The sequence below is a fragment of the Ralstonia pickettii genome, from assembly GCF_016466415.2.
Lineage (GTDB): Bacteria > Pseudomonadota > Gammaproteobacteria > Burkholderiales > Burkholderiaceae > Ralstonia > Ralstonia pickettii.
In genome coordinates this window covers 681,552-738,786 of sequence record NZ_CP066772.2, presented here as the reverse complement: position 1 = coordinate 738,786, position 57,235 = coordinate 681,552, and the positions used below count along the sequence as shown (strand labels likewise).

At 65.2% G+C, this 57,235-nt stretch carries 47 protein-coding genes, 1 pseudogene and 1 riboswitch (2 of these 49 only partly in view); of the genes and pseudogenes, 19 read left to right on the top strand and 29 right to left on the bottom strand.

Features of this window, described 5'->3' with window-relative positions; translation table 11 throughout:
• From RP6297_RS19550 to RP6297_RS19530, 5 genes are all read right to left on the bottom strand, one after another.
• Positions 1 to 1,190: the 5' portion of an MFS transporter gene (locus tag RP6297_RS19550; protein ID WP_009240407.1), read on the bottom strand. The gene continues 136 nt to the left of window position 1, outside the view; the window shows 1,190 of its 1,326 coding nt (coding positions 1-1,190); its start codon is at positions 1,188 to 1,190; its stop codon lies off the left edge, out of view.
• Positions 1,191 to 1,266: 76 nt separating this feature from the next.
• Complete coding sequence (locus RP6297_RS19545) at positions 1,267 to 2,631, bottom strand: MFS transporter (RefSeq protein WP_009240406.1); 1,365 nt, start codon at positions 2,629 to 2,631, stop codon at positions 1,267 to 1,269.
• A 62-nt stretch (positions 2,632 to 2,693) separates the two neighbouring features.
• Complete coding sequence (locus RP6297_RS19540) at positions 2,694 to 3,644, bottom strand: SMP-30/gluconolactonase/LRE family protein (RefSeq protein ID WP_009276998.1); 951 nt, start codon at positions 3,642 to 3,644, stop codon at positions 2,694 to 2,696.
• Between the two features lie 5 nt (positions 3,645 to 3,649).
• A complete protein-coding gene (locus tag RP6297_RS19535; protein WP_009240404.1) occupies positions 3,650 to 4,600 on the bottom strand; it encodes an NAD(P)-dependent oxidoreductase in 951 nt (316 codons plus the stop codon).
• Positions 4,600 to 5,298, bottom strand: coding sequence for an RraA family protein (locus tag RP6297_RS19530; protein ID WP_009240403.1), 699 nt, complete (start codon positions 5,296 to 5,298; stop codon positions 4,600 to 4,602). The genes RP6297_RS19535 and RP6297_RS19530 overlap by 1 nt, the downstream gene beginning before the upstream one ends.
• 169 nt (positions 5,299 to 5,467) lie before the next feature.
• On the opposite strand from RP6297_RS19530, the gene RP6297_RS19525 reads away from it, so the two are divergent.
• Positions 5,468 to 6,178: an IclR family transcriptional regulator gene (locus RP6297_RS19525; RefSeq protein ID WP_009240402.1), complete on the top strand. Its 711-nt coding sequence runs from the start codon at positions 5,468 to 5,470 to the stop codon at positions 6,176 to 6,178.
• A gap of 39 nt (positions 6,179 to 6,217) precedes the next feature.
• On the opposite strand, the gene RP6297_RS19520 is transcribed toward RP6297_RS19525, so the two are convergent.
• Entirely contained in the window at positions 6,218 to 7,498 is a 1,281-nt protein-coding gene (locus tag RP6297_RS19520) for a voltage-gated chloride channel family protein (RefSeq protein ID WP_037028566.1), read from the bottom strand.
• Positions 7,499 to 7,575: 77 nt separating this feature from the next.
• Positions 7,576 to 7,653: riboswitch (Fluoride riboswitch) on the bottom strand.
• 327 nt (positions 7,654 to 7,980) lie between these two features.
• Between RP6297_RS19520 and RP6297_RS19515 the strand changes: the two genes are divergently transcribed.
• Positions 7,981 to 9,474 (top strand): acyl-CoA synthetase, encoded by a 1,494-nt coding sequence (locus tag RP6297_RS19515; protein WP_009240400.1) that lies wholly within the window; start codon positions 7,981 to 7,983, stop codon positions 9,472 to 9,474.
• Positions 9,475 to 9,501: 27 nt separating this feature from the next.
• Here RP6297_RS19515 and RP6297_RS19510 read toward each other — a convergent pair whose 3' ends face one another.
• From RP6297_RS19510 to RP6297_RS19480, 7 genes and pseudogenes are all read right to left on the bottom strand, one after another.
• Positions 9,502 to 11,271: a phospholipase D-like domain-containing protein gene (locus RP6297_RS19510; RefSeq protein ID WP_009240399.1), complete on the bottom strand. Its 1,770-nt coding sequence runs from the start codon at positions 11,269 to 11,271 to the stop codon at positions 9,502 to 9,504.
• A 353-nt stretch (positions 11,272 to 11,624) separates the two neighbouring features.
• A complete protein-coding gene (locus RP6297_RS19505) occupies positions 11,625 to 12,776 on the bottom strand; it encodes an enoyl-CoA hydratase/isomerase family protein (RefSeq protein ID WP_009240398.1) in 1,152 nt (383 codons plus the stop codon).
• On the bottom strand, positions 12,773 to 13,570 hold the full coding sequence (locus tag RP6297_RS19500) for an enoyl-CoA hydratase (RefSeq protein WP_009240397.1): 798 nt from the start codon (positions 13,568 to 13,570) through the stop codon (positions 12,773 to 12,775). The genes RP6297_RS19505 and RP6297_RS19500 overlap by 4 nt, the downstream gene beginning before the upstream one ends.
• On the bottom strand, positions 13,570 to 14,463 hold the full coding sequence (mmsB, locus tag RP6297_RS19495) for a 3-hydroxyisobutyrate dehydrogenase (RefSeq protein ID WP_009240396.1): 894 nt from the start codon (positions 14,461 to 14,463) through the stop codon (positions 13,570 to 13,572). Before mmsB ends, RP6297_RS19500 begins: the two co-directional genes overlap by 1 nt.
• Before the next feature lie 19 nt (positions 14,464 to 14,482).
• Complete coding sequence (locus RP6297_RS19490; protein ID WP_009240395.1) at positions 14,483 to 16,030, bottom strand: CoA-acylating methylmalonate-semialdehyde dehydrogenase; 1,548 nt, start codon at positions 16,028 to 16,030, stop codon at positions 14,483 to 14,485.
• Between the two features lie 66 nt (positions 16,031 to 16,096).
• Positions 16,097 to 17,791, bottom strand: a pseudogene (locus tag RP6297_RS19485) (AMP-binding protein).
• 61 nt (positions 17,792 to 17,852) lie between these two features.
• Complete coding sequence (locus RP6297_RS19480; RefSeq protein WP_009240392.1) at positions 17,853 to 18,986, bottom strand: acyl-CoA dehydrogenase; 1,134 nt, start codon at positions 18,984 to 18,986, stop codon at positions 17,853 to 17,855.
• A 171-nt stretch (positions 18,987 to 19,157) separates the two neighbouring features.
• On the opposite strand from RP6297_RS19480, the gene RP6297_RS19475 reads away from it, so the two are divergent.
• Positions 19,158 to 20,168, top strand: coding sequence for an AraC family transcriptional regulator (locus RP6297_RS19475; RefSeq protein WP_171924791.1), 1,011 nt, complete (start codon positions 19,158 to 19,160; stop codon positions 20,166 to 20,168).
• Here RP6297_RS19475 and RP6297_RS19470 read toward each other — a convergent pair.
• The 4 genes from RP6297_RS19470 to cphA (RP6297_RS19455) all read right to left on the bottom strand — a co-directional run bounded on the left by RP6297_RS19470 (position 20,165) and on the right by cphA (RP6297_RS19455) (position 27,182).
• Positions 20,165 to 20,677, bottom strand: coding sequence for a GNAT family N-acetyltransferase (locus RP6297_RS19470; RefSeq protein WP_009240390.1), 513 nt, complete (start codon positions 20,675 to 20,677; stop codon positions 20,165 to 20,167). The genes RP6297_RS19475 and RP6297_RS19470 overlap by 4 nt on opposite strands.
• Positions 20,674 to 21,288, bottom strand: a complete 615-nt coding sequence (locus tag RP6297_RS19465; protein ID WP_009240389.1) for a flavin reductase family protein — start codon at positions 21,286 to 21,288, stop codon at positions 20,674 to 20,676. Before RP6297_RS19465 ends, RP6297_RS19470 begins: the two co-directional genes overlap by 4 nt.
• Positions 21,289 to 21,900: 612 nt before the next feature.
• Positions 21,901 to 24,468 carry a cyanophycin synthetase gene (cphA, locus tag RP6297_RS19460; RefSeq protein WP_009240388.1) on the bottom strand — a complete coding sequence of 856 codons (2,568 nt, stop codon included), beginning with the start codon at positions 24,466 to 24,468 and terminating at the stop codon, positions 21,901 to 21,903.
• A 53-nt stretch (positions 24,469 to 24,521) separates the two neighbouring features.
• Positions 24,522 to 27,182 (bottom strand): cyanophycin synthetase, encoded by a 2,661-nt coding sequence (cphA, locus tag RP6297_RS19455; protein WP_009240387.1) that lies wholly within the window; start codon positions 27,180 to 27,182, stop codon positions 24,522 to 24,524.
• Between the two features lie 289 nt (positions 27,183 to 27,471).
• Here cphA (RP6297_RS19455) and RP6297_RS19450 point away from each other — a divergent pair, with 289 nt between their 5' ends.
• A complete protein-coding gene (locus RP6297_RS19450) occupies positions 27,472 to 29,778 on the top strand; it encodes a cyanophycin metabolism-associated ABC transporter (RefSeq protein ID WP_009277001.1) in 2,307 nt (768 codons plus the stop codon).
• Positions 29,779 to 29,800: 22 nt separating this feature from the next.
• Positions 29,801 to 30,271 carry a cyanophycin metabolism-associated DUF1854 family protein gene (locus RP6297_RS19445; protein WP_009240385.1) on the top strand — a complete coding sequence of 157 codons (471 nt, stop codon included), beginning with the start codon at positions 29,801 to 29,803 and terminating at the stop codon, positions 30,269 to 30,271.
• A 38-nt stretch (positions 30,272 to 30,309) separates the two neighbouring features.
• On the opposite strand, the gene RP6297_RS19440 is transcribed toward RP6297_RS19445, so the two are convergent.
• Positions 30,310 to 31,452, bottom strand: coding sequence for a serine hydrolase domain-containing protein (locus RP6297_RS19440; RefSeq protein WP_009240384.1), 1,143 nt, complete (start codon positions 31,450 to 31,452; stop codon positions 30,310 to 30,312).
• A 195-nt stretch (positions 31,453 to 31,647) separates the two neighbouring features.
• Here RP6297_RS19440 and RP6297_RS19435 point away from each other — a divergent pair, with 195 nt between their 5' ends.
• Positions 31,648 to 33,261 (top strand): glucan biosynthesis protein, encoded by a 1,614-nt coding sequence (locus RP6297_RS19435; RefSeq protein ID WP_009240383.1) that lies wholly within the window; start codon positions 31,648 to 31,650, stop codon positions 33,259 to 33,261.
• 51 nt (positions 33,262 to 33,312) lie between these two features.
• Here RP6297_RS19435 and RP6297_RS19430 read toward each other — a convergent pair whose 3' ends face one another.
• Positions 33,313 to 33,750, bottom strand: a complete 438-nt coding sequence (locus tag RP6297_RS19430) for a hypothetical protein (RefSeq protein ID WP_009240382.1) — start codon at positions 33,748 to 33,750, stop codon at positions 33,313 to 33,315.
• A gap of 167 nt (positions 33,751 to 33,917) precedes the next feature.
• Positions 33,918 to 34,733, bottom strand: coding sequence for an OXA-60 family carbapenem-hydrolyzing class D beta-lactamase (gene blaOXA / locus RP6297_RS19425; RefSeq protein ID WP_009240381.1), 816 nt, complete (start codon positions 34,731 to 34,733; stop codon positions 33,918 to 33,920).
• 191 nt (positions 34,734 to 34,924) lie between these two features.
• Here blaOXA and RP6297_RS19420 point away from each other — a divergent pair, with 191 nt between their 5' ends.
• From RP6297_RS19420 to pcp, 3 genes are all read left to right on the top strand, one after another.
• Positions 34,925 to 36,523 (top strand): hypothetical protein, encoded by a 1,599-nt coding sequence (locus RP6297_RS19420; protein WP_009240380.1) that lies wholly within the window; start codon positions 34,925 to 34,927, stop codon positions 36,521 to 36,523.
• An 85-nt stretch (positions 36,524 to 36,608) separates the two neighbouring features.
• Positions 36,609 to 37,028, top strand: a complete 420-nt coding sequence (locus RP6297_RS19415) for a MarR family winged helix-turn-helix transcriptional regulator (protein ID WP_009240379.1) — start codon at positions 36,609 to 36,611, stop codon at positions 37,026 to 37,028.
• Positions 37,029 to 37,106: 78 nt separating this feature from the next.
• Positions 37,107 to 37,754, top strand: a complete 648-nt coding sequence (gene pcp, locus RP6297_RS19410) for a pyroglutamyl-peptidase I (protein ID WP_009240378.1) — start codon at positions 37,107 to 37,109, stop codon at positions 37,752 to 37,754.
• Between the two features lie 65 nt (positions 37,755 to 37,819).
• Here pcp and RP6297_RS19405 read toward each other — a convergent pair whose 3' ends face one another.
• Genes RP6297_RS19405 through RP6297_RS19395 form a run of 3 tightly spaced genes read right to left on the bottom strand, consistent with a single transcriptional unit; the run spans position 37,820 to position 39,386 of the window.
• The gene (locus tag RP6297_RS19405) at positions 37,820 to 38,446 is read right to left on the bottom strand and encodes an FMN-dependent NADH-azoreductase (RefSeq protein ID WP_009240377.1); all 627 of its coding nucleotides are present in this window, start codon (positions 38,444 to 38,446) and stop codon (positions 37,820 to 37,822) included.
• Entirely contained in the window at positions 38,443 to 38,892 is a 450-nt protein-coding gene (locus RP6297_RS19400; RefSeq protein ID WP_009240376.1) for a GNAT family N-acetyltransferase, read from the bottom strand. The genes RP6297_RS19405 and RP6297_RS19400 overlap by 4 nt, the downstream gene beginning before the upstream one ends.
• Positions 38,889 to 39,386 carry a carboxymuconolactone decarboxylase family protein gene (locus RP6297_RS19395; RefSeq protein ID WP_009240375.1) on the bottom strand — a complete coding sequence of 166 codons (498 nt, stop codon included), beginning with the start codon at positions 39,384 to 39,386 and terminating at the stop codon, positions 38,889 to 38,891. Before RP6297_RS19395 ends, RP6297_RS19400 begins: the two co-directional genes overlap by 4 nt.
• 76 nt (positions 39,387 to 39,462) lie before the next feature.
• On the opposite strand from RP6297_RS19395, the gene RP6297_RS19390 reads away from it, so the two are divergent.
• From RP6297_RS19390 to RP6297_RS19380, 3 genes are all read left to right on the top strand, one after another.
• The gene (locus RP6297_RS19390) at positions 39,463 to 39,981 is read left to right on the top strand and encodes a MarR family winged helix-turn-helix transcriptional regulator (RefSeq protein WP_009240374.1); all 519 of its coding nucleotides are present in this window, start codon (positions 39,463 to 39,465) and stop codon (positions 39,979 to 39,981) included.
• Between the two features lie 116 nt (positions 39,982 to 40,097).
• Entirely contained in the window at positions 40,098 to 40,766 is a 669-nt protein-coding gene (locus RP6297_RS19385) for a PadR family transcriptional regulator (protein ID WP_009240373.1), read from the top strand.
• A gap of 80 nt (positions 40,767 to 40,846) precedes the next feature.
• Positions 40,847 to 41,668, top strand: a complete 822-nt coding sequence (locus RP6297_RS19380) for a siderophore-interacting protein (RefSeq protein ID WP_009277005.1) — start codon at positions 40,847 to 40,849, stop codon at positions 41,666 to 41,668.
• 13 nt (positions 41,669 to 41,681) lie between these two features.
• Here RP6297_RS19380 and RP6297_RS19375 read toward each other — a convergent pair whose 3' ends face one another.
• On the bottom strand, positions 41,682 to 41,933 hold the full coding sequence (locus RP6297_RS19375; protein WP_171924792.1) for a hypothetical protein: 252 nt from the start codon (positions 41,931 to 41,933) through the stop codon (positions 41,682 to 41,684).
• Between the two features lie 215 nt (positions 41,934 to 42,148).
• Between RP6297_RS19375 and RP6297_RS19370 the strand changes: the two genes are divergently transcribed.
• Positions 42,149 to 43,738 carry a methyl-accepting chemotaxis protein gene (locus RP6297_RS19370; protein ID WP_009240370.1) on the top strand — a complete coding sequence of 530 codons (1,590 nt, stop codon included), beginning with the start codon at positions 42,149 to 42,151 and terminating at the stop codon, positions 43,736 to 43,738.
• Between the two features lie 27 nt (positions 43,739 to 43,765).
• Here the strand turns inward: RP6297_RS19370 and RP6297_RS19365 are convergent, their stop codons facing one another.
• Positions 43,766 to 47,317 carry an EAL domain-containing protein gene (locus tag RP6297_RS19365; RefSeq protein WP_009240369.1) on the bottom strand — a complete coding sequence of 1,184 codons (3,552 nt, stop codon included), beginning with the start codon at positions 47,315 to 47,317 and terminating at the stop codon, positions 43,766 to 43,768.
• A 687-nt stretch (positions 47,318 to 48,004) separates the two neighbouring features.
• On the opposite strand from RP6297_RS19365, the gene RP6297_RS19360 reads away from it, so the two are divergent.
• The 4 genes from RP6297_RS19360 (at position 48,005) to RP6297_RS19345 (ending at position 50,951) form a co-directional block, all read left to right on the top strand.
• Positions 48,005 to 48,310 (top strand): FeoA family protein, encoded by a 306-nt coding sequence (locus tag RP6297_RS19360; protein WP_009240368.1) that lies wholly within the window; start codon positions 48,005 to 48,007, stop codon positions 48,308 to 48,310.
• 46 nt (positions 48,311 to 48,356) lie between these two features.
• Entirely contained in the window at positions 48,357 to 50,222 is a 1,866-nt protein-coding gene (gene feoB / locus RP6297_RS19355; protein WP_009240367.1) for a ferrous iron transport protein B, read from the top strand.
• Positions 50,219 to 50,539 (top strand): DUF6587 family protein, encoded by a 321-nt coding sequence (locus RP6297_RS19350; protein ID WP_009240366.1) that lies wholly within the window; start codon positions 50,219 to 50,221, stop codon positions 50,537 to 50,539. Before feoB ends, RP6297_RS19350 begins: the two co-directional genes overlap by 4 nt.
• A gap of 106 nt (positions 50,540 to 50,645) precedes the next feature.
• Positions 50,646 to 50,951, top strand: coding sequence for a hypothetical protein (locus RP6297_RS19345; RefSeq protein ID WP_009240365.1), 306 nt, complete (start codon positions 50,646 to 50,648; stop codon positions 50,949 to 50,951).
• A gap of 7 nt (positions 50,952 to 50,958) precedes the next feature.
• On the opposite strand, the gene RP6297_RS19340 is transcribed toward RP6297_RS19345, so the two are convergent.
• Positions 50,959 to 51,210 carry a hypothetical protein gene (locus tag RP6297_RS19340; protein WP_009240364.1) on the bottom strand — a complete coding sequence of 84 codons (252 nt, stop codon included), beginning with the start codon at positions 51,208 to 51,210 and terminating at the stop codon, positions 50,959 to 50,961.
• A gap of 96 nt (positions 51,211 to 51,306) precedes the next feature.
• The gene (gene fur / locus RP6297_RS19335; RefSeq protein WP_009277007.1) at positions 51,307 to 51,762 is read right to left on the bottom strand and encodes a ferric iron uptake transcriptional regulator; all 456 of its coding nucleotides are present in this window, start codon (positions 51,760 to 51,762) and stop codon (positions 51,307 to 51,309) included.
• Between the two features lie 632 nt (positions 51,763 to 52,394).
• Between fur and RP6297_RS19330 the strand changes: the two genes are divergently transcribed.
• Positions 52,395 to 53,282 carry a LysR family transcriptional regulator gene (locus RP6297_RS19330; protein ID WP_009277008.1) on the top strand — a complete coding sequence of 296 codons (888 nt, stop codon included), beginning with the start codon at positions 52,395 to 52,397 and terminating at the stop codon, positions 53,280 to 53,282.
• 77 nt (positions 53,283 to 53,359) lie between these two features.
• Here the strand turns inward: RP6297_RS19330 and ahpF are convergent, their stop codons facing one another.
• Together ahpF and ahpC are read right to left on the bottom strand one after the other, a co-directional pair.
• On the bottom strand, positions 53,360 to 54,934 hold the full coding sequence (gene ahpF, locus RP6297_RS19325; protein WP_009240361.1) for an alkyl hydroperoxide reductase subunit F: 1,575 nt from the start codon (positions 54,932 to 54,934) through the stop codon (positions 53,360 to 53,362).
• 234 nt (positions 54,935 to 55,168) lie between these two features.
• Complete coding sequence (gene ahpC / locus RP6297_RS19320) at positions 55,169 to 55,732, bottom strand: alkyl hydroperoxide reductase subunit C (protein ID WP_004627987.1); 564 nt, start codon at positions 55,730 to 55,732, stop codon at positions 55,169 to 55,171.
• A gap of 403 nt (positions 55,733 to 56,135) precedes the next feature.
• On the opposite strand from ahpC, the gene glgA reads away from it, so the two are divergent.
• A protein-coding gene (gene glgA / locus RP6297_RS19315) for a glycogen synthase GlgA (RefSeq protein WP_009277009.1) crosses the window boundary here: on the top strand, positions 56,136 to 57,235 show its 5' portion. Its footprint extends 532 nt past the window's final position; the window shows 1,100 of its 1,632 coding nt (coding positions 1-1,100); its start codon is at positions 56,136 to 56,138; its stop codon lies beyond the right edge, outside the window.

Sequence of the window (57,235 nt, the reverse complement as noted above, 5' to 3'; positions counted from 1 at the left end):
ACCCAGCCGTACACGTTCACCATCAGGCCGCCGCCGATGAGGTTGGCAATCGCGTTGATAGTGGCCAGCCCCGCAGCGGCTGCACTGTTCGAGAGCATGCCGGAGGCCAGCGCCCAGAACGGCCCCTTGAACGAATAGGCCCCGACCAGCACCGCGCACAGCATCACCATGGTCGGCACGAGAGAGCCGCTGAGCGACGTGCCAAACAGGCCCAGGCCGATCAGCAGCATGGGAATGGCGGTATGCCAGCGGCGCTCCTTGAGGCGGTCCGAGCGGCGGCCCCAAACTACCATCAGCACCGATGCCACCGCATACGGCACCGAGTTGAGCAGCCCCGTCTGCATGACGGTCAACCCGAACGATTTCAGCAGCTGCGGCTGCCACACAGACAGCGTGCTGCCGGCGGCCGATGCGCACACGTCCACCAGCGCGAGGCACAGCACGTAGCGATTGCAGAACAGCTTAAACAGCGGCATCTGCGCGACTTTCTTCGGCCCGCGCGCTTCACCGGCCAACGTATTTGTGAGCCACTGGCGCTCTTCGTTCGACAGCCACTTGGCTTCCTCCGGCCGATTGGTCAGCACCCGCAAGCAGGCGATGCCCAGCAGCACCGTGGGAATGCCTTCGAGGATGAACAGCCAATGCCAGCCGCGCAGGCCGGCAAACCCGTCCATCTGCAGCAGCACGGCGGAGATGGGCGAGCCGATGAAGCTCGCCGCCGGAATCGCGACCATGAACGTCGCCACAATACGCGCGCGATGCGTTGCCGGAATCCAGTACGAGAGGTACAGCAGCACGCCGGGAAAGAACCCTGCCTCCGCCGCGCCCAGCAGGAAGCGCAGCGCATAGAACGATGCCGGGCCGCTCACCAGTGCCGTCGCAGCCGAGATCAGACCCCACGTGATCATGATCCGCGCGATCCAGATGCGCGCGCCGTAGCGTTGCAGCGCCAGATTGCTCGGTACCTCGAAGAAGAAATACGACACGAAGAAGAGGCTGCTGCCGAACCCGAATACGCGTGCTGTCAGCCCAAGGTCATGGTTCATCTGCAGCGAGGCCATGCCCACGTTGCCGCGGTCGATGAAGGCCAGCAGGTAGCAGAGCATGAGAAACGGCACGAGCCGCCAGACCACCTTGCGCAGGGTCCGCTGCTCGATTTCCGTCACACCGGTACTGCCCGTCACTTGCATGTGTGTCTCCTGGTGCCGACGTCTGCTGCGCGGCGCTGTTTGAATGTCTAGTAAGAAAGGTACTGCGATTGCGCGATCAGCGTGTTGCAGCTTCACCGGCATCGGCGCCGGGGTCGCCCAGCCAAGCGATGGACAGCGCTCCGATGAGCAGCACCGCCGACACCGCCAGCAGCGGCGCGGTAAAGCCCTGCGAGAACTGCTTGATGGCACCGACCATCGACGGGCCGACAAAGCCGCCAAGGTTGCCGACGGAAACGATCAGCGCCAGCCCGCCCGCAGCCGCGCGGCCCGTGAGGAAGGTGGACGGAATCGCCCAGAACGTGGCCTGGAACGCGAGGATGCCGCTCACCGTCAGGCACAGCGCGGCGAGCTTGAGCGCCGGTGCATCCAAGGCCGTGCTGGCCGCAAGCGCCACTGCTGCAACCACCAGCGCGGCAGCCACATACGGGACGCGGTTCTGCGCGCGGTTCGCCATGCGGGCCCACCACAGCATGACCACCGCACCCAGGGCATATGGGATGGCCGTCAGCCAGCCGACCACGGTGTGCTCGACGCCAAACTGCTTGATGATCTGCGGCATCCAGAGGCCCACGCCGATGGAGCCCACGATGCCGCAGAAGTTGATAAACGCCAGCACGAAGACGCGCCAGTTGGTCATCGCATCGCGCAGGGTCGTGCCGTGCTTGCTGGCGATGGCGCGCTGTTCCATGGCGAGGCGGCGCGCGAGCACGGCCTTCTCATCGTCGGTGAGCCATTTGGCCTTTTCAGGCCGATCCGCCAGCACGAACAGGCACGCAATACCGAGCAGCACGGCCGGCAGCCCTTCGATCAGCAACAGCCATTGCCAACTGCGCAGCCCATGCAGGCCGCCGAGTTCGAGCAACGCGCCGGAAAAGGGTGAGCCGATCATGTTCGCCACCGGAATGCCCACCAGGAAGGCCGCCGTCACCTTGGCGCGCCACTTGCCCGGAAACCAGTGCGTGAAGTACAGGTAGATGCCCGGCGTGAAGCCTGCTTCGGCAAGGCCCAGCAGAAAGCGCGCAGCCGCAAAACTCTTTGGCCCGACCACAAACGCCGTGGCCATCGAGAAGATGCCCCACGTGATCATGATCCGCGCGATCCAGATGCGCGCCCCTACCTTCTGCATGATGAGGTTGCTCGGGATCTCGAACAGGAAATAGCCGATGAAGAACAGCCCCGCGCCGAACCCGAACTGCTCGGCGGTCAGGCCAATGTCCTTGTTCATGGTGAGCGCGGCAAACCCCACGTTGGTGCGATCGAGATAGCTGATCACATAGCAGGCGAAGATGAACGGCAGGATGCGGCGGAACGCCTTGGCCAGCGTGCGTTCGCTCGCCTGGTAGTCCGCATCGGGCAGCGTAGCGGCGGAGCGCACATCCGCGCCATGCGCTGGCGTGGTGGCACTCAAAGTCTGGGACATTTGCATGGTCTCCTCCGTCGCGCTTCTATGAGCACTCAGGGTCGGGTATCGATGAGCTGGGGCTAGGGCGTGACTTTTGACTGCTTTGCCCGATGCGGCAGCGGGCCGGCGATGTCCATCTCGGTCTTGAGCACCGTGCCGGACACCGATTCGGTCATGAAGAGCGTCTTCATTTCGGGGCCACCGAAGCATAGGTTCGTGAGTGATGCACCTTTGGGGCTGGTCAAGATCATGTCCGGCTCCGCACGATGGTTCAGCACCCATGCGCGGCCGAGTCCGGGGTTGGCCACGAACAGCCGCCCCGCGGTGTCGATCGTCAAACCATCCGGGCCGCTCGGGCCGTACGACGTGAAGAACTGTCCGACCTTGCTGACAGAGCCATCGGCCTGCAACGGCACACGCCACACGCAGTTGCCGCGCGTCATGGCGACGTAGAGCACTTTCTCGTCGGGCGACAGCACGAGCCCGTTGGGGCTGGGGCAATTGCCGAGCAGCATGTCGAGCCTGCCTTCCGGCGAGAGGCGATAGACGCGCCCCGTCGGGTCTTGCAGGCCGGTCTGGCCCTGGTCGGTGAAGTACAGGTTGCCGTGCGAATCGAACGTCAGGTCGTTCACGCCCTTGAAGCGCTCGGAGTTGCGGCGCTCAAGATACGGCGTGACTTCGCCGCGCTTGATGTCGAGCAGCATCAGCCCGTTGCGGTAGTCGGTGATGAGCAGGTGCGCATCGTCGACGAACTTCATGCCGTTGGGCTCGCCGTCGTATTCGGTCACCAGTTCCCAATCGCCCACCATCGAGATGCGGAAGACGCGGCCGTGCGGGATATCCGTCACGTACAGATGACCGTGGCCGCGGCCGTCCGGGCACCACACCGGTCCTTCGAGAAACGAGTCGGTGGCTTGCCCGCCGCGATTGGCGCGTGCCCATTCCGTCTGGACATCGGGCTTGCGAAACTTGGCAGGCATGCGCGTGAAGACTTCGGCTTCACGCACCGCCGGTGGGGAAAGCAGGAACATGGACATCACGCCGCCGTGCGGGCACGTTCCTCGATCACCGCGAGCACATTGGCCGCGGCGCCCTTACCCATGTTCAAGTAGGCCGCGTCGCTCACGCCGCCGATGTGCGGCGACAGAATGATGTTCGCAACGCCCTGGAACGGGTGCGGTGCGGTCATCGGTTCCACGTCGAAGCTGTCGAGCCCCGCCGCACGGAGTCGGCCGTTGGCCAGCGCTTCCACCAGCGCGGCTTCGTCAATGAGGCCACCGCGCGCCGTGTTGACCAGAATCGCGCCGGGCTTGAAGCAGCTGAACGCGTCGCGGTTCAGCATCTTGCGGTTCTCGGCGGTCAACGGACAGTGCAGCGAGACCACGTCAGACTGCGCGTACAACTCACCGAGCGCCACCAGCTGGACGCCTGCCGGCGCCTCTTTCGTGTACGGGTCGAATGCAAGAACCTTCATCCCGAACGCCAGGCCGATGGCAGCAGTCCGGCGCCCGATCGCACCCAGGCCGACCAGGCCAAGCGTGCGGCCATCCAGTTCGATCGACTTGTGCGTCGCCTTGTCCCAATGCCCGGCACGCATGCGCGCGTCGAGCTGCGGGACGGACTTTGCACAGGCCAGAATCAACGCCCACGCATGTTCGGCCACGGCCGCCGCGTTAGCACCTACGGCAGCGCGCACAGCAATGCCACGCGCCGCGGCGGCGTCCTGATCGATGACGTCGATACCGCTGCCGTGCTTCGAGATCACCTGCAGGTTGCCGGCGGCTGCATCCATGATGCGGGCGTTGATCTTGCCGTAGCGCACGATGATTGCCACAGGCTTGTGCCGGGCGCAGAGCGCAACGATGTCGTCTTCGGTGGGTTGCTTGCCGGCAAACACGACTTCGAAATCGCCCAGCATGTCCAACGCCTCGGGTGCCAGGTCAGCCGCCGTGACGAGCAGGACAGGCTTGGTTGCAGTCGTGCTCATTACAGTGCCTCGCCTTCGGCCAGCATGCCCGCCGCGCGCAGTTCTTTCTCGAGCCAGCCGGGGCGCGTATCGCCCTTGCGGATCGCCGCAATGCGGGCCGCTTCGGCGTCCACCTTTTTCTGTGCGAGCACGAGAATGCGCTCAACGTCGGCACGCGGGATCACGACCACGCCATCCGCATCGCCCACCACCAGGTCACCCGGATGCACCGTCGCGCCGGCGGCGGACACGGGCAGGTTCACGCGGCCAGCAACGCTCTTGGTCGGCCCGCACGGGTTCAAGCCGGCAGAGAAAATCGGGAACGTGCCATTCGCCAACTCGTGCGAATCGCGCACCGCGCCGTCGATCACAAAACCGGCGATGCCGGTGGCGTGCGCCTGCGTGGCCATGATCTCGCCGATCAGCGCGCAACTCTGGTCACCCTTGCCGTCCACCACAATCACATCGCCGGGCTTGGCGACTGCCAGGGCGGCATGGATGGCGAGGTTGTCGCCCGGGCGAACTTCGACCGTTACAGCCGGCCCGGCCACTTTCATGGTCGGCGCGAGCGGTTTGACGCGACAGTTCAAGGTGCCACGGCGGCCGGCAACGTCAGCGAGGATGGCTGCCTGGAAGCGGGCCGCCGCCTCGACCAGCGCGGGTGAAACGCGCTCGATATCGCGAACGATGGCGGAAATGTTGTGCGAAAGGGTACTCATGAAAAACCTGCCTCAGACTGTGAAGTTGTACTATGTACAACACGGGTGTACTCAGTGAAACCACTATAGCCACGGCAAGCGGGTCGATCCACTAGCGTTTACCCTTTCGCCAGATACAACGACGTTGTACAGAGTACAATTCTGCCGTTCGTGAGTTCGGAGAGACGGAATGGGGAATGACGGCGTTGCCGCAGTGGAAAAGGCGCTGGCCTTGCTGGATTGCTTCAAGCCCGGGGCGGAAGCCCTGTCACTCGCGGCCCTCGCGCAAGCGTCGGGCATGCACAAGACCACGGTGTATCGGCTGATGAACTCGCTGGAGCGCATGAGCTATGTCACCCGCTCCGAGTCCGGCGCGTACTCGCTCGGACCGCGCCTGCTGTACCTCGGCAAGCTCTACGAGCAGTCGTTCCACCTGTCTTCGGTGGTGGAGCCGGTGCTGCACGCGCTGGCGGCAGCCACGCGAGAGAGCGCATCGTACTACGTCATCGATCACGGGCGGCGCCTGTGCCTGTTCCGCGCTGAACCGTCGGAAGGTCTGCGCGAGACGCGGCTGCCCGGCACGTCGCTGCCGCTGGACGACACGGCCATCAGCCATGTGCTGCGTTACTGGGGGCTGGGTGAAGCGCTGTATGACGGCACGCCCGAATTACCGCTGTTCACCTCCGGCGCGCGCGATCAGCACACGGCAGCATTTGCCACGCCCGTCTTCGGCTCCGGCGACAAGTTCATGGCCGCGCTCACACTATCGGGCGCAGCCTCACGGCTCGAAGCGGCGCGCACCACCGGCGATTTCGTCGCGAAGCAGTTGCAGGCAGCGTCCGAGCTGTCGCGCAAGCTCGGCGCAAGTACGGCATTGTGCGAACGCCTCTACGGCGCGTGACGTGAAGACGCTGCTCGAAGCCGAGCGCGCATCGCAGTGCTAAGGGCGCTCGGCGGATTCGGCCGGAACCTGCCCTGCCGGCGCTGCTTCGGTAGAGCGCTTCGCATGGCCAATGCGCTGCGCGTGATAGATGCCGGTGTGGCCCGAGAAGAGATAGCTCACCACGCAGGCAATGCCGGCAAACGTGCCGACTTCGGGGCCGAAGAGTTCCATCGCCATCAAGGTCGACGCGATGGGCGTATTGGCGGCACCCGCAAACACGGCAACGAAGCCCAGGCCCGCCAGCAGCGGGAACGGCAGCGGCAGCACGTAACCCAACGCATTGCCCAGCGTGGCGCCGATGTAGAACAGCGGCGTGACCTCGCCGCCCTTGAAGCCGGACGCCAGCGTCACGATCGTGAACGCCGCCTTGCCGGCAAAGTCGTACGCCGGCAGCGGCGTGTGGAACGCATCCACGATGACCGGAATGCCGAGGCCGAGATATTTGTCCGTCCCCAGCGCCAAGGCCGCCGCCACGACCACGCTGCCGCCCAGCACGGGGCGAAGCGGCCCAAAGGCGATGTGATGCTTCAACAGGCGGCTGAGCCGGTGCGTGAGCGCCGCGAATGTCATGCCCGCAAGACCGAAGACGATGCCGGCCACCACCACCAGGCCGATCGCGATGGGCGTGAGATGCGGCACAAACGGAATCGCATACGGCGTGTGGTGCACGCCCAGCAACGGCGGCACCAGGTCGCCCATGATGGCCGCGATGAAGCACGGGAGGATCGCGTCATAACGCAGACGGCCGATCGCGAGCACCTCCAGCCCGAACACGGCGCCGGCCAGCGGCGTGCCGAAGACCGATGCGAAACCCGCACTGATGCCCGCCATCAGCAAGATGCGCCGGTCCGCGGGCGCCAGCGAGAAAAGCCGCGTCAGGTAGTCCGCAAAACTGCCGCCCATCTGAACGGCCGTGCCCTCACGCCCGGCCGACCCCCCAAAGATGTGGGTGACAACGGTGCCCAGCAGGATGAGCGGCGCCACGCGCTTGGGCACGATCCGCTTCGGGTCGTGGATCTCGTCGATCAGTAGGTTGTTGCCCCCCTCCACCGAGCGCCCCGTGTAGTGATAGAGCAAGCCAACGGCAAGGCCCGCCACGGGCAGGAACCACAGCAGCCAAGGGTGTGCGGTGCGCGTGTTGGTTGCCCAATCGAGCGCCATCAGCAACACCGCAGAGCCAAGCCCGGCGAGCATGCCGACGAGCGAACCGAGCGAGAGCCAGCGCAGCAGATACCCGAACATGAGCAGCGGCTCGGAGCGTGTAGCCATTTTCTTCATGATGACCAGATTCGAAGAACTCAAACCTGAGCGACAGAACGTCGTTTGGGCGCGTGCCTACAACTTCCTTCGACCAGGAACTTGTAGGCATCATCAGCCGGTTGCGTGATCCGCAGACCGGCGGTTAAGGGAGGCATGCCATCTCCACAACGGGGCGCATTGTGCCTGAAGGCGGCCGCGGTCACAACCGGGCACAATCGCGCGCGCCCGAGAAAAAGGCCCGCCTCGCATCACACCGGGCGGGCTTTTTGGCTTCAGGCATGCAGCTTACTGCCGCAGACCTTTCACGCGGTCTGCGGTGATATCGGCGGGTTGCCCCTCAAACCGAATTCCGGTGTCACGGCTCACGCGGCCAAGGAGAGCGTTGTCCAATCGCATTCACCAGTGTGCGAAATTCGCCGTGGATTGTTCAATACTGTTCGATCCGGCATGCTGCATGGATTAAGCAACCGTCCCCAAGAGACCTCGCGCAGGAGACACACATGACCGCCCACCTGATCTTCGACGATCGCCCGACCGATGCCGATACGCTGCTCGCGCGCGGTGCCGCCCTTGCCGGCGGTTTGCGCCGCATGGGCGTGCAGGAGGGCGACGTGATCGGCGTACTGCTGCGCAATGCACCCGCCTACATCGACGTGATGCACGCCTGCCGCATCGCAGGGTGCTACTTCTGCCCGATCAACTGGCACTTCACGCCGGCCGAGGTGGAGTTTCTGGTGCGCGATTCGGGTGCCAAGGTATTGATCGGCCATCGCGACCTCGTCGATGCGGCAGAACCGCTGCTACCGGCACACGTGCAGCTGCTGCGCGTGGATGCAGAAGGCACCGACCGCGCCGACGGCTATGCAAACTGGCTTGCGCTGCAGACGCCGTACGACGGGCCGATCGTTTCTCCGCGCGGGCACATGGCCTATACCTCGGGCACCACGGGCCGGCCCAAGGGCGTGGTACGCCAGGCCGTACCGCTCGATCAGCTCGAGGCGCATCTGCAGAAGGCACGCGCCGTGGTGGCTGCAACCTTCGGCATCGTGCCGGGCTGCCGTGCGCTGGTGCCGGCGCCGCTCTATCACAGCGCACCCAGCCTCTTCGCACAGCAAGCCGCGCAGATGGCAGAGTTGCTGGTGGTGAACGCGCGCTTTGATGCCCTGCGCGTGCTCGAGCAGATCGAGCGCTACCGCATCGACACCGTCTACCTCGTGCCGATCATGTATGTGCGCCTGCTCAAGCTGACCGACGAAGAACGCAGCCGATACGACCTGTCTTCGCTGCGCTTCGTGGCGTCCACTGGTGCACCGTGCGCGCCGGAGATCAAGCGCCGCATGATCGACTGGCTCGGCCCCGTCATCTACGAAACGTATGCGTCGAGCGAGACCGGCATGATCACCGTGATGGACCCGCGCGAGGCGGCCGCCCGCCCCGGCAGCGCCGGCCGCCCGGTGTGCGACGCACGCGTGCGCATCCTGCGTGAAGACGGCACGCCTTGCCCCACCGGAGAGATCGGCCTGATCTATAGCCACCAACCCGCCTATCCCGATTTCACCTACCGCGGCAACGATGAGGCGCGCAGCAAGATCGAGCGCGACGGCCTGGTCACGCTCGGCGACATGGGCTACCTCGATGCCGACGGCTATCTGTATGTGTGCGACCGCGCATCGGACATGGTCATCTCGGGCGGCGTGAACATCTACCCGGCCGAGATCGAACATGCGCTGCTGCGCCACCCCGATGTGGTCGACTGCGCGGTCTTCGGCGTGCCGTGCGACGAGTACGGCGAGCGGCTTGTTGCCGTGGTGCAGACCGAACGCCAAGACCTGCAGGCCGAGTTCGTGATCGAATGGCTGCGCGGCCAGATTGCCGGCTTCAAGATCCCGCGCCAGATCGAGTTCACCACAGCGCTGCCGCGCGACGACAACGGCAAGATCGCCAAGCGCCGCCTGCGCGATGCATGGTGGGGCGACCGGCAGCGGCGCGTATGACGGCGCACGAACCGCTACCGGAGCCGATCACGCGACAGCCGCCTCCTGCGCAGTGCCGGACTTGGCGAACAGCGTGCGCTCCGTGAACTTGATGTTCTGCGGATCGTAGTACGGGTCGGCCCATGCGCTGGTCGTCTTCAGCACCAGCGGCTTGTCGGCCGTCGCCTTGGATTCGCTTGCGCGGAAGCGGTAGTGGTCGAACAGGCGGATGGCCTCGATCGCATAGGCCGTGACGATGGCCGGGTCGTAGATGGCGATCAGGCTGTCGCCGTTCTGCTCTTCCCCGCCCTTCGACAGGTTGGACGAGCCGCAGAACACGACCGGCTCATCGCCATTGAAATCGCACACGACAAACTTGTGGTGAATGTGCTGGCCGGTGCCGGCATCCACTTCCTGCTTGAACGGCGCTGGCGCTTCGTCCTTCAAATACGCAAACGACACAGTCTGCGAGGGCACATCGCGGCCGGGGGCAAAGGCGTCGACACCACCCTGTTTGTCGATCACGCCCAGCGAAAGCAACCCAGCCTTGTGCGGCACCACTTGCTCGAGCGTGTTCAGCATCGCGCCGCCGCCATCGGTGGCCATCACCGCAAACAGCACGGACGAAAGCGCGCCCTTCACGCGGTCCGCGGCCTCCGTGAGCAACGCATCGGTCTGATGCGGCGAGAAGCCGAAGCGCGCACGCGGCTTGCCGCCTTGCGGCACGGCCTGCCAGCTGGCAGCCAGCGCATCGGCGCGAAAGGCGGCGGCCACCTTGCGGCTGCCCGCAGCGTCCTCACCGTACTGGTCGATCCATCCCCACAGACGCTCGAACACCTGCGCGTAGAGCTGCGCGGCGTCTTGCTCGAACACCAGCACGCTGTTGGCCTGCACGTACAACCCGCGCAGCGAGAAGTTGGCCGAACCGGCCAGCACGCGCACCGGCTTGCCGGCCGCGTCCCGCAGCAGGATCGCCTTGTGGTGCTGGAACCGCGCCAGGTGCGTCCGGCGGACCTCCGCGCCGGCCTGCTTGAAGTACTCGGCGGCCTGCGTCTCAAACGCGTTGTCGGTGCCGTGGCCCACCGGGTTGGCGCCGGTGCCAACATAGTTGTCCTGAATCACGCGGACCTTGCGACCGTTCTGCGCGAGCCAAGCAATGGCACGGATGATGTCCGGTTCGTCCAGGTCGTAGGCGAGCACGTCGATGCCGTATCCGTCGGACGCGTGGCACTGGTTCAGCAGATCGATGATGAGATGGCGACCCGTCGCCCCCAGGTAGGCGTACTTGTTCTGATACGGCTGCGTGTCGTACAGCAGCGGCGATTTGGTCTGCGCGCGTTTGTCGGGCGCCAGCGCCGTGTTGCAGCCGTAGTGGTCGATGAACGCCTGCGACGACACATACCCGCGCACCATGCCGACGGTGGCCCAATCGCTCATCGGCTGCTGCAGCGTGACCGTGACGATGCGCGTCGCGCGCGTCTCCAGCTGCACGGGGTCCGTCGACACGAAGTAGCGCGCGTGCACGGTGTAAGTCAGTTGCGCGGCAGCATGCGGCGGAAAGTGGACCCAGTGAAACGACTGGAACGGCGCGTCGATGGAATCGGCGTACTTGCCGGCCTTCAGCGGCGCGTCTGCATGGATGGGCGTGTCGAAAGTCAGCCGGTTGGGCACCCAATATGGCGCCCCGCCCTGCGGCGTGCATTGAATGGCAAAACCGGCCAGATCGGCGCGATCGGCATCGGCCACATCAAAGGCGAACAGCACCGCGCTGTCGCCCTGATACACCTTCACCTGGAATGAATCGACGGATGTCGCCATGAGAGGAGCCTCCTTGGGGTGGCAATGCATCCGGCCAGTTAGCACCGCGATTGTGACAACAGTCTGACGCAGGGTACCAAAACCTAGCTGCCATGCGGGTTGGCAGGCGGCGACTTCAAAGCGGTTTCAATCCGATCTGCAGATCGGCCAACACGCATGTGCCCCATAAAGCAAAAAAAAACGCAGCGGAAGCCGCTGCGTACGATGAGAACGTGAGGGGTGACCTCTCCTCGCCCGTGTAAGTTACACGTAAGTTATGACAGAAATTTGTCACGGAACGGACTTACTGCCCCCGGCGGACCGCATCAAATGGCGCATCCGTTGCTTTTGGGGCATTCCAGTCACATGACGATTCAGCGAAGCCCCGCCAATGGATGCCGCTCCACCCGCCAGGGCGACGTCAGAAAATGCCGCACCCGCTCAGGCCGCACCTGCGGGAGCGTGGCGGGCGCCCAGCCAGGGCGGTGATCCTTGTCCACCAGATGCGCGCGCACGCCTTCGCAGAAATCGCCTTCCTGGATTCCGCGCGCGACGATGCCCAATTCCATCTGAAAGCACTCCGCCAGCGACAACTGCCGGCCACGCAGCAACGCTTCGCGCGTGACATGCAGCATCGTCGGCGAATGTGTGGTCATGGCGTCAAGCGTCGCCTGAAGCCATTGGCGCAGCTCCCGTGCCTGTTCGCGCTCCAGGCTCTCGCGCAGCGTGGCGACAATGCGATCGACCGACGAACGGCGGTCGAAATAGCGCTGCACCCACGGCGTCGCCTGTGCCAGCGGCGCGTGCGGAACAATGTTGCACGGCGGCTCGAACACGCGGCGCAAGGCCTGCATGAGATCGCCGTCGTGCGGCATGCGCTGCAGGCGGTCTTCGAATGAGGCAAGCCATTCGGCGGGCACGCACATATCGGCCAGGTGGCAATGCAGCGCATCGGCGCCGGTCAGCGTCACGCCCGTCAGGCCAACATACAGCTCCAGCTCGGGCGACATCACGCTCAAAAAGCGCGTGGCGCCCACGTCCGGGAGAAAGCCGATGCGCGTCTCGGGCATTGCCATCTTCGTGCGCTCGGTCACGACACGCAGCCGTGCCGCCTGCCCAAGGCCCATGCCGCCGCCCATGGTGATGCCGTCCATCAGCGCAACGATGGGCTTCGGAAACTGGTGCAGCGCGTAGTCGAGCCGGTATTCGTCGACAAAGAACTGCAGCCAGCCGTCGTCGCCCTCCATGCGGCCCTGCTGCGCAAGCTGATAGAGCGCCCGCACATCGCCACCCGCGCAGAAGCCTTTCTGGCCCGCACCGCGCAGCACCAGCGCGACGATGCCGTCGTCGTGGCGACATTGCTCCAGCAGCGTCGCCAACTGGCGCACCATGCCGTGCGAGAGTGCATTCAGGGCAGCCGGACGGTTCAGGGTGATGACGGCCACGCGGCTGACCACGCGCATCAACACCTCGGGCTCGGCAGCGGCGGCCTGGGGCGGCACCGTCTCAAATTGGACGGCGCTCATTGCCGCGTCTCCGATTCGTGCGTGGAATGCCAGCGCGGCGCACGCTTCTCCAGAAAGGCGTTCACGCCTTCGCGCTGATCCGGGTGGTCAAACAGATCGACAAAGCGCTCACGCTCGACGGCCAGCGCCGCGCCGCGCGGCACGCCGTTGCGCGCCTGATGGATGAGTTGCTTGCTGAAGGTGACAGCTTGCGGGCTCAACGTTGTCACCCGCAGCGCCATGGCGATGGCGGCTTCGCGCGCGGCCCCCGTTTCCACGACCTCTTCCACCAGTCCGATACGCAGGGCGGTCTGCGCATCGACGCGCTCGCCGGTCAGGATCATGCGCTTGGCCCAGCCTTCACCCACGAGCCACGGCAGCGTCTGCGTGCCGCAACCGCAGCACAGCAGGCCGACGGCCGTTTCTGGCACGGCCAGCTTGGCGTGTGCCTCGGCGATGCGGATGTCGCATGCGAGCGCGCACTCCAGGCCGCCGCCCATCGCAAAACCGTTGATGGCGGCGATCACCACCGGGCGCGCATTCTGCAGCGCCTCGAACGCGGCACCGAAACGTGCAGCGGCCTCGCGCGCCACATCGCGGTCGCCATCGGCAAAGGTGTTGAGGTCTGCGCCTGCGCTGAAGAACTTCGGACCATCGCCGGTGACGACGAGGGCGCGCACGCGTGCATCGGCGTTCAATCGTTCGACGGTGCCTTGCAGTTGCAGCAGACCTTCCGGCGTGAACGCGTTGGCTGGCGGACGCTTGAGCGTCAGCACCGCGATGGTGTTCTGGTGCAGCGTTTCCAGTTCGATCATCACGCCGCTCCGTCTTTCCGATACAGCTTGATGACGGCGGAGAAATCCAGCTTGCCATCGCCCTTGCTGCTCACGGTTTGATACAGCTGCTGTGCCAACGCGCCAAGGTAGACCGGCTGTCGGACGGACTTTGCTGCGTCACCGGCCAGGCCCAGATCCTTGAGCATCAGGTCGGTGCCAAAGCCGCCCGTGTAGCCGCGCGAGGACGGCGCGGTGTCGATCACGCCCGGGAACGGGTTGTAGGTGTCCGAACTCCAGCAGCGCCCCGTCGACGTGTTGATGATGCCGCCGAGCACCTTCGGGTCGATGCCCAGCGCTTCCCCCAGCGACATGGCCTCGGCCACGCCAGCCATCGTGATGCCGAGCACGAGGTTGTTGCAGATCTTCGCGCCTTGCCCCGCGCCGGTGTCGCCGCAATGCACGAGATTCTTGCCCATGGCGGACAGCACCGGACGCACCTGCTCGAACGCCGCCGCGCTGCCGCCGACCATGAAGGTCAGCGTGCCGGCTGCCGCGCCACCCGTGCCGCCCGAGACCGGCGCATCGACGAAAGGGTTGCCGTGCTCGGCTGCCATCGCGCCAAACGCCTTGGCGCTGGCCGGGTCGATGGTGCTCGAATCGATGATGGGCACGCCCTTGGCGATGCCCGCCAACACGCCGTCTTCTGCCGTCAGCACATGGCGCACATGCGCTGCGGCAGGCAGCATGGTGATGACGGTCTCCGCGCCCGTTGCGGCGTCCTTGGGGGACACAGCGGCCACGGCACCGGCTTCCACCAGCGCGCCCACTGCCTGCGTATTCAGGTCCAACACGCTGAGCACATGGCCTGCCTTGAGCAGATTGCGCGCCATGGGGGCGCCCATGTTTCCCAATCCGATGAATGCGATTTTCATGACAACACTCCGGGAGCGATCAGCGCAGGCTGATGGTGGTGTTGACGCCGCCGGTGTCGACCGCGTCGTCAAACCAGCGCGCCGTTACCGTTTTCGTTTGCGTATAGAACTGCACGACCTGCTTGCCATACGGGCCCAGGTCGCCGAGCTTGGAGCCGCGCGAGCCGGTAAAGCTGAAGTACGGCACGGGCACCGGAATGGGAATGTTGATACCGACCTGCCCGACGTCGATCTCGCTCTGGAACTTGCGTGCTGATGCGCCGCTCTGCGTGAACAGGCCCACACCGTTGCCGAACGGGTTGGCGTTGACCAGCGCAATGGCGTCGTCCAGCGTAGGCACAGTCAGCGCCAGCAGCACGGGGCCGAAGATTTCGTTGGTGTAGATGTCCATGTCGGTCTTCACGTCGGTGAAGATCGTCGGGCCGATGAAGTTGCCGTCTTCGTAACCGGCGACGCGCACATTGCGACCGTCGAGCGCCAGCGTGGCGCCCTGCTGCACGCCCGATTCGATCAGGCCGAGAATGCGTTGCTTGGCGGCACGCGAGACGACGGGGCCCACGTCGGTACCCGGCTCGACACCGGCATTCACCTTGAGCGTTTTTGCCTTGGCGATCAGGTCCGGCACCCACTGCTGCGCCGCGCCCACCAGCACGACGACGGAGGTCGCCATGCAGCGCTGCCCCGCCGCGCCGAAGGCCGCACCCACCAGCGCATTGATGGCCTGCTCGCGGTTCGCGTCCGGCAACACCACGGCGTGGTTCTTGGCGCCCATCATCGATTGCACGCGCTTGCCGTGCTCGCTGCCCAGGCGGTAAACATGCGTGCCCACTGCGGTCGAGCCCACAAACGAAATCGCCTTCACGTGTTCGTGCGTGCAGAGTGCATCCACCACGTCCTTGCCGCCATGCACGACGTTCAATACGCCGGGCGGCACACCTGCTTCAAGGGCCAGTTCCACCAGTTGCATAGTCGACAGCGGGTCCTGCTCCGACGGCTTGAGCACGAACGTGTTGCCACACACGATGGCCATCGGGAACATCCACAGGGGAATCATGGCCGGGAAGTTGAACGGCGTGATGCCGGCGCACACGCCAATCGGCTGGCGCAACGTGTAGGTGTCGACCGCGCCGGCCACGTTCTCCAGAAATTCGCCCTGCTGCAGTGAGCCCACCGAGCACGCGTGCTCCACCACTTCCAGCCCGCGGAAGATGTCGCCTTCCGCATCGGGCAGCGTCTTGCCCTGCTCGGCCGTCAGCGTGCGCGCAATACGCGGCGAGTGCTCGCGAATCAGCGCCTGGAACTTCAGCATGATGCGCATGCGCGCGCCCACCGGCGTGTTCTTCCACGTGGCAAACGCAGCATGTGCGGAGCGGATGGCTGCGTCCACTTCGCCGGCCGTGGCAAACGGCACGCGCGCCAGCACTTCCTGCGTGGCGGGGTTCACGATGTCGCGCCATTCCTTCGACTGCGATTCGACAAACTCGCCGCCGATCAGCAGCTTGACGGTGGGCGGGGTGTCCTGCTGTGCGGCAGGCTTGGCGGAAGCGAGAGAGGCAACGGCGCTCATGGGAGTCTCCTGGCGAATCGGTATCGGTTTCGGTGGCGGTAACGGGTTCAATGCGGGATGGGCAAATCAGGCGAAGTCTTCTTCCCAGTACTCGCCGGGCAGGCGAGCCGGTTGAGGCGTGCGTTCAAGCTCCAGCCGACGCAGTTCGACGCGGCGAATCTTTCCCGAGATGGTCTTGGGCAGCTCGCTGAACTGCAGGCGGCGGATGCGCTTGTAGGGCGCCAGCTTTTCGCGCGAGAACAGGAACACCGCCCGGGCCAGTTCGGGGCCAGCCTCATAGCCCTGGCGCACCGTCACAAACGCCTTTGGCACGGACAGCCGCAGCGGATCGGAACTCGGCACCACGGCGGCCTCGGCAATGGCTTCGTGCTCGATCAGCACGCTTTCCAGCTCGAAGGGGCTCAGGCGGTAGTCGGACGACTTGAACACGTCGTCGGTGCGGCCCACGTAGACGAAGTAACCGTCGTCGCGGCGCATCGCCACGTCGGACGTGTGGTAATAGCCGTTGCGCATGGCCTCGCCCGTGGCCTTGGCGTTGTTGGCGTAGCCCTGCATCAGGCCGAGCGGGCGGTGCGAGAGCGGCAGCACGATTTCGCCTTCGCTGGCGGGCTGATCGTCGTGGTCGACCAGTTCCACGCAGTAGCCGGGCAGCGGGCGCCCGACCGAGCCCGGCACGACGGGCTGCCCCGGCGTGTTGCCGATCTGGCAGGTGGTCTCGGTCTGGCCGAAGCCGTCGCGAATGGTCACGCCCCAGGCGCTGCGCACGCGCTCGATGATCTCGGGGTTCAGCGGCTCGCCCGCACCGACGATCTCGCGCAGCTTGACGGCGTAGGTGGCCAGCGGCTCCTGCACCAGCATGCGCCACACGGTAGGCGGCGCACACAGCGTGGTCACGTTGAAGCGCACCAGCACGTCGAGCGTGTCCTTCGGCACGAAGCGCGCGTAGTTGTAGACGAACACGCAGGCCTACGCATTCCACGGGGCGAAGAAGCAGCTCCACGCGTGTTTCGCCCAGCCGGGCGAACTGATGTTCCAGTGGATGTCGCCGGGTTGCAGGCCGATCCAGTACATGGTCGACAGGTGGCCGACGGGGTAACTCTGGTGTGTGTGTTCCACCAGTTTCGGCTTGGACGTGGTGCCTGAGGTGAAGTACAGCAGCAGCGGATCGGTTGCCTTGGTCAGCCCGTCGGGCGCGAACTGCGCCGGCGCGTCGTAAGCAGCGGCCAGGTCGACCCAGCCATCGCGCTGCGCACCCACGGCGATGCGCTTGACGCTTGCATCCACACTGTCGAACTTGTGCAACTCCGCCGCGTCGACAACCACGCATGTCGCGCCGCCCAGTTCAACGCGGTCGCGCACGTCATCCGGCGAAAGCTGCGTCGTAGCCGGCAGCACCACCGCGCCCAGCTTCATCGCCCCGAGCATCACGTCCCACAGTTCGACGCGGTTGGGCAGCATCAGCAGCAGACGGTCACCCCGCACGATGCCAAGCCCACGCAGGAAGTTCGCCATGCGCGACGAGCGCTCCGACATCTGCGCAAACGAAAGCTTCAGCCCGCCGCTCTGCGGGTCATCCACGATCCACAGCGCCGGGTTATCGTTGCCGCGCGCCATCACATCGAAGTAGTCGAGCGCCCAGTTGAACGTGTCCAGCTTCGGCCACGCGAACTCGCGATACGCGCGGTCGTAGTCGGTGCGATGGCGCAGCAGAAAATCGCGCGCTTCCACAAAACCCTGTGCTGCAGATACCGCTTCGTTCATCGTCGTCTCCTGGTCGGCGCGTTTGCGCTCTTTCGTATTCGGTCGATGTGCGCGGTGCGTGCTACACGTGCCGCGCAATCACCATCCGCTGGACTTCGCTGGTGCCTTCGTAGATCTGGGTGATGCGTGCATCGCGGTAGTGGCGCTCGACGGCGTAGTCGGCCAGGTAGCCATAGCCTCCGTGGATCTGGATGGCGTTGGAGCAGATCTCCTCGGCCAGTTCCGACGCGTAGAGCTTGGCCTGCGAGGCTTCCGACAAACACGGCTTGTCTGCGCTGCGCAGGCGCGCCGCATGGTGAACGAGCAGGCGCGCTGCATTCAGACGCGTGGCCATGTCGGCCAGCATGTTGGCGATGGTCTGGTGCTCGCGCAGCGCCTTGCCGAACTGAATGCGCTCATTCGCGTAGTTGCGCGCTGCATCGAAGGCGGCACGCGCAATGCCCACGGCTTGCGCGGCAATGCCGATGCGTCCGCCTTCGAGGTTCGACAATGCGATCTTCAGGCCCTCGCCACGCTCACCCAGCAGGTTCTCTTCGGGCACGGCGCAGTCTTCCAGGGTGATCGGGCAGGTGTCCGATGCGCGAATGCCGAGCTTGTGTTCGGGACGCCCGACGTGAAAGCCCGGCGTGTCCGTCGGCACGATGAAAGCGGAGATGCCGCGCTTGCCCGCATCAGGGTCCGTCACGGCAAAGACGATGGCGATGTCCGCGCGTGCGCCGTTGGTGACGAACTGCTTGTTGCCGGTGAGCACCCACTTGCCGTCGCGCAGTACCGCACGGGTGCGCAGGTTGTTGGCTTCGGAGCCGGCGTGCGGCTCGGTCAGGCAGAACGCGCCAATCGCGCGGCCCGTGGCCAGGTCCGGCAGGTAACGCGCCTTCTGCGCCTCGGTGCCGAACTTGAGGATGGGGCCGCAGCCCACCGAGTTGTGCACGCTCATCATCGTCGCGCTGGCAGCGCACCCGGCAGCCACCTCTTCCAGCGCAAGCGCATAGGCCACGTAGTCGGTGTACGAACCGCCCCACTCCGCCGGCACGATCATGCCCAGCAGGCCCAGCTCGCCCATCTCGCGCACCACCTCGTCGGGAAGGGCGCCGTCACGGTCCCACTGCGCGGCGTTGGGCGCCAGGCGCTCGGTGGCAAAGGCGCGCGCAGCGTCGTGGATCATCCGCTGCTCTTCGGTATAGAAGTCGTCCATCGCTTGGCTCTTGCTTGTTTGCTGGCTGGGGCCGCGTGACGCTGCCTGTGCAGGCGCCTTACACTGTGCAGCCCGCGGCGCTCGGGTTCGATGGGGAAAAAGTGTAGGCACGTGGCTGGGCGGCTTCGATGCCCGTCACGATCAACTTGCGTGAGCGGATTTGCCATGCCGATGAAAAGCAACGAGAAAGGAACCGTCTCTGTCAGCCTCGTCAACGAGGCCGTGACGCGTGCGCGCGCACATGGCGTCGATACGCAGCCCATCATGGCAGCTGCGGGCATCACGCCGCAGATGCTGGCGCAACCGCGCAGCCGCGTGTCGTCCGCGCAGTACGGCGCGCTGTGGGCCGGCATTGCGCAGGCCATGGACGACGAGTTCTTCGGGCAGGATGCACACCCCATGCGCTCGGGCAGCTTCGTGGCGATGACGCAGGCGGCGCTGACCGCGCGCACGGGCCGGCAGGCGCTCGCGCGGGCCACGGGCTTTCTGCGGCTGGTGCTGGATGACCTGCATGTACGCGTTGAAGAAGACGATCAGCGTGTGCGTCTCGTGTTCGAGCACCGCAAGGGCACGCGTGTGCCGCCCATGTTCACCTACGCCACGTGGCTCATCATGGTCTACGGGCTGGTGTGCTGGCTGGTGGGGCGGCGCATTCCGTTCATTGCCGCGCGCTTCCGTTGCGCGGCGCCGCAGGATGCGCAGGAATATCGCCTGATGTTCTGCGACGACATGGCGTTCAAGCAGGATGCGTCGTACGTCGACCTATCGCCCACCTTTCTAGACCTGCCCGTCATCCAGACGGCCGCGTCCATCAAGACGTTCCTGCGCGACGCGCCGGGCAGCTTCATCGTCAAGTACCGCAACCCGGATTCGTTCGCAGCGCGCGTGCGCAAGATGCTGCGTAACCTCCCGGTGGCCAGTTGGCCCGCGTCGGACGCAATGGCGCTCAAACTGAACGTGGCCGAGGCGACCATGCGGCGGCGCCTGAAGCTCGAGGGCCACACGTATCAGTCGATCAAGGACGACCTGCGGCGCGACATTGCCATCGGCCAATTGCAGGACACGCGCCGCACCATCGCCGACATTGCCGTCGCGGTCGGCTTTGCGGAACCGAGCGCCTTTCACCGCGCCTTCCGCAAATGGACCGGCATGCGGCCGACGGACTATCGGACGGAGCGTTAGGCGTCCAGCCGCAGCGCCATGTGTTCTTCGTCGTAGAAGCGATCGCCGACACGCATGGCGCGGCGCTCAATGCCGAAGGTTTCGAAACCCGCGTTGCGATACAGCGCTTGCGCACGCGAGTTTTCGGCGTTGACGCAAAGATGAATCTGCAGCACCTGGGCAGCACGCGCATGCGCAATAGCGGCGTGCAGCAGACGGCCCGCAATACCGCCCCGCCGATGCGCAGGGTCAACAAACACGCCCCACAGCACAGCCTTGTGGGCAACCTGCGCGAGCGGGTCACGACGTAGGCCGGCAATGCCGACCAGCTCCGGCCCGGCAAATGCTCCGAAGACAATCTGATGTTCAGTCGCCCGGATGCGATTGCTGGTTTCCTCCAGCGTGCGGCTCGATTCTTCAGCGTGCGTCGGCCAGATGGCGGTGGGTGCGTCTTGAATGGCCTTCAGGCGCAGTGCCTTGAACGCTGCAGCATCCTCATCGATCAACGGGCGGATGGAGATATCGCTCATGGCTGTTTCACCTGGACGGTGAACGCTTCGCCGGTCTCAAAGAATGCACCGCCCGCGAGGTAGTGCAGGGTCTTGCTGCCCGCATCAGTGAAGTGCCAGCGGCCGTTGCTGAACAGCGCTGGGTCCGCCCAGGCGGCGGTCACTTCGGCGATGAAAAGGTCGTAGCGCTTCTCGTTGTGCGGCTCGGGGATGACGCGGCATTCCAGCCACCCTGCGCAACCGGCCACCAGCGGCACGTCGATCGTGCGGGCTGGCACTGTAGCCAGGCCGAGCGCTTCGAACTTGTCGCCGTCCCGGCCCGTGAGCGTACCGACCGCGAGTGTGGTCTCGGCAATTGCGCGGGTGGGAATGTTCAGCGCAAACACAGCCGAGGCTTCGATCAGCTCGCGGGTGAGTGTGCGGCTGTCGACCACGACGAGCACTTTGGGTGGGTCAAAGTCGAGCGGCATCGCCCAGGCGGCAGCCATGACGTTGCGTACGCCGTTGTGGGCGCTGGTGACCAGCGTGGTCGGGCCGTGGTTCAGGAGGCGGTAGGACTTTGCGAGTTCTACTGGGGCCAGTGTGGGGGGATTCGGCATGATGGCGAAGGGACTAGGGGGAGGCGTCATCATAGGGCAATGGTGTTGAGGGTGGTTTCGTGTTGGTTTTTTGTTGGTGGTGCATCCCTTGTTTCATCCCCTGCCGGGGCTGACTCACTTTCTTTGGTCTTGCCCAAAGAAAGTAAGCAAAGAAATGCGCGCCCGAGATGGCGAAAGATTCCTTGAATTTCTGTTGCAGGGAGGGAGGGGAGGCAAACTCGCTTCGCTCAAACAGGCCTCCCCTCTTTTTCCTCCCTGCAACAGAAATTCAAGGCGCCATCTAGGGCAGGGAAAGTCAAAGGACAAAAGCCACACCATCTGAGCGCACGCCCAAACGACAAGGCCAACCTCGCGATGGGTTGGCCTTTTTCTTTTGACGTTGAGCCCTTGATGGCGCCTTGAATTTTCGTAAGCGGGCGGAAAAAAGGTGGGGAACTGTCTGAGCGAAGCGAGTTTTCCCCACCTCCGCCCGGTTACGCAAATTCAAGGAGTCTTTCGCCATCTCGGGCGCGCCTTTCTTTTGCTTACTTTTCTTTGGCAAGACAAAGAAAAGTGAGTCGTGCCCGGTAGGGTACGAAAGGGGGATGGACCACAAAAACAAAAACAAAAAACCAAAACCCCAGCGAACTTCACTGGGGTTCCAATTTACTCAGCAACCCGCCGAGCAATATGTTCCAACGCCTCCTCCACCTGATCAATCAAAATCAGGCAGAGATCACCGGGCTGCAACCGCCCCAGCGCCGTATCGATCGCCAGGAATTCCCCGCGGATTTCTTCAACACGGCTCGTGCGCGACGCACCCTGCAACCCTTCACGCAGCAGCGCAAGCACTTCACCGTCGGCGCGCCCGCGCTGGCATTGATCTTCATACAGCACGACGTCGTCAAACACACCGCCAAGAATCTGCGTCTGCTTGCGGATATCTTCGTCGCGGCGGTCGCCAGCCCCGCTGATCACCACCATGCGCCGCTGCGCCGGCATGGTGGCTACCGCGTTACACAGTGCCTGGATGGCATCCGGGTTATGGCCGTAGTCGGCGATGAGCGTGGCGCCCTTGTAGTCGAACAGGTTGAAGCGCCCCGGCGCGGTGGCGGCGTCGTTCACAAACGTCGCCAGCCCGCGGCGGATCACCGTCCAGTCGATGCCAAGCGCCCATGCCGCCGCAATCGACGACATCGCGTTTTCCACCTGGAATCCGATCGTGCCGTTGCGCGTGAGCGGAATGTCGGCCAGTGCGATGCGCGTTTCGTTGGCACCTTCGGCGACTACGATCTCGGGGCCATCGACAAACACCACGCGCTTGCCCTGCGCACGGTGCCGCGCCATGGTAGGCAAGCTCGGATCGTGCGCGAAGAAGGTTACCGAGCCGGGGCAGCCGTCGGCCATGCGCGCGACCATCGGGTCGGCGGCGTTGAGCACCGCCATGCCGCGCGGCGCCACGTTCTGCACGATCACGCTCTTGAGCACGGCCAGGTCTTCCACCGTGCTGATGTAGTTCAGGCCCAGGTGGTCGCCTTCGCCCACGTTCGTCACCACGGCCACATCGCAGCGGTCGAACGCAAGACCTTCGCGCAGCAGGCCGCCGCGCGCGGTTTCGAAGACGGCGGCATCGACATCCGGATGCAGCAGCACGTTGCGCGCGCTGCGCGGGCCGCTGCAGTCGCCGGTGTCGATACGCTGGCCCTGGATGTACACGCCATCGGTGCCGGTCATGCCCATGCGCAGACCGCTGGACGCCAGCAGATGGGTAATCAGGCGCACGGTCGTCGTCTTGCCGTTGGTGCCGGACACCGCCACCACGGGGATGCGGCCGTCGTCGCCATCCGCAAACATCGTCGAGACAATCGCCTCGCCCACGGCACGGCCCTTGCCGTACGACGGCTGCAAATGCATGCGCAAACCCGGCGCGGCGTTGACTTCAACGATGCCGCCGGCCTGATCCTCGAACGGCTTGAGCATCGTTTCGCACACGGCATCCACCCCGCAGATGTCGAGGCCGACCATCTGCGCTGCCGCCACGGCGCGCGCGGCGATGGCGGGGTGCACGTCGTCGGTCACGTCGGTGGCGGTGCCGCCCGTGGAAAGGTTCGCGTTATTGCGCAACACCACGCGCGTGCCCTTGGGCGGCACGGCGTCGGCGCTCAGGCCCTGCTTGGCGAGCGTGGCCAGTGCAATGTCGTCGAAGCGGATTTTCGTGAGCGACGTGGCATGTCCTTCGCCGCGGCGCGGGTCGCGATTCACTTCGTCGACCAGCTCGCGCACGGTGTGCTTGCCGTCACCGATGACCTGCGGCGGGTCGCGGCGCGCAGCTGCCACCAGATGCTTGCCCACCACGAGCAACCGGAAGTCGTGGCCGGGGATGTAGCGCTCGACGATCACGTCCGAAGAAATGTCGGCGGCCGCTTCGTACGCCGTCATCACTTCTTCGCGCGTGCGGATGCGCACGGCCACGCCCTTGCCCTGGTTGCCGTCGCGGGGCTTGACCACGACCGGGCCGTGGATTTCCTGCGCGGCTTCCCAGGCTTCCTCGGCGCTGCGCACCGAACGGCCCAGCGGCACTGGCACACCGGCCGCATGCAGCAGGGCCTTCGTGAGGTCCTTGTCCTGCGCGATGGATTCGGCCACGGCGCTGGTCATGTCGGTTTCGGCGGCCTGAATGCGGCGCTGTTTGCTGCCCCAGCCAAACTGCACCATCGAGCCCTGCGTCAGGCGACGATACGGAATGCCGCGCGCCACGGCGGCATCGACGATGGAGCCGGTGCTGGGCCCGAGGCGCACGTCTTCGTCCAGCTCGCGCAGTCGGTGGAGTGCATCGTCCAGATCGAACGGCTGGTCATCGCGCGCCGCCAGGCAAAGCTGGCCGGCCAGCTCGAATGCCAGTCGGCCCACTTCCTCTTCGGTGTATTCGACGACGACCTGATACGTGCCCGGTTCGAGCGTGGGCTCGGTGTGGCTGAACGTCACCGGGCAACCCGCGGCGGCTTGCAGGCCCAGCGCCGCGGCTTCCAGCGCATGCGCAATCGATGGCGCATCGGCTTCGTCATCGGGGCGCATCGGGCCAATCGCCGGAAAGCGCGCGCGCAGGCGGTCTTCAAAGCCCGGCAGCTCGGCCAGCAGTTGGGATTGGTCCGAGCAGGCCACGATGGCCTCGATGGCCGTATGGCGGCACCAGAGATTTGGGCCGCGCAAGGCCCGGATACGAGAGACTTCCATGCAATCAGCTTTCCGTTGTGCTTTGGGCGTTCTTTCTGACTCAGGCCCGATCGTCAGTTCTGGGATTCGGCGCGGCCCATCCACTGGTGTACCTGCTGGACGGTGCCCTCGATGGCGCACTCATCGCATTGCAAAACCAGCAGGTCGCCTGCTGTGACCTGCGAGAGCGCCGCGTCCACGACATCCCGGCGCTTGGCCCCTTCGACGACGACTTCAGCCACGCGACCGCCTGCCTGCAACCCTTGCTTGAGCAGCGCGCGTGCTTGGCGATCGAACTCGGCATCGGTGCGTTTGACACTGGCGTCTTCGCACAGCAGCACGCGGTCGAATGTCTGTCCGATGACGGTGCCTTGCGCCACCAGGTCTTCATCACGGCGTTGCAGGCCGGCGCCGAACACCAGCGTGCGGCGTTGCGCCGGGAAGTTGTCCAGCGCAGCGGCCAAGGCTTCCAGCGCCGACGCGTTGTGCGCGTCATCCACCACGATCGTGGCGCCATGGTGCTGGAACAGCGTGAAGCGGCCCGGCACATCTACCTGCCCCACATCGAAGGTCAGGATGCCGGCGCGCATCAGATCGTTCGAAATGCCCAGCGCCCAGCCGGTAGCCACAGCCGCCAGCACGTTTTCAAGCTGGAACGGCACGCGGCCGTCGTAGGTCAGGGGAATGGCCGACACGTCGGCCAGCGCCAGTTCGGTCGGGCCGGTGGCGAGCACCACCTTGCCGTCGCGCACGAACACGGCCCGTTTGCCAGCAGCGCGATGCGCGGCGATGGCCTCCAGATCGCCCGTCAAGGCGAAGAAGATCACTTCGCCATCGCACAGGTCGGCCATTTCAACGAGGCGCGCATCGGCGGCATTGAGCACGCCCACGCCAGTCTTCAGCACCACGTCGATCTGCGTGCGCAGGACGCTGTACATCCGGTCTTCATCTTCGACGTAGAAATCGCCCAGGTGATCGGGCTTGCCGAAGTTGGTGACGACGCCCACCTGGCAGCGGTCATACGGCAGCCCCTGCGAGAGGATCATGCCGCTGTCGCTCTCGAACACGGCGGCTTCAACCGCCCGGTTCATTAGGATGCGATGGCAGGCATCCCACGCGGCGCGGTCGGTGCGCGCGCCGGATTCCACCTGGCGGCGATCGAGGTACAGGCCATCGCTGCAGCCCAACCCCGTGTGCTTGCCCGACAGTTGCAGCATCTGCGCCACCAGCTTGGCCACGACGGTCTTGCCGTTGGTGCCCGTGATGCCGACGATGGGAATCCGGCCATCGTCCTGCGCGCCGTCCTTGTCGGAAAACAGGTGATCGACAATCGCGCGGCCGACAGGGCGCGGTTCCCCCTGGGCCGGGCGAATGTGCATCAGCAAACCAGGCCCGGCGTTGACCTCGACAATGGCGCCACGCTGCTCGTCCAGCGGGCGCGAGATGTCGTCGGCCACCAGGTCCACGCCGGCAATGTCGAGACCGACCACGCGCGCGGCCAGCGATGCGTGCGCGGCCACGCTCGGATGCACACGGTCGGTCACGTCAAAGGCGACGTTGCCGTTGCGCTGGATCAGCACGCTGCGGCCCGCCGGCGGCACGGCGCTGCCGTCAGCGTAGCCCTGGCGCTTGAGTTCGAGGCGTGCGGCGGAATCCAGGCGCACAAAGTTCAGCGGGTGTTCTTCAGTGCTGCCGCGGCGCGGGTCGGAATTGATCTGCGATTCGATCAATTCTTCGATGGTCGAGGTGCCATCGCCGACCACCGACGCGGTCTCGCCCATCGCCGCCGCCGCCAGACGGCCGCCCACCACCAGCAGGCGGTGTTCGTTACCGGAGACGAAGCGCTCGACGATCACGCCGTTGCCTTCCTCGATGGCCACGGCGTAAGCGGTTTCCACCTCTTCGCGCGTCATCAGGTTCGTGAACACGCCGCGGCCGTGGTTGCCGTCGTACGGCTTGACCACCACCGGCACGCCGATGTCTTCGGCGGCCTCCCAGGCATCTTCGGCGCTGTCGACCATGCGCCCTTCCGGCACGGGCACGCCGCACGACTGCAGCAGGCTCTTGGTCAGGTCCTTGTCGCGCGAGATCGATTCGGCAATGGCGCTGGTGCGGTCGGTTTCGGCCGTCCAGATGCGGCGCTGGCGAGCGCCATAGCCGAGCTGCACGAGGTTGCCGTCCGACAGGCGGATGGACGGGATATTGCGGTCATCGGCGGCATCGACGATGCAGGCGGTGCTGGGGCCCAGGCACTGTTCGTCCACCAGGTCGCGCAGCGTTTCGACGGCGGCGTCCACGTCGTACGGGCGGTCTTCAATGGCCGCCATGACCAGATCACGGGCGGCGAACAGGGCAGCGCGGGTCACGTCTTCGTGCCAGGCGCGGACGATCACCTTGTAGACGCCGCGCACGGGTGTCTCGCGCGCCTTGCCGAAGCCGCCGGGCATGCCGGCCAGGTTCTGCAATTCGAGGGTGACGTGTTCCAGGATGTGGCCGGGCCAGGTGCCTTCCTTCAAGCGCATCAGGAAGCCGCCGCGCACGCCGGGGCTGCAGCGGTGCTCGATCAGCGTGGGCAGCCATGTCGACAGACGCTCGTAGAACCCGGGAATCGTGTTGGAGGGATAGTCCTCCAGTTCACCAATATCGACCCATGCCTCCAGCACTGGCCGATATGTCCACATATTCGGGCCGCGCAGCGACATGACATCGAGAATCTCAATGTCCTTCTTCTTCATTGAATTTGCTTGGAAGCAGGGGGCGATGTACCCGTGAATTGGTCCGTGAAACCGAACCGTTACCTTTCAATAACGTTACAACGGCGTCGGCGTTGACGTCTTGAGCCCGGAGTGCGTTGTGCAGCGCACCAAATGCCGTGCTGGCGTGGCTATGTATACTTGCGAGCAAATTTTGCAGGCCGCAACAATTGCGACGCCGCACTCTTGCCTCGATTTATGTTCGTCCTTTTCCCGTTTTGGGCTGTTTTTTGGCCATTTGGACGCGCTTTTTGAATTCTTTGCGCCACTGATGACCCAGTCCTCCCCATCGTCCGCCCCCACCGTCGCCCGCGCTCAGGAACCCTGGAGTGTCGTGCTGGGCTCGAGCCTCGCTCCAGAAGAAACCGTCCAGGCCGGGCTGCAGCTGGATTTGGACGCAAGACTGCATTTTACCCACGGGTGGCTGGTTGTTACGAACCGTCGCCTGATAGGCCAAGCCCCCGGCGAAAAGGATTTGCAAAGCTGGGACATCGCTCCTGGCATGACGCTCGCCCATAGCGACCACGCCGGCGTCGGCACGCTGGAGCTGTCCGACGGACAGCACCGGCTGGCCAGCTGGCGGTACACGCTGGGCCACAACACCGACGCGCTGCGGCTGGCTGACGCCTTTGACGCCCAGCGCGACGCCCTGACCACCGGTGCCAAGGCCGCGCAGCCCGACGCGGACACCTGCCCGATCTGCAAGGCGCCCCTCCCGACTGGTGACGACAACTGCCCGCAATGCAGCCGTGAACTGGAGCAGCCGCCCTCGACCTGGGCGCTGCTGCGCCTGTGGCGCTTCGCCCAGCCGTATCGGTGGGAATTGCTGGCCGGTTTCGCCCTGCTGCTGATCGGCACGGCCGCCACCCTGGTGCCGCCGTACCTGACGATGCCCTTGATGGACAAGGTGCTGATCCCCTACCAGAACGGGCAGCCGGTCGATTACCGCCTGGTTACGCTCTATCTGTCCGGCCTGTTTGGCGCCGCGCTGGTGGCCTGGGTGCTGGGCTGGGCGCGCACGTATCTGCTGGCGCGCGTGTCCGAGCGCATCAGCGCCGACCTGCGCACGACCACCTACGAGCACCTGCTCAAGCTGTCGCTCGAGTACTTCGGCGGCAAGCGCACGGGCGACTTGATGGCGCGCATCGGCTCGGAAAGCGACCGCATCAGCGTGTTCCTGTCGTTGCACCTGCTCGATTTCGCCACCGACGTGCTGATGATCGCGATGACGGCCGTCATCCTGGTCTCGATCGACCCATGGCTGGCACTGGTGACCCTCGTGCCGCTGCCCTTTATCGCGTGGATGATCCACTTGGTGCGCGACCGCCTGCGCCACGGCTTCGAGAAGATCGACCGGATCTGGTCGGAAATCACCAACGTGCTGGCCGATACGATCCCGGGCATCCGCGTGGTCAAGGCCTTTGCCCAGGAAAAGCGCGAGGTGACGCGCTTTGCCGAGGCCAACAAGCACAACCTGGCGATCAACGATCGCGTCAACGCGGTGTGGTCGCTGTTTACCCCGACCGTCACGCTGCTGACCGAAGTCGGGCTGCTGGTGGTGTGGATCTTCGGCATCTGGCGGGTGAGCCACGACGCCATCACCGTCGGTGTGCTGGTGGCGTTCCTGACCTATATCAGCCGCTTCTACACGCGCCTGGATTCCATGAGCCGCATCGTGTCCGTCACGCAGAAGGCGGCGGCCGGCGCCAAGCGGATCTTCGATATTCTCGACCACGTGTCGAGCGTGCCCGAGCCGGCCAGGCCCGTGCATCTCGAGAAGGTGAAGGGCGCGATCGAACTGCGCGACCTGGGCTTCCGTTATGGCAACCGCGCGGTGATCCGCGGCCTGAACCTGTCGATCCAGCCGGGCGAGATGATCGGGCTGGTGGGGCACAGCGGCTCGGGCAAGAGCACGCTCGTGAACCTGATCTGCCGTTTCTACGATGTGTCCGAAGGCGCGATCCGCCTGGATGGCACCGACATCCGTTCGCTGCCCGTCTCGGAATTCCGCCGCAACATCGGCCTGGTGCTGCAGGAGCCGTTCCTGTTCTTCGGCACGATCGCCGACAACATTGCCTACGGCAAACCCGACGCCACGCGCGAAGAGATCATTGCCGCCGCGCGTGCCGCCCACGCCCACGAGTTCATCCTGCGCCTGCCGCACGGCTACGACTCGCTGGTGGGTGAACGCGGCCAGGCCCTGTCGGGCGGCGAACGCCAGCGTATTTCGATTGCGCGGGCCCTGCTCATCAACCCGCGCATCCTGATCATGGACGAGGCCACGTCTTCCGTGGACACGACCACCGAGAAGGAAATCCAGAAGGCGCTCGACAACCTCGTGCAGGGCCGCACCACCATCGCTATCGCGCACCGGTTGTCGACGCTGCGCAAGGCGGATCGCCTCGTCGTCATGGATCGCGGCCAGATCGTCGAAGTCGGCAATCACGACGAGCTGCTCGCGCGCGAAGGCGCGTATTACAAGCTTTATCAGGCGCAGGCCCGCAATGTCGATGCCGAGACCGATCTGACCAGCGACGGCGAGCGCGTGGACGCCGCCGCGCCGGCTTACGCACAGTGATCCCTTATTTGAAATGAGTGCGATGCAAACGCCCGACTTCAGCCTGAGCCGCAACGGCTTCGGCAAGCTTGTAATGACCCTGGCCGACGGCACCGTGCATGAAGGCGTGGTGCCCGTGCGCGCGTTTCCCATCTCCGCCGCCGACGAGGGCTTGAGCCTGATGAGCACGGACGGCCGCGAGCTGGCATGGATCACGCAACCCGACGCGCTGCCCACGCCAATGCGCGCGCTGATCGAAGCCGAACTCGGCGCGCGGGAATTCATGCCCGAGATCCGCACGATCGTCGGCGTATCGACCTACGCCACGCCCAGCACGTGGACGGTGCAGACCGACCGCGGCCAGACCGACCTCGTGCTGCGCGGCGAAGAAGATATCCGCCGCCTGACCGGCACCACGCTGCTCATTTCCGACAGCCACGGTATCCACTACCTGATCCGCGATCTGCTTGCGCTGGACAAGCACAGTCGCAAGATCCTCGATCGGTTCCTGTAAGCCCCGTTCAGACGTGCAACCGCGCAGCAGCGCAGCCGTTAGCGGGGCGTCGGCTGCACGGCTGTCATCACCTCGTTGAGCAGGGTTTCGGCCTGCTTCCAGATTGCGCGCTGGTTGTAGTCGCCCGCCGTGGTGACGACCACCATGTCGAGCCCCGGCACGATCCACAGACGCTGGCCACCGTTGCCGATGCCTCCGATCCACGCGTATTCGGTGCCGCCCGCCACCACCTTGCCGAGCCACCATTGATAGCCGTACTGCAAGCCCATGCCGGTGTCGATGTGTGGGCGCGTTGACTCGGCAATCCACTCGGCGGGCACGAGTTGCCGACCGTTCCATTGGCCGTGCTGCAACACGAGCTGGCCGATGCGCGCGAGGTCTCGGGGGCGCAGGCGTACGCCGGCAAACGCCAGCGGGCGGCCACGATAGTCGTCCACCCATTCCCAGTCGGTGATGCCCAGCGGTTCGAACAGTTGCTGGCGCGCGTACTCGGGCACAGACATGCCCACGCGCTCCACCAGCAGCAGCGCCAGTACCGCCGTGTTGCCGCCGTTGTAATTGAATTGCGTGCCGGCCGGGGCCGCCATCGGGCGGTCAAACACGTAGTGCGCCTGAGACGAGTGCCAGAACAGCCCGAACTCGTCGTTGTTGAACAGACTCCTCGCACGCCATTCGTTCCAGGCCAGGCCGCTCGACATCGACAGCATCTGCGAGAACGTGATCGCCTCGCGGCCATCGCGATTCAACTCCGCCAGCGCCGGAAACAGCGACAGCACCGGCGTGTCGAGCGGCGGCGTCTTGCCCTGCCCCTGCGCAATGCCCCACAGCAGGCTCGTCACCGATTTGCTGATGGAGCGGATGTCGTGAAGCGTGCTGGCATCGAACGTGCGCGTGGTGCGGAACAGGTCCTTCACCCGCTCGTCCTTGCCTGCACGATAGACCTCCGCGACCAGGCGTCCATGCCGCACCACGAGCAGGCTGTGGACATTGATATCGGCGCCGACAACCTTGTGCAGGACGGCACAGAGCTTGCGGGCGTCGAAAACTGCCGCGGCCGGTTCCGCCTCGATTTGCCAGCCGTCGTTCAACAGGGCAGGCGCGTCGCAAGGTGCCGCCTGCGCGCTGCATAACGCGCAGGCCAACGCCAAAGCGATGCCGATGCTGCGAAAGCGTTGCGTCATCCGAGTCCCCAGGGCGATGCCGCCAAGTATCGCAACCGGCACTTCAAGGCGCAAACCTGTTGCGACGAACGGTCGATTTGGCCGCTTGACCGGTAACGGATCGGCCGTCCGGACGACCCCTCAGCCCGCGTCGGAACCCCGGCGCGCGTTACCATGTCGGACCATTCTTATTCACCAGCTACATCACAGGCACCTATGGTCACACGTCGAACCCTTCTTGCCTCCGCATCCGTCACCGCCACGCTGGCGGCGCTCGGCATCACGCCCGAAGCGCTGGCCGCCGATCGCGTCAAGCTCGGCGATGCGGCGCCGTTTTCTTTCGATGCGCTGATCGAGCGCGCCCGCGCGATGGCCGGCAAGCCGTACGCGCCGCCTGCCACGGCGCCGGCCGACATCCTTTCCAAGATCGACTACGAGGCACACGGCAAGATCAAATTCGACACCGCCCACGCACTCTTTGCGGACGGCCCCGGCCAGTTTCCGGTGACGTTCTTCCACCTCGGCACGTTCTTCCGCGCCCCGGTGCGCATGCACGTGGTGGAAAAAGGCGCCGCCCGCGAAATCGTTTACGACGAATCGTACTTCGACATGCCCGCCGACAGCCCGGCGCGCAAACTGCCGCGCGGCAGCGGCTTTGCCGGTTTCCGCTTCCAGGAAAGCCGCCTGGGTGACCAGAAGAAACTCGACTGGAAGAAGAACGATTGGGTCGCCTTCCTGGGCGCGTCGTACTTCCGCGCCATCGGCGAGCTGTATCAGTACGGGCTTTCCGCACGGGGCATTGCGCTGGACGTGGCGCAGGCCGGCAAGCCGGAAGAGTTTCCCAATTTCACGCACGTGTGGTTCGACACGCCGGCAGACAACCGCGCCGATTCCGTGACGATCTACACGCTGCTCGACGGCCCGAGCATCACGGGTGCATATCGCTTTGTCATGCACCGCACGAAGGGCGTGGTGATGGACATCGACACGGCCATCTTCCTGCGCAAGGACGTCGACCGTTTCGGCATCGCGCCCGCCACGTCGATGTACTGGTTTTCGGAAACCGCCAAGGGCACCGCCACTGACTGGCGCCCCGAGGTGCACGACTCCGACGGCCTCGCCCTCTGGACCGGCAATGGCGAGCGCATCTGGCGCCCGCTGAATGATCCGCCGCGCACGATGGCGTCTGCCTTTGGCGACAACAACCCGCGCGGCTTCGGCCTGCTGCAGCGCGATCGCGATTTCAACAACTACCAGGACGGCGTCCATTACGAGCGCCGCCCGAGCCTGTGGGTCGAGCCGCTGGAAGGCTGGGGCGAGGGCGCCGTGCAGCTCATCGAAATCCCGACCGACGACGAGATCCACGACAACATCGTCGCCATGTGGGTGCCGAAGGCACCGGCGCGTGCGGGCAGCCAGTACCGTCTACGCTATCGCCTGCACTGGCTGGCCGATGAACCGTACCCGACACAGCTGGCGCGCTGCGTGGCCACGCGCATGGGCAACGGCGGCCAGCCGGGCCAGCCGCGCCCGCGCGGCGTGCGCAAGTTCATGGTCGAGTTCAAGGGCGGCCCGCTGGAGAAGCTGCCCTTCGGCACCAAGCCGGAGGCAGTACTCAGCAGCTCGCGCGGCACGTTTTCGTATGTATTTACCGAAGCCGTGCCGAACGGCGTGCCGGGGCATTGGCGCGCGCAGTTCGATCTGACGGTCGACGGGAAGGAACCGGTCGACATGCGGCTGTTTTTGCGTGTGGATGGCAAGCCGCTGTCGGAAACGTGGCTGTATCAATATCACCCGTTCCAATCGCCGGTGGGGCCAGTGGCGTCGTAAACGCCGTCGCAGCGGTCCACAAACAAGGCGGGGATTCGCCCGCCTTTTTCATTACTGGTAGGACAGCGTCACCACCGCGAGCGCTGGTTCCACCCCCGGCGCGCGCGACAAGGTCAGCGTGCCGTTGTTTGCCGTCAGCAGGCTGGCCTTGAAACCGCCGTATTTGGTCAGGACGTCCGCCTTGCTGCGTGCATCCCCCACCCGCAGGGGCCTGAGCGAGGATGCCCCACGCGCCTCCACCGACACATCGACCGGCACGGCCCGCACCGCCGTCGAGCGAAAGTCGAGCACCACCTGATCGCCCGACGCAGATGGACGCGCCTGCAGGCCAGCGCCCGCCGCCGGCAGCGCTGGCTGCACACGGAACCCGGCCTCGACGATTGCCCCCGTGAAATAAATCACGCCGTCCTGGCTGCCGCCCGCAAGCGCGCCACTCGCTCCGATGCCCGCCGTGATGGCGACGGCCATTGCCTTGTAGACCCTGAACATAAGACCCCCGGATGCCCGTCCCTCGGGCGATGTTTCGCGTTTGTCCGCCTTCCGACGAACCGCCGCAATAGTTTTTTACGATTTTCATCGTCCTCCGGATCCATCTCACTGTGGATTGCGGGCATCCCTAATTGCGGGTCAGATAGAGCAACCTACAGGCGCGCGTCTCACGGTGCCGGCCACACCTCGAGCGCCCGCATCAACTGCTTGCCCAGCGGAATGCGCTTGGCCATATCGCCCTCGCGCGGCATGTCGATGTTCAGCGCGAATGCATAGACATGCCCCGCACGCTCCACCCAGCCGACCCACCAACCGATCTCCGGCTGGTATTCGGTGGCGACGCCGGTCTTGGCATACAGCGCGGCATCGCCCTGCTGCTCGATCAACAGCATGCGCTGGACCATGTCCCACGTGCGCGGCTTCACCGGCAACTGCTTGAGCGCCATGCGGCTGGTGAAGCGTGCTTCTTCGAAAGCGGAAATCTCCAGCGGGCCACGCAGCCAGAACTGGTCGATCGCGCTGCCGAGCTGGCGATTGCCGTAGTCGAACGCATCGACATAAGCCTGCATGCGCTCGAAGCCAACGCGGCGCGCGACTTCCTGATAGATCGGCACGGCCGACAGGCGAATCGCCTCGGGTAACGCCATGTCGTGCTCCCACTGCTCGTAAGGCTGCGGCTTGCCGCCGTAGGGCAGCACTTCCTGATCGTCGCGCACGGCCCCGGTGTCGAAGGCGATCAGGCTGTTCGGAATCTTGAACGTCGAAGCCGGATGGATGCGCCGCGCGGCACGCGCCGGATCGACGACATAGGTACGGTCGGCGGTGATGTCCATCAGCACGAAGGTGCCGGAGACGCCGGCGTCGTCGAACACGCGCTTGAGGTCATTGCGCACGACCAGCTCGGCATGAGCGGTGGCGGTGCTTATTGCGAGCGTGCAGGCCACCACGGCAAACGCGAAAGTCTTCGACCAGCGAGAGAACATGAAAGGCTCCTTGAAATGGGTGGATGGCTACCGGCAACCGGCGATGCGCACAGGAGCCGGCGCTGCGCATAGTAGGGAGCGCTCCGTGCTGCCGCCAGCGTGCACAGCAAGCAGCACGTCACGCTCGTAACGCCTGTAACAATGGGCGTGGCGCACAATGGCGCCACGTTTCGCTTCGCCTGATTGTTTGCATGACGCCGCCCACCCTGCCCGCCCTCCATGTCGAGCTGACCACACCGCAAACTGTGGATGGACGACGCGCCCCGTTCCAGAGCCTGTGGCTGCTCGTGCGCCTGGCCTACGCGCATCGTCTGTCGCCGGAACAACCGCTGGTGCGGCTGGCCGACCTGCGCGGTGCCGTATCGGACGCCAGCACGCAGCGCATGATGATCAGCCGCGCCTTTCGCGACTGGCAGAACTGGGGCGTGCAAGCCGGCTGGGGCGAACAGCGCGACCGCGAGCCGCGCTTTCTCAACGCAGACAAGCGCAGCCAGGGCCCGTTCTGGCTTACGCCCGAAGACGCGGCGCGCGTGATCTGCCTGGTGGAAGGACGGATTGCCGATGACACCGATGTGCGCGCCTTCCTCGGTATCGCCGCGCCGGAAAGCAGCACGGACAACAGCGCCGAAGCCAACGCCAGCGCGCTCTCCGGCCCTGCGCCTGGCACGCCCAACCCCGCGTTCTGGCACGCCTTTCTGACCGCGCGCCACGCCATGCGCGAAGGCCGCCTGCTGCATGCACTGAGCACCGGCACGAGCACGTCCGACACCGAGCGCGGCGGCGCCCTGCTCGCCTTGCGCCACGCCGGCGACGCCGCCGACAACGACTTCCAGCGCGCCCTCGTCACCCTGGGCGAGGCAATGGCCGCGCGCCGGCTGGGCGACTCGACACGCGCCAGCGCCTTGCTCTCGCAACTGCGCGCGCACCGTCGGCAGCGCCATGTGCTGGGCAACGACTACCTCGCCGCCATGGAGCGCATCGTCACCGCATGGTGTGCGTATGACCGACGCGACCTCGACCTTGCCGCCGGCCTGCTCGCGCGCCTGGCCGACGCCGAGCCCGGCCGCAGCCTGCTGCGCTATCACCCGCAGATCCGTTTTGAGTGGAACAACTTGAGCGCCCTCATCGATCGCGCCCGCCTGCTCTACGCCGACGCGGACGGCATTGCATCGGACGTACGCGCCCAGGCCGCGCAGCGCATCGTCGCGCAGTTCGAAACCGCGCTGGCGGCCGCGCTGGAAAGCCAGGCCTCCGACGCCGTGCAGCAAGTTGCCGCCAACCTCGGCATGACGTGCTGGCTGCTGCGCGATGTACTTGGCAACGCGGTGCATGCCGACGGCACGGTCGATGCCGTCCGCTGGCTGGCCATGAGCGAATGGCAGGCGCTACGCAACGGCGGGCCGCTGCAATCGGCGTGGAACGCCATCGCGCTGATGCGCATTGCGCGCGCCGACACAAGCCGCGCTGCGCTCACGTTGAACGACCTCCGTACGCAAGCGGGCCCGTTTGCCGAGGCCTTTGACGCGCGCTACTGGCCGCAGCGCTGGGCCGACGTGGCAGCACTGCGCCTGCGCGAACACGACAGCGGCCGCCATCGCTACGGCCACGTGCAGGTGAGCGGGTTGCTGCTGGAGCTGGCGTGGTTTGCTCACGCAGACGGCGATCACGTTACCGCCCGCACGGCGATGAACCGCCTCGCGCAAGCCACGCAAGACCTGGCACCGCACGATCGCGCGTACTTCGTCCAGGCACTGAAGCAGCTGACGCAGATGGCGGATGCGCCGCCCTGAGCTGCACGCTGAGCCGCCCCCCCAGTAGATCGATGGATGAATAAATTCGTTGTATCCCTAATGATCCGTCGCTAGACTACGGTACATGTTTGATCACTGCCTGTACTTCAACACCACCGCTCTGGCGCGCTCGGTCGAGCGCGAATGGACGGTCGCGTATGCGCCGTTCAGCCTGACGCCGCCGCAAGGGTTCGTGCTGCGCGTGGTGCTCAAACGACCCGGCGTGCTCAACCGCGAACTGGCCGAGGTGCTGGGCATTGCGCGGCCCACTGCCACGCGTCTTGTGGACGGCTTGATCGCCAAGGGCCTGGTGGAACGCCAACCTTCTGCAGAGGACGGCCGAGAGTGGAACCTCTTCCCCACGGAAGCCGCCCGTGAACTGGAAACCGCGTTGCAGGCCGCCAGCTCCAAGGTGGCGCGGCGCTTGCGCGAGCATGTCGGCGCAAGCGCGTTCGACGATACGGTGCAGGCCATCCGTAACGTTCGGAGTACGCTGAACACGTAAGACAAACGGGGCGGCCATTGCCGCCTTTTTGATCGGCAAATAGTTGCATCACTACGGATATCACCAAGGAGCGCCTGCATGATTACCGTTCTTGTCACCGGCATCGAGCCGTTTGAATCCGACCCCACCAACCCTTCGTGGGACATCGCGCAGGCACTCGACAGCACGCAGGTGGACGGCGCGGTCATCGTGGCACGGCAGTTGCCGTGCGTGTTTGGTCTCGCCAACGAAATATTGGTGGACGCCATCGAGGCCACATCACCCGCCCTGGTGTTCGCGCTGGGGCTGGCCACGGGCCGGACGGAGATTTCGGTGGAGCGCGTAGCCATCAACGTGATCGACGCACGCATTCCCGACAACGCGGGCAACCAGCCGGTTGATACGCCTGTGGTGGCCGATGGGCCAACGGCGTACTTCTCCACCCTGCCGATCAAAGCCATCGTGCATGCGCTGCGCGAGGCCGGCGTGCCCGCGGGCGTGTCGCAGAGTGCAGGCACCTACAACTGCAACCACCTGTTCTATGGTTTGATGCACCACATTGCCATGCGCGCGCCGCAGGTGCGCGGCGGCTTCATCCACGTGCCGACCACGCCCGAACTGGCAGCGCGGCATGCGGGCCGGCCGAGCCTGTCGATCGATACGCAGATCAAAGGAATACGTCTGGCGGTGCGTACGACGCTGGCCACGCAGTCAGATCTGAAGATGAGCGCAGGTGCAGTGCATTGACACGTGCACGCGAATGGCTGGCCGGCGCCGCGGACCTGGCACGCTGGCTCTTCGCGTGACAGTCCTCAGGCCACCAGCGGCATGAGCAACATCCGCGCAGCCAGTTCCTGCCGGAAACTTTCGAAGGCCTGCATGGCGGAATCAGCACCGCGCGCAGTGTTCTGCAAGCGGATGCCTTCCACCTGATGGATGCCCACCGTGGCAAACACATACCGCAGATACGGCATCAGGAAATCGGTCTGCGCGTGGGCGCCGTCAAAGTTGCCGCCTGAAGCGGATACCACCAGCACCGAGCGATCGGTCAGCATGCCCACCTTGCCCGTGGGCGTGCGGCGGAACGTGCGTTCGGGCCGCACCACCAGATCGATCCACGCCTTCAACGCCGAAGGCACCGTGTAGTTGTGCACCGGCGTGGAAATCAGCACGGCATCCGCTGCTTCCAGTTCGCCGATCAGCGTTTCCGACAGCGCAAGCGCTGCACGGTGCGTTGCGGTGCGGTCGGCATCGGGCGTGAGGCTGGCCTCGACAAAACCGGCATCGGGATGCGGCAACGGCGTGGCCGCCAGATCGCGCTCGATGACGCGCAGGCCACCAACGGCCTCTGCCGATTGTGCGATCACCCACTTTGCGCCACGCCGGCTGTGCGAGCGATCGTCGCGCGGGCTCACGGTCACGTGCAGCAGTGTTGTCATCGCGCAGCCCCCGTTTTCGTGTTCATGCCAAAGCGCAAAGCGCCTGCAAGCAGCCCGTTGCGATAGTAGAAGCGATGGCCAAGCACGTTGGACAGCGGCGTGTCGAGCACGAGCCGCGCACAGCCCAGGCGCTCGGCTTCGGCTTTGAGGTGGCTCATCAATACGTTGCCGAGGCCGCTGCTGCGCAGGTTGGCATCGGTCACCAGATCGTCGACATACAGGAACGGCCCGTAGACGAGGTTCTCCTGCTGCCGATATCCCGCCAGCGCTACCGGCACCCCGTCACGCCAGACGGCGATGAGGCGGTAGCCGTCTTGCACCTGCCGGCGCCAGCGCGCGACCAGCTCGTCGGCGTCGGCAAGATGCGGCCGCAGTTGGTGCATGACGGGAAAGCACGCACGCAAGGCAGCTTCATCTTCGATGGGGCGGACGGCGTCGATGGTCATGCTTGCTCCGCGGTCACGGCAGCCGGCACCTGCGGCACAAAGCGCATTGCGACGGCAATACGGTTCCACGCCTGGATGTTGGCGACGGCGGCTGTGAGGAAGGCGACTTCCGTCCTGGAGAAATGCTCGAGCACGGCGTCGTATTCGTGATCCTCCACCCCGTGGTCGGCCGCGCGGGCCAGGGTGGTCAGCGCTTCCGTCCAGGCCAGCGCGGCGCGCTCGCGCGGCGTGAAGACCGCCGGCGTGTCGCGCCAGACCGCCACCAGATCGAGCTTGGCCGGCGCCACGCGCAGCTTGCGCGCCAGGTTCAGGTGGAATTGCACGCAGAACGCGCAGCCGTTGATTTGCGAGGCGCGCAGCTTGATGAGTTCGGTCAGCGGCTTTTCCAGCCCCGAGGCGTCCACCGCCTTACCGAGCGCCTGCAACGCCGGCGCCACGCCGACGGCAGTATCGACAAATTCCGAGTAATCCATGCGCGGGGAAAGATCTTCCATGGCTGGCTCCTGAGAGGGTTCGGGTGGGAGGAGTGCTAATATCAGTGTTCGAACATCATATTCGAACTCTTACATCATGAGCAAGCGCACCCCTGTTGCCACCCAGGAACACGACACATCCGCCAACGCGCCCGCCATTCCAGAGCCCGGCCAAGGCAAGCGCGGCGAGGAAGGTTATCTCGGCTACCTGCTACGCCAAGCGAGCGCCGCGCAGCGGTTGCGCATGGAGCGCGCCATGGCCGACGTGGGCGTCACGCTGCCGCAATTCCTGGTGCTCACGATGCTCCGCGCCTACCCGGGCATCTCGAACGCCGACCTCGCCCGGTTGACCATGCTGACGCCCCAGACGGTGAGCGTGATCGTCACCAACCTGGAGCGCAGCGGCGCCATCACCCGCCGGCCCCACGCCGTGCACGGCCGAATCCAGCACATCGACGTCACACCGAACGGGTCCGCCCTGCTTGCAGCGTGCCGCGAACGCTCGGGCGGCATCGAGCGGGACTTGCTGGAAGGCTTCTCGCCCAAGGAAGAAGAGGTTGTGCGGCGCTGGCTTGTACACGTTGCAAAACTCGGCAGCGGCAAGCCCGCACCGTAGTCCGCGCATCGTTTTTCCTCCGCTGCCGTTTCTGATGTCCTTGACTTCTGGGTGGCCGCCACTATCATGCGATGTATCTTGCGATATATCTGATGATCTTCTTCAGGAGAACAGCAATGCGTGGATGGTTCGGACATCACCACAAAATGTGGATTGAAAAACACTTCATGATGGGTCGCCACGGTCATGGCGGACACGGTTTCGGACGCGGCATGGGCGGCTTTGGCGGCCCCGGCGGCTACGGGGAAGGGGATGACGAGGGCGGCAGCCCGTGGCGCGGCCGGCGACTCAGCTCGGCTGATCTGCAGCTGGTGCTGCTGGCGCTGCTCAAAGGCACCCCGCGTCACGGCTATGAGCTGATCAAGGCGGTGGAAGAACACTCGCTTGGCTTCTACACGCCAAGCCCGGGCATGGTGTACCCGGCGCTGTCGTATCTGGAAGACCACGGTTTTGCCTCCGTCACCGTCGAAGGCAACAAGAAGCGCTACGGCATCACGCCAGAAGGCGAAACCTGGCTGGCCGAGCGCCAGAACAGCGCCGATGCCATCCTCGCGCAATTGCGCGCCATGGGTGAGCGCGTCAAGCGCATGAATGAAGCCATGGCCTTCGACCGCGAAACCGACAACGCCGCCGAATGGACGGACACCGGCCACGACCCGCTGCGCACAGCGCGCTGGCGCCTGAAGTTCGCGCTCATGGAAAAACGCTTCGCCTCGCGCGAAGAACAGCAGCGCGTGGCAGACATCCTGCTACGCGCCCTCAAGGAAATCACCGGCGAGCGGTAAGCGGAACCGGCAGCATCCAGTCCGCCCCGGGTGACGCTTCGTCGCCCGGCCCCTCGCCTCGGTCCATTTCGCAGCCATCTATGTTTGCCTTCAATCGCACACAAGGTCTCATGTCGCAGCTGCTCAGTACTGTCAAACCCGCCACACGCCGCGTGCGTGTGCGCGCCATCCATACGTTGTCGCCCCGCATGCGCCGCGTGGTCTTTACCGGCGCGGCCGCGACGAATCTCACCGATCTGGCCGAGGCGCCGCCCGGCGCAGCGATCAAGCTGATGTTTCCGCACGAACGCGCGGGCAACGGCCGAACGCTCGGTCGGGCCTACACGATTCGCCGCTATCACGCGGCCCGCGGGGAACTTGAAATCGATTTTGTCGTGCACGACGAGACACCCGCAGCCCAGCATGGCCCTGCCGCACGCTGGCTGGAGCATGCCGCACCCGGCGATGAAGTCGAATTTGCCGGCCCCAAGCGGGGCTTCCGTGCGGACCCCGCCGCGCCTTGGACGCTGCTCATTGGCGACGAAACCGCGTTGCCTGCCATCTTCGCGATTCTGGAAACGCTGCCCGAGCACGCGCAGGTGCTGACCTACATCGCCATCGGCGACGCCCGCGCCCGGCTGCCGCTGGAAGGCGCCTTGGCCACGCACCCGCGCAGCCGCAACATCCATTGGGTGGAAAGCGATACGGCCCACGCCGGCGCCATGATGGTCGGAGCGCTGAGCGCGCAAGCCATGCCCGCCGGCACACCGCAGGTCTTCCTGGCCGGCGAGGCGTCGTTGCTCAAACAGGTTCGCACGCTGCTCGAAGGCGCCTGGGCCGTGCCGCATGACGCCATCGACGCCAAGGGCTACTGGACTGCCGGCCTATCACGCGAAGAGCGCAAGGCGAGCGAGGCGCGCTAATCTTCGCGTCGCGTCAGGTTGCGACTTCTGCCTGGGGTGCCGAGCCCCTCACCCACTCGCGCAAGAGGCGCTGCCCGTGCAGCAGCGCCGCGTCCATCGCTTCGCGCGGCGAGCCGAACGTGCACCCGGGCCGCACCGCCTGCGAACCCGACAACGATTGCCCTTCCGCGCCGCGAAACACCACCTCCACGCGTGCCTCCCAGCCGCGCCCGCCGGCGGGCACCACGCGGGGGACGATTTCAACGTCTCCACAGATCTTGTGCACTCGTTCCTCCATCTTCAGCGCCTGAACGGCGCATTGCCAGCAACGTAGCAACGGCCATGCCAATCTGCGCCACGCGTGTGATTTGATCCAGATCAACTCGGGGCGCAGGCATCGCCTTTAGATGGCCCGCGGCATGCCGATGCAAAGAAGGACAGCGTGCCTTTCAAGCCCACGCCTCCTTTCGACCATCCGCGCCCACGAAGCGCGGCACCACCATGCGCAAAAACCTGCCGGTCACCGAAGCCGAAACCGCCCTCACCCCGACGGACTACCTCATCTCCCGCACCGATCTCAAAGGTCGCATCGTCTTCGCCAACCCGGCGTTCGTGCGCATCAGCGGGTATTCGCATGAGGAGCTGATGGGCGCACCGCACAACCTCGTGCGCCACCCTGACATGCCCGAGGCCGCCTTCGCCGATTTGTGGGCCACGCTGCAAGCCGGCAAGGCGTGGCGCGGCTTCGTCAAGAACCGACGCAAGGACGGCGGCTTCTACTGGGTGCTGGCCAACGTAACGCCGGTGTTTCAGAACAACGCAGTGGTCGGCTATACATCGGTGCGCTCGATGGCCACGCCTGCGCAGATCGCGCGCGCGCAACGCGCCTATACCGCCATCAATGAAGGCGACACGTCGTACACCGTGCGCGCGGGCCGCATTCTGCGCACGGGATGGCGGCGCGCCGTCAATCTGTTCCAGATCGACAGCCTGCGCTTCAAGGTGATTGGGCTGCAAACACTGATTGCATCGGCCATCCTGATCGGCACGGTATGGGCGCACATGGCGCTGGAAGCCGCCGATCTGCATGGCGCAGCGTGGCTCGTCTTCAGCCGCGACTGGCTGTGGCTCACCGGCGTGGGTTGCGCCGGGCTGGCGACGATGTCAGGCGTGCTGCTTGCACGCACGCTGATCCGACCGTTGGAAGAAGCGGCCACGCTTGCCACGCGACTGGCCGCCGGTGACCTGACCACCGTGGTCGAAGTCCGCTCCAGCGATGAGCTGGGCGAAGTCATGCGCGCCATGGGCACCATGCGCGCAAGCCTCTCGTCGATCGTGCGCGACATCCAGGACGGCGCCGCCAGCGTCGCGCACAGCACGCTGCAGATTTCCGCCGGCAACCATGACCTTTCCGCACGTACCGAGCAGCAGGCCGCCGCGCTGGAAGAAACCGCCTCCAGCATGGAGGAGCTGACATCGATGGTTGCGCAGAACGCCGACCACGCCCGCGCAGCCAGCGCCCTGGCCGAGCAGGCCTCCACGATCGCGGCCGACGGCGGTCAGGTCGTGCAGCGCGTCGTGCAAACCATGGACGCCATCCGTGCCGACAGCCAGCGCGTGACCGAGATCATCGCCACCATCGAGAGCATCGCGTTCCAGACCAACATCCTTGCGCTCAACGCCGCGGTCGAAGCCGCCCGCGCGGGCGAAGAAGGCCGGGGCTTTGCAGTCGTCGCCGGCGAGGTGCGCAGTCTCGCCCAACGCAGCGCGCAGGCCGCCGCACAGAGCAAGGAGATCATCCGCGCATCCGATCAGTCCGTGCGCGACGGCGTCGATCTCGTCCACAAGGCGGGCGCCACCATGACGCAGATCGTGCGATCGGTGCAGACCGTCACGCAGCTCATGTCGGAAATCTCGGCCAGCTCGCGCGAGCAGAGCAGCGGCATTGCGCAGATCAACGCGTCGGTTTCACAGCTCGATGGGGTCACGCAGCAGAACGCAACGCTGGTGGAAGAGGCAGCGGCCGCCACCTCGGTGCTGGCGCGCCAATCGGAAGATCTGAAGCACGCCGTGGCGGTGTTCCGCGCGTAGCGTTGCAGCGGGAAGAGCAGCGCTTCCTTACACGGTGAAGCGCGTGTCGCGTTCAAGCAATGCAGTCACGGCCTCAGGCAACAGCGGCTCGCTGAAGTAATAGCCCTGCAGCACGTCGCATTGGTGCGAGGCCAGGAAGGCGGACTGCGCAGCGTCTTCCACACCTTCGGCACACACCTTCACGCCAAGGTTGTGGGCCAGCACCACGACCGTCGTACAGATGGCGGCATCGTTGGAATCGCGGTCGATGTCCTTGACGAACGCGCGGTCGATCTTGATGAGGTCGATCGGCAAGCGCTTCAGATACGCCAGGCTCGAATACCCCGTACCGAAATCGTCGATGGCAATGCGCACGCCCAGTTGTCGAATGGCCGTGAGGTCTTCGATGGTGCGCTCGGTGCCTTCCATCAGCATCGACTCGGTCACTTCCAGTTCAAGGAAGCCCGACCCGAGGCCGTATTGGCGCTGTAGCTTTAGCAGCGTCGGCAGCACGGTGCCGCGCTTGAACTGCAGCGGCGACACGTTCACAGCCAACGTCAGGTCATCAGCCAGGCCGCGCTTGTGCCACTCGGCGCGTTGCTGCGCGGCTTCGGTCAAGACCCAGTTACCGATCTCGACGATCAGCCCGCTCTCTTCGGCCACGGGAATGAACGCGGCCGGCGGCAGCAACCCGCGTGTCGGGTGAATCCAGCGGATCAGCGCTTCGAGCCCGCACACGCGCCCGGTCTGGGTGTCGATCTGCGGCTGGTACAGCAAGCGGAACTGGCCCTGCTCCAGCGCCGCGCGGATCTGGTGTTCCAGATTCAGCCGATATGACACGCCGATATCCATTTCCGGCGCGAAGAATTCCAGGCGGTTGCGGCCGTTCTGCTTGGCGTAGTACATCGCCATTTCGGCATGGCGGATGAGGCTATCGGCGTCGGCGCCGTGCGCCGGGTATTCGGCCACGCCGATGCTTGCCGTCACGAACACCTCGTGCCCTTCCACGCGCACCGGCTCGGCAAACAGATCAAAGCCGAAGTCGACGCCGCGCGAGCCGGCGTGCGAGATCACCAATGCAAACACGTCGCCGCCAAAGCGCGCCACGGTGTCCACCGTGTCGGCGGCATCGCGCAGGCGCTCGGCCACCCGGCGCAGCACCTCATCGCCCAGCAGGTGGCCAAGGCTGTCGTTGACGACCTTGAAACGATCGATGTTGACGAGCGCCACATAGAAGCGGCTACGCTGGCGTGCGGCCATCTCCACCGACTGCTGCACGCGGTCGGCCAGCAGCGTGCGGTTGGGCAGGCCCGTGAGCGGGTCGATGGTGGCGTGCTGGGCCAGGCGCGTGCGCGTCATCTCCTGCTCGGTCACGTCGTCTTGAATGCCGACGTAATGCGTAACGGCACCCTTGGCATCGCGCACGGGCGAGAGCAGGAAGTTGTTCAGGAACGCGTGGCCGTCCTTGCGGAAATTGCGCAGCAGCACGCGAATCTCGCTCTCGTCGCGCAACGCTGTCCGCACTTCGTTCAGCGCCGGCTGCCCAGGCTCGGACGAATGCAGGAAGCGCGCGTTGCGGCCCAGCACTTCCTCTGCGCGATAACCCGTCATGCGCTCGAAGCCGGGGTTCACATACACAATCGGCAAGTCGGGCTGCTGCGCGTCGGCCACGGTAATACCCGACGGCACCGATTCGACAACGCGGCGCAGCAGACGCAGTTGCTCGTCGGACTCACGCCGCTCGGTGATGTCCTGCATGGTGCCGAACAGCGCAATCACCTCATCGCGCTCGTTGCGCTCGATGTTGCCGCGCGAGAGCACCCACCGGTGTTCACCGTCGCGGCGGATCATCTCCAGCTCCAGCGAGTACGGTTCCCCTTCGGTCACGGCGCGGCTCGCGGCGTCGCGCAGACGGTTATAGCTGTCGGCGGTAAAGAACTGCGCTTGCTGGGCGAAGGCCGGCGGCGCGCCCGGCGGCACGCCCGTCAACACGTACATGCCCGACGACCATGTAGTCGAGTCGCGCAGCACATCCCAGCGCCAACTGCCCAGAAGCGCAATCTGTTCCGCCACACGCAGGTTCGCTTCGCTGCTGCGCAGTTCCTGCTCGATTGCCGAGCGCTGCGAAATGTCGGTCACCCCGCCGACCATGCGCACAGCGCGGCCGTCCTGATCACGATAAAGGCTGGCGCGAATTTCCACCGTGCGCGTGGCACGGTTGGCATCGATCACCCGGCAGACGTGCTGCCAGCTGTCGCGGTTCGAATTCAGGACGGCGCGCAGCTCGCGGGCGAAGGCATCGACGTCGTCCGGGTGTACGAACTGTTGGAAGGTCAGCGTGCGCGAGGTGCCCCCACCCGCGCCGTCGTCGTCCCCCGGACCGAGCAGCGCGTCGCTGCCAAGCAGCCGATGCAGGCTGGCGTTGGCCCAGGACTCGCCGGTCGCAATATCCCAGTCGAAGATCCAGTCGTTGGTGGCGCGTGCCACCCGCTGGAAGCGTTCGGTCAGGCGGTGAACGGTGGCATCGTGGCGCTGGATGGCGGCACGCATTTCGTTGAAGGTGCGCTCAAGCAGCGAGAGTTCGTCCCGCGAGGCGCCATGCTCGACTACGCGTGCAGAAAAATCACCCGTTGCGTAGTGGCGCGCCGCGTCGACGAGCGCATCGATGCGCGGCATGACCATCCGCCGCAGCGCCATCTGGATCAGGGCGAGCAGCATCACCACCATCAGCAGGATGGCACCTCCGCCGGCCAGCGTCATGTAGCGCTGCTGGCGAACGATGTCGGTAGCGTCCACGCCCCGCACGATGCGCAAATGCCCGCCGGCCGCGTGCGGCACCACCATGGCGGCGTAGGCGCGGCGAACGCCGTCGGTGTCGTCCACGAACACCGGTTCGCCTGGCTGCTGGGCCGCGGCGGCCACCAGCGGCCCGCGCACAATGGCCGGCACCTGGGCGGCCTCCAGAGCACCGTGGGTCGACAACACGTTGCCCGCCGCATCCACGAGATAGACCGGCGCCTCCGACATGCCGTCGACGGCCGCCGCAATCAACGCGCTCTGCCGCACGGCCGCGTACGCCACGCCCCGGATGGTGCCGTCGTTGCCTGCCATCGGCCGCGCCGAAATCAGCACTGCCTGGCCGGAGACGCGTCCGATCACAAATGTCGACAGGGACGGTCGGCCCGTTGCCATGATCTCGTTGATGTACGGTCGGTCCGACAGATCGATGGCAAGCTTCGCCGTATCGGGCGTACATACCAGCTTGCGATGCGCGTCGATGATGCCGAGGTTCGCGAGTTCGCTCTGGTTATGAAAGACGCGGTTGACGAAACTGCTGCACTCTTGCTGCTCCATGCGCAGCGCCGAATCGTCGGCGATGAGCACCGAGAGCAGCGTATTGGCGTTGGACAGCACCATGCCGACGCGCGCAGCGGCAGTCTCGGTTTCGTGGGTCAGTTGCTGGGCAAGGTGATCATTGAGCCGGTCACGGTAAAGCGCCACACCGGCAATCGCGACAACAATGGCCGGCAAGGCGGCCACCGCGGCCAGGGCAAGCAAGCGGCCGCGCAGCGTGGTGGGAAAGAAAGCGTGCTTCGGCACTTGAATGACCGGTAGAGCCTTATGTGGAGAGCGGATGCACTCTGCGGTTGCACGATGCGCGGCTCAAGGACCATCCCCTCGACGCACGATGCAGTTGCGGCATCGTGCCGGATGACGGCTGACGCAGTGCGCAAGCATTTTGCTTGCAATTCCTATCGCACGCAACTTGTGGATAGCCTGTAGCCGACCCGGCCGCAAATCGGCGCGGCAGGCGGCACGAGGGGTGGTAGCAATGTGGGCGATGGGGTGCCCGAACCACCGCTGCCAATGCCCTGATCGACGGCGATGCAAGCCCTGCTCACCGCGTCGGGACCGTTCGGCGAACGGTCGCCTGCACGCGGCAGGCGCCCATAGAAAAAGCCACCGGGTAGCGGTACCCGGTGGCCTCAAGAATACGCTTTGAACGGGGAAGTTCAGCGCAGTTGAAGCATAGGCAATGGTCCCCATTCAGGCCAATACCCAGGATAGGGTAATTTAGAAGAAACCCTGCACGGGCAGCGGTTTTTGGCCCCCACGCCTTTCGCGAGTGCTTTCTGCACAACGCCGGGCTCCGTAACAACCCGTCCTCCGAAATATCCATTCTGGCGACCGGGTGCCGCAACCCGTCTCACGGGATGTTGCGTTATAATGAAAACGATTCGCATTTAGACTCCTTGCTTTACCACGTTACGTAAACGACCACACACGATGCGGCTTTCCGAGCTTTCCCGCCGGGCGACGGCGGTGGTGGATCACGTTGAAGACCGTGAACCCGCCGATCCCATCAGCCAACGCCTGCGCGAACTCGGGTTCGTGACGGGCGAAGAGGTGCGCGTGGTGGCCGTCGGCCCGTTCGGCGGTGATCCGCTGGTCGTGCAGGTGGGCTTTACCCGCTTCGCACTGCGGCGCCAGGAGGCTGCCCGCGTGTGCGTGCACGCCGAATCGGCCACGCAACCCGCTGCCATCGCTACGCCCGAAACGGCCCCGCCCGTCAAGGTGCGCGAGGCGGCATAGGCCGCCTTCTATTGCAGCCGCTTTCCGGCTCCGCTTACCCGGCTTCATGCAGATGCACGCTTCTTCTTCCTCCGCTTCCACCCCCGCATTGCGCGTTGCCCTGGTCGGCAACCCCAACTGCGGGAAGACCGCGCTGTTCAACCTGCTGACGGGCAGCCGCCAGAAGGTCGCAAACTACGCGGGCGTGACGGTCGAGCGCAAGGAAGGCCGCTTCACTGCGCCGTCGGGCCGGCATGTGCAGATTCTCGATTTGCCCGGCGCCTACAGCCTGGTCGCCACCAGCCCGGACGAAGCCATCACGCGTGATATCTGCCTCGGCACGTTCCGCGGCGAGTCGCGTCCCGACCTGCTGATCTGCGTGGTCGACGCTACTAACCTGCGGCTGCACCTGCGTTTCGTGCTGGAACTGCAACGCCTGGGCCTGCCGATGGTGCTGGCGCTGAACATGGTGGATGCAGCCGAGCGGCGCGGTATTCGAATCGACCGGGCCAAGCTGGAAGCCGCTCTGGGCGTGCCCGTGGTGCAGACCGTGGCCATCAAACGCAATGGCGCGGCCGACCTTGTCGCCCATATCGACCACGAACAGCTGCCGGCCGTGCCGGTCGGGCTCCCGGTGGATGCGGATCCGCACGTTGAAGTGAAGCGCCTGCTCGATACCGCCGTGACCATGCCGCGCAGCACCGCCGAGCTGGACGACCGGCTCGACCGTATCGTGCTGCATCCGGTACTGGGCCTGATGTTGCTGGCCGTGCTGATGTTCTTCATGTTCCAGGCGGTGTTCTCGTGGGCGCAACCGCTCATGGAGGGCATCCAGGGGGCCGTGGAAGCCGTGGGCGTGTGGGTCGGCAACGTCATGCCAGACGGCATGCTGAAGAGCCTGCTGGTGAACGGCATCATCGCCGGCACGGGCAGCGTGCTGGTGTTCCTGCCGCAGATCCTGATCCTGTTCCTTTTCATCCTGTCGCTGGAAGAATCGGGCTATCTGCCGCGCGCGGCCTTCCTGCTCGACCGGTTGATGGCGGGCGCGGGGTTGTCGGGGCGCTCGTTCATTCCGTTGCTGTCGAGTTTTGCGTGCGCGATTCCCGGCGTGATGGCCACGCGCACGATTCAGGACCCGCGCGACCGGCTGGTGACGATTCTCGTGGCACCGCTGATGACGTGCTCGGCGCGGCTGCCCGTGTATGCGCTGCTGATCGGCGCGTTCATCCCGGTGCGGCAGGTGTGGGGGCTGTTCAATCTGCAGGGGCTGGTGCTGTTCGGGCTGTACATGGCGGGCATCGTGTCGGCGCTGATCGTCGCATACGTGCTCAAGTACCTGAAGCGCGATCGCAACGAGCACCCGCTCATTCTCGAACTGCCGTCGTACCGCCTGCCCAGCGTGCGCAACCTGATCGTCGGCCTCGTGGAGCGGGCACGCATTTTCTTGCGACGCATCGGCACGGTCATCCTCAAAATGATGGTACTGCTGTGGTTCCTCTCGTCGTTCCCGGCGCCGCCGGCCAACGCCACGCTGCCGGCCATCGATTACAGCTTTGCCGGGATGATCGGCCGCGCGCTTGAAGTCGTGTTCGCGCCGATCGGCTTCACATGGCAGATGTGCATTGCGCTGATTCCCGGCATGGCTGCGCGTGAAGTGGCCGTGGGCGCGCTGGCGACGGTGTACTCGCTGTCGGCCACGCATGAAGATGCGGCTGCGCAGCTGGCGCCCATCATCTCCCAACAATGGTCGCTGGCCACGGCATTGGCCTTCCTGGCGTGGTACGTCTACGCGCCGCAATGCATCTCGACGCTGGCCACCATCCGCCGCGAGACCAACTCGTGGAAGGTCATGGCGGGCACCGCCGGTTACCTCTTCGCGCTGGCCTACCTGGCCGCGTTCGCCACCTACCAGATCGCACGGGTGCTGACATGAGCGTGTACCACGTTGTCGAAACCGGCGTTGTCGCCACGGTCGTGGCGTTGAGCGCGTTGTCGCTGACCGGTCGCTATGCGCCGGCCACGCGCGCCCGCACGATGGCGCGCGTTGCAGGCTGGTGTGATCGCCCGTCACGGCCGGGCTGGATGCGCGCTTTCGGGCAGCGCTTGCTTGCGCCAGGCGCGTCGCCCTCGTGCCACTCCGATCCGCTGTCGGGCAGCGCATGCGGGAGCGGTTGCAGCGGCTGCGCGTCGGGTGAATCGGCATCCGCCGCGCCGGTTGAGCAGCCGATCCACTTCGTGCGGCGCAAGTAACGACTGACGCAACGTCACAACACCGAAGGGCTCGCATCACGCGGGCCCGTTTTATTTTGGCGCGGCGCAGGCGTAGACTGGCTCAAACCTGAACGGGGGACGCGTCATGACCGAAGAGTTGCTGGTCCAGTTGATTGCGGAAGTCGAGAAGGAAGACCCAGTGGATTTCGCCAACCTGCCCTTCGACGAGCAGATGTTGCGAGACTTGGTTTGCAAGCTGGTGTCGCGCCAGCTGTCACAAATGGAAGACGCCCACTTCAGCCAGGACGAGGTGATCGTCTCGCTCACGGCGAGCATTGCCAAGCTGGTCCTCGAAAATCTCGTGCTGAATGCACGCCTGCTAGCACAGCAGGGGCACGGCGAAAGCGCACGCGCGCTGCTCGAGCGGATCTCTCGTCAAGCGAAGGGATAAGGGCCGGTTACGGGGCCGGCACCACGTTGTACTGCGTGCGGGCCCGCGTCAGCAGGCGCTTGGCGACGGACAGGCCGCGAATGGCGGCGTCATCGTCGTCGACCGGAAAATCAAACTCGGCGCTCCAGTTGCAGCCGGTGTGATCGGGGCGGTGAATGCACATCGCGCGCAGTTGGCACTGGGCGCACTCGGGATGTTGCTGGACGCAGCGGGCCAGCAAGGTCTTGAGTTCATCTTCGGACTTCAGACGGCGTTGCATCGGCATCTCCTGAATAACAGGGAGTTGGAACACCGAGCGCGCACTGAGTTTCGCCATGATCCCGTCGATACTGTTTCAGCAAGTTACCGGGTCACATCACGCGTTCAACACGATCGCGCCGGCCGCACCCGCACTTGTCTGACATGCGGGGCAGACGCCGTAGAGCGCGAGCGCGTGATCGCGCAGCACGAAGCCGCGCTCGTTGGCCACACGCTCCTGCCGCGACTCGATGGCGTCGTCGTGAAACTCCTCCACGCGGCCGCACGACAGGCAGATCAAGTGATCGTGGTGTGCGCCCTCGTCTAGCTCATACACCGCATGGCCGGCCTCGAACGTATGGCGCAGCAGCACGCCGGCATCCACCAGCTGATTGAGCACGCGATAGACCGTTGAGATGCCGATGTCGAGTTCCGACGTGAGCAACTGGCGGTACACATCTTCGGCGCTCAGGTGGCGGCCGTGCTCCGTACCGGCGGTGAGGATTTCCAGAATCTTGACGCGCGGCGACGTGGCTTTGAGCCCCGCCCGGCGCAGGTCGGTCGAGTTTGGCATGGCGTTCGTTGGGGCGAGATTTGGGTACAGCAGGCGGGGCACGACCGCGGGCGAGAACCAAAACGGCGACGTTGCACGCATGCACACCGGGCCGCTGCGTTCTTGAAGAAAAAAAACGGCATGGCTGGCGGCCCGGAAAAGTCGCAGTCGGGAAAGCGGGGTCTGAGTGCTTTCCCGACTGTCGGGCGGCTTGCTACTGCCAAACGCTCTGTGTGTCAGAGCGGTCCCCACAAAAGATCGGTTGCCCGGCGCTGGCTCGCAAAGAGCAGCGAGCGCACGCAGCGAAATTCGGTCCGACGTGCTGTGCTTGGAAGAGGTGCCCTGGGGGCGAATCTTTCGGCTGCAGCGCCGTCGATGGACACACTATAAATGCGAATCATTCGCATTACAAGTGTTTTCTTCGCGAATGGAGGAAGGCCTCACTCCAAGCGTGGTTGGATCGGGGGAAACGTCAGCGTGGCTCGAGCGGCAACCCGCCGGCCTTGACCCGATGGCGCGCAAGCGCCCCCGCCTTGTGCACGTGCTGTTCATAGGCCATCCAGCGCACCGCTGACGAAATTGCGGGTCGATTATGGTTGCGCCCCTAAACATGTTCAAATTAGATGGTCGACTGTTGTTCAGTGGGTTTCCAAATGATCGATCTTGTCTTGCTGCGCAGCTTTGTCACGGTGGTGGATACGGGCAACTTCACGCGCGCGGCCGAGCATTTGCACCTGACGCAATCGACCGTCAGCCAGCAGATCCTGCGGCTTGAGCAGCAGTTGGACTGCCGCCTGCTCGACCGCAGCCAGCGCCAGGTATTGCCGACGGAAGAAGGCGACCGCCTGCTCGGCTACGCGCGCCGCCTGCTGCGCCTGGCCAACGAAGCGAGCGAGGCCCTCAGCCCCGAACATACCGGCGGCGTGCTGCGCCTGGGCGTGCCGGAAGACCTCGGCAGCGGCGCGCTGATGCCGCTCATCGCCAGCTTTGCGCGCGAGCGCCCGCGGCTGCGTCTCGAGGTGGAAAGCGGCCTATCCCACCACCTCCTGCGTCTGTACCGCAACGGCGACCTCGACATGCTGCTCGTCAAGCAATGGGGCACCGATAGCGACTGCCATGCGCGCTGGGCCGAGCCCGTCTGCTGGATCGACAGCGCCGAGCGGCCGCACACGCTGCCGCTTGGGCCATCGCAACCTTCATTGCCGCTGGTGGTGTTTCCGGTGGGCGCGCTGTATCGACAAGAGATGCTGCATGCGCTGGAATCGATTGGCCAGCCGTGGCGCATCACATATTCAAGCCCGAGCCTGGCGAGCCTGTGTGCGGCGGTGAGCGCGGGGCTGGGCGTGAGCCTGCTGCCGGCCAGCACCGTACAGGCCGGACATCGCGTGCTCGGCGCTGCCGATGGTTTTCCGGAGATCGGCGGGCTGGAGCTGGCGCTGTTTGCGCGGCCCGACCTCGACAGCGCCGGGCGTGCCCTGCGGGATCGCCTTGTCGAGATGTGCGCCGCGCGTGCCCAGACGCTGCAATCTGCCGCCGGCTGAGCGCCACAGCACCAAAGAAAAAGCCGGACCCGCTGATCGCGACGTCCGGCTTGGTACGGATACGGCTGAGTTCCGCTTCAGGCAGCTTCGGCCAGCGGCACGCGGATCAGATGATCGAACGCCGATAGTGCGGCCTTCGCGCCATCGCCCGTGGCGATGATGATCTGCTTGTACGGCGTCGTGGTCGCATCGCCTGCAGCGAACACGCCTTCCGCGCTGGTCTGGCCACGCGCATCGACGACGATCTCGCCAAAGCGATTGCGTTCGAGCGCGCCGTCCAGCCATTCGGTGTTGGGCACCAGGCCGATCTGCACGAACACGCCTTCCAGCGCGACCGTGTGCTCGACGCCATCCACGCGGCTCTTGTAGCGCAAGCCATTGACCTTCTGGCCGTCACCAGTGATCTCGGTGGTCTGCGCGTTGGTCACGATGGTTGCGTTCGGCAGGCTTTGGAGCTTGCGCACCAGCACGGCATCGGCCTTCAGCTCGCTGGCGAATTCCAGCAGCGTGACGTGGCTCACCAGGCCGGCCAGGTCGATGGCCGCTTCCACGCCCGAGTTGCCACCGCCGATGACGGCCACGCGCTTGCCCTTGAACAGCGGGCCATCGCAGTGCGGGCAGTACGCCACGCCCTTGTTCTTGTACTCCTGCTCGCCCGGCACATTGACGTTGCGCCAGCGCGCGCCGGTCGACAGGATGACCGAGCGGCCCTTGAGCACCGCACCGTTGGCCAGCGTCACCTCGGCAAAGCCGCCCGGCTTGTCTGCCGGCGTGAGCTTGACTGCGCGCTGCGTGTTCATGATGTCGACGTCGTACTGGCGCACGTGCTGCTCCAGCGCGGCGGCAAACTTCGGCCCTTCGGTCTCCTGCACGGAGATGAAGTTCTCGATGCCCAGCGTGTCGAGCACCTGGCCGCCAAAACGCTCGGCCACCACGCCGGTGCGCACGCCCTTGCGTGCCGCGTACACCGCAGCCGCCGCGCCGGCCGGGCCACCACCGACGATCAGCACATCGAACGCTTCCTTGGCGGCGAGCTTTTCAGCGTCACGCGCGGCGGCGCCGGTGTCGATCTTGGCGAGGATCTCTTCCACGCCCATGCGGCCCGTGCCGAACGTTTCGCCGTTCAGGAACACGGTCGGCACGGCCATGATCTGGCGCGCCTCGATTTCGCCCTGGAACAGCGCGCCGTCAATGGCGACGTGCTGTATGCGCGGGTTGATCACGGACATCACGTTCAGCGCCTGAACCACGTCCGGGCAGTTCTGGCACGTGAGCGACATGTAGGTCTCGAAGCGGAAATCCCCTTCGATATTGCGAATCTGTTCGATGACGTCGGCTTCGAGCTTGGGCGCATAGCCGCCCACTTGCAGCAGCGCCAGCACGAGCGAGGTGAACTCGTGGCCGGTCGGGATGGCGGCAAAACGCACGCTCACATCCGCGCCGGTGCGGCGGATCAGGAACGACGGTGCGCGCTCGGCGGCGTCGCGTTGTTCCGTCAGCACGATCATGCTGGACTGCTCGGCCACGTCGCGCAGCAGGTCCATCATGTCGCGGGAGCCCTCGCTGTCATCGACGTTGGCGACCAGCTCAATGGGCTGCACGAGGCGTTCGAGGTAGGCCTTCAGTTGGGCCTTGACATCAGCATCCAGCATGACGACTTCCTTTATTCGTTGAGTCTGTAAAAAGGCGGCGACATATGCCGCCTACCCTTAAGCAAACGGCCGGCAGTGCCGGCCGTTGCGGTCAAGCGGCAAAGCCGCTTGGAACCTGTTCACGGTCCGTAGCGAGCGACCTGAGGTTAGCGCGAGAAGCGCAGCCGTACATGGGTACGGCGAGCATCGCAGGGCCAAGATCAGGCCGCGCAGTAGGACCGTGAGCAGGTTCGCTTAGATCTTGCCGACCAGGTCGAGCGACGGCTTGATCGTCTTGGCGCCTTCGTTCCACTTGGCCGGGCACACGTTGCCCGGGTTGTTGGCGACGAACTGGGCAGCCTTGAGCTTGCGCAGGGTTTCCTTCACGTCGCGGGCGATGGCGTTGTCGTGCACTTCCATCGTCTTGATCACGCCTTGCGGGTCGATCACGAACGTGCCACGCAGTGCCAGGCCTTCTTCCGGAATGTGCACGCCGAATGCGTTGGTCAGCGCGTGCGTCGGGTCACCCACCAGCGGGAACTGTGCCTTACCCACGGCCGGCGACGTTTCGTGCCACACCTTGTGCGAGAAGTGCGTGTCGGTCGTGACGATGTAGACCTCGGCGCCAGCCTTCTGGAATTCAGCGTAGTTGTCCGCTGCGTCTTCCACTTCGGTCGGGCAGTTGAAGGTGAATGCGGCCGGCATGAAGATCAGCACGGACCACTTGCCCTTGAGCGACTCATCCGTGACTTCGATGAACTTGCCGTTGTGGAACGCTTGGGCCTTGAACGGTTGGACTTGAGTATTGATCAGCGACATAGTGGTTTTCGGTTGGGTTGCTTGGTTGACAACGGAGTGGATCGTATCGTCGATCGGTGCATTGCACAAGTTGATTGATATGATTTTGTTGATTGTTTTTTTCTATTGCCCTGGCAATCGAGCGTCGCCAAGTCGAAGCACCGCATGCCTGCAACGTGCGTCTGCGCGCATAGGCGAAATTACACAGCGCACCCGCAGGTTGCACACGCTGCACGTTCCATCGCAGCGCACACATCACGTCCGGCCAAGGCGGCGTGAGCAAAGCGCCACCAGCTTGTCAGCGTCTGTCTGACTGGCATAGGTCTTGCGCCAAGAGGTCGATCGCAAACCTCCGCCGCGCATCGGCGCCCTCCACTGTTCATGCAGCTGGATGACGGCCCGGCAGGCGAATTCCCCCGGGAGCATGACCTTGTCGCTGAACGTTCTCTTCGTCGCTTCTGAAGCTGTGCCGCTGGCCAAGACCGGCGGGCTCGGAGATATGGTCGGAGCGTGCGCGAGCGCGCTTCGACGCGCCGGCATGAAAGTCACCGTGATGCTGCCGGGCTATCCCGACGCCATCACGCAGTTGCAGCACACGCGCACGGTGTGCGAGTGGACCGACCTGCCAGGTGGCCCCGCGCGCCTGTTGAGCGGGCACATGGGCGCGCAAGGCATCCCGGTACTGCTGTTGGACGCGCCGGCACTGTTCGCGCGGCCGGGCAATCCGTATCTGGATGCACATGGCGAGCCGTATGAAGACAACGCGCTGCGCTTTGCGGCGTTCAGCCAGGCCGCTGCGCGTGTCGCTGCCGGGGTGCCGGGTGTGCATCGCGCCGACATCGTGCAGGCGCACGACTGGCACGCCGGGCTGGTGCCGCTGTTCGTCAAGCGGGCGCAGGTGCCGGTGAAGACGGTCTTCACCATCCATAACCTCGCGTTCCAGGGCAATTTTCCGATGCACGTGGTGCGGGATATTGGCGTGCCGCCCGATGCAGCGCACGAAGCGGAGTTCTGGGGCCAATTTAGCTTTCTGAAGGCGGGCCTGCTTTGGGCCGATCGCATCACCACGGTGAGCCACGCCTATGCGCGCGAAATCCTGACCGACACGGCGGGTTGCGGCATGCAGGACCTGCTGCGCGCGCGACAGCAAGACCTGGTCGCCATCCTCAACGGCATCGACAACGATGTGTGGAACCCGTCGAAGGATCCGCTCCTGCCGCAGCCGTTTGTGGCGTCCAACCTGAGCGGCAAGCACACCGCCAAGCGCGTGCTGCAGCAGCGCTTTGGCCTGCCCGAAGACGCCAAGGCCCCGTTGCTTGCCCTGGGCAGCCGCTTGACCCATCAAAAGATGGCCGACGTGACGTTGCAGGCGCTGCCGCAACTGCTCGAATCCAACCCGCAATTGCAGGTGGCCGTGCTCGGGTGCGGTGAACACGCGTACGAGACGGGCATGGTGGAACTGGCGGCGCGCTATCCGCGCCAGGTGGCTACCAAGATCGGGTACACCGAGGCCTACGCCCACCT

Bases quoted from the DNA above. Each gene is read 5' to 3' on its own strand.
- RP6297_RS19545 (WP_009240406.1), bottom strand. From the start codon at position 2,631: ATGTCCCAGACTTTGAGTGCCACCACGCCAGCGCATGGCGCGGATGTG.
- RP6297_RS19540 (WP_009276998.1), bottom strand. From the start codon at position 3,644: ATGTTCCTGCTTTCCCCACCGGCGGTGCGTGAAGCCGAAGTCTTCACG.
- RP6297_RS19535 (WP_009240404.1), bottom strand. From the start codon at position 4,600: ATGAGCACGACTGCAACCAAGCCTGTCCTGCTCGTCACGGCGGCTGAC.
- RP6297_RS19530 (WP_009240403.1), bottom strand. From the start codon at position 5,298: ATGAGTACCCTTTCGCACAACATTTCCGCCATCGTTCGCGATATCGAG.
- RP6297_RS19525 (WP_009240402.1), top strand. From the start codon at position 5,468: ATGGGGAATGACGGCGTTGCCGCAGTGGAAAAGGCGCTGGCCTTGCTG.
- RP6297_RS19520 (WP_037028566.1), bottom strand. From the start codon at position 7,498: ATGAAGAAAATGGCTACACGCTCCGAGCCGCTGCTCATGTTCGGGTAT.
- RP6297_RS19515 (WP_009240400.1), top strand. From the start codon at position 7,981: ATGACCGCCCACCTGATCTTCGACGATCGCCCGACCGATGCCGATACG.
- RP6297_RS19510 (WP_009240399.1), bottom strand. From the start codon at position 11,271: ATGGCGACATCCGTCGATTCATTCCAGGTGAAGGTGTATCAGGGCGAC.
- RP6297_RS19505 (WP_009240398.1), bottom strand. From the start codon at position 12,776: ATGAGCGCCGTCCAATTTGAGACGGTGCCGCCCCAGGCCGCCGCTGCC.
- RP6297_RS19500 (WP_009240397.1), bottom strand. From the start codon at position 13,570: ATGATCGAACTGGAAACGCTGCACCAGAACACCATCGCGGTGCTGACG.
- mmsB (WP_009240396.1), bottom strand. From the start codon at position 14,463: ATGAAAATCGCATTCATCGGATTGGGAAACATGGGCGCCCCCATGGCG.
- RP6297_RS19490 (WP_009240395.1), bottom strand. From the start codon at position 16,030: ATGAGCGCCGTTGCCTCTCTCGCTTCCGCCAAGCCTGCCGCACAGCAG.
- RP6297_RS19480 (WP_009240392.1), bottom strand. From the start codon at position 18,986: ATGGACGACTTCTATACCGAAGAGCAGCGGATGATCCACGACGCTGCG.
- RP6297_RS19475 (WP_171924791.1), top strand. From the start codon at position 19,158: ATGAAAAGCAACGAGAAAGGAACCGTCTCTGTCAGCCTCGTCAACGAG.
- RP6297_RS19470 (WP_009240390.1), bottom strand. From the start codon at position 20,677: ATGAGCGATATCTCCATCCGCCCGTTGATCGATGAGGATGCTGCAGCG.
- RP6297_RS19465 (WP_009240389.1), bottom strand. From the start codon at position 21,288: ATGATGACGCCTCCCCCTAGTCCCTTCGCCATCATGCCGAATCCCCCC.
- cphA (WP_009240388.1), bottom strand. From the start codon at position 24,468: ATGGAAGTCTCTCGTATCCGGGCCTTGCGCGGCCCAAATCTCTGGTGC.
- cphA (WP_009240387.1), bottom strand. From the start codon at position 27,182: ATGAAGAAGAAGGACATTGAGATTCTCGATGTCATGTCGCTGCGCGGC.
- RP6297_RS19450 (WP_009277001.1), top strand. From the start codon at position 27,472: ATGACCCAGTCCTCCCCATCGTCCGCCCCCACCGTCGCCCGCGCTCAG.
- RP6297_RS19445 (WP_009240385.1), top strand. From the start codon at position 29,801: ATGCAAACGCCCGACTTCAGCCTGAGCCGCAACGGCTTCGGCAAGCTT.
- RP6297_RS19440 (WP_009240384.1), bottom strand. From the start codon at position 31,452: ATGACGCAACGCTTTCGCAGCATCGGCATCGCTTTGGCGTTGGCCTGC.
- RP6297_RS19435 (WP_009240383.1), top strand. From the start codon at position 31,648: ATGGTCACACGTCGAACCCTTCTTGCCTCCGCATCCGTCACCGCCACG.
- RP6297_RS19430 (WP_009240382.1), bottom strand. From the start codon at position 33,750: ATGTTCAGGGTCTACAAGGCAATGGCCGTCGCCATCACGGCGGGCATC.
- blaOXA (WP_009240381.1), bottom strand. From the start codon at position 34,733: ATGTTCTCTCGCTGGTCGAAGACTTTCGCGTTTGCCGTGGTGGCCTGC.
- RP6297_RS19420 (WP_009240380.1), top strand. From the start codon at position 34,925: ATGACGCCGCCCACCCTGCCCGCCCTCCATGTCGAGCTGACCACACCG.
- RP6297_RS19415 (WP_009240379.1), top strand. From the start codon at position 36,609: ATGTTTGATCACTGCCTGTACTTCAACACCACCGCTCTGGCGCGCTCG.
- pcp (WP_009240378.1), top strand. From the start codon at position 37,107: ATGATTACCGTTCTTGTCACCGGCATCGAGCCGTTTGAATCCGACCCC.
- RP6297_RS19405 (WP_009240377.1), bottom strand. From the start codon at position 38,446: ATGACAACACTGCTGCACGTGACCGTGAGCCCGCGCGACGATCGCTCG.
- RP6297_RS19400 (WP_009240376.1), bottom strand. From the start codon at position 38,892: ATGACCATCGACGCCGTCCGCCCCATCGAAGATGAAGCTGCCTTGCGT.
- RP6297_RS19395 (WP_009240375.1), bottom strand. From the start codon at position 39,386: ATGGAAGATCTTTCCCCGCGCATGGATTACTCGGAATTTGTCGATACT.
- RP6297_RS19390 (WP_009240374.1), top strand. From the start codon at position 39,463: ATGAGCAAGCGCACCCCTGTTGCCACCCAGGAACACGACACATCCGCC.
- RP6297_RS19385 (WP_009240373.1), top strand. From the start codon at position 40,098: ATGCGTGGATGGTTCGGACATCACCACAAAATGTGGATTGAAAAACAC.
- RP6297_RS19380 (WP_009277005.1), top strand. From the start codon at position 40,847: ATGTTTGCCTTCAATCGCACACAAGGTCTCATGTCGCAGCTGCTCAGT.
- RP6297_RS19370 (WP_009240370.1), top strand. From the start codon at position 42,149: ATGCGCAAAAACCTGCCGGTCACCGAAGCCGAAACCGCCCTCACCCCG.
- RP6297_RS19360 (WP_009240368.1), top strand. From the start codon at position 48,005: ATGCGGCTTTCCGAGCTTTCCCGCCGGGCGACGGCGGTGGTGGATCAC.
- feoB (WP_009240367.1), top strand. From the start codon at position 48,357: ATGCAGATGCACGCTTCTTCTTCCTCCGCTTCCACCCCCGCATTGCGC.
- RP6297_RS19350 (WP_009240366.1), top strand. From the start codon at position 50,219: ATGAGCGTGTACCACGTTGTCGAAACCGGCGTTGTCGCCACGGTCGTG.
- RP6297_RS19345 (WP_009240365.1), top strand. From the start codon at position 50,646: ATGACCGAAGAGTTGCTGGTCCAGTTGATTGCGGAAGTCGAGAAGGAA.
- RP6297_RS19340 (WP_009240364.1), bottom strand. From the start codon at position 51,210: ATGCAACGCCGTCTGAAGTCCGAAGATGAACTCAAGACCTTGCTGGCC.
- fur (WP_009277007.1), bottom strand. From the start codon at position 51,762: ATGCCAAACTCGACCGACCTGCGCCGGGCGGGGCTCAAAGCCACGTCG.
- RP6297_RS19330 (WP_009277008.1), top strand. From the start codon at position 52,395: ATGATCGATCTTGTCTTGCTGCGCAGCTTTGTCACGGTGGTGGATACG.
- ahpF (WP_009240361.1), bottom strand. From the start codon at position 54,934: ATGCTGGATGCTGATGTCAAGGCCCAACTGAAGGCCTACCTCGAACGC.
- ahpC (WP_004627987.1), bottom strand. From the start codon at position 55,732: ATGTCGCTGATCAATACTCAAGTCCAACCGTTCAAGGCCCAAGCGTTC.